Here is a 54,178-nt window from a genome sequence, read left to right as displayed (position 1 = left end):
GGTGGGGCTGGCGCTGGGCGCGCAGGTGCTCGAGACGGCGTTCTTCGAGGCCACCCTGCCGGTGCTCGGCCACGTGACCCTGGTGACGGCGCTCTTCTTCGACATGGGGGTCTACCTCGTCGTGGTGGGGCTGGTCCTCGACGTGCTGCGCAGCCTGGGCGCCGAGCTGGACCGCCAGGAGGAGGAGGGCGAGGACCGCGACCCCGCCGCCGAGGAGGTGATCGCACGGTGACCCCCACCGTCGTCCTGCCCGTGGTCATCGCCGGCCTGTACGCCGCCGGCGTCTACCTGCTGCTCGACCGCAGCCTCACCCGCGTCCTGCTCGGGTTCCTGCTGCTGGGCAACGCCACCAACGTGCTGCTGCTGTCGTCCGGCGGCCCGGCCGGGGAGGCACCGATCCTCGGTCACGCCGGTCCCGGGGAGATCAGCGATCCGCTCCCGCAGGCGCTCGTCCTCACCGCGATCGTCATCACCTTCGGGATCTCGGCGTTCCTGCTGGCGGTCATCCACCGCTCGTGGCGGCTGGTCCGCCAGGAGGTCGTGCACACCGACGAGGAGGACCGCCGGGTCGCCGCGCGGAGCCCCCGGCACGCCGACGCGATGGACCCCGACGACATCGACCCGGTCCACCTGGACCCCGAGGACCGGGCGATGGGCGACGTCGTCGGCGGACCGCCCGACCCGGAGGCGCAGCTGGCGCGGCGCTTTCCCGACACCGCCTCCGACGACGTCGACCTGCCCCCGACCCGCGGGCGGACGAGGTGATGCGCGTCCTGGCGCCGGTGCCGGTGCTCGTCCCGCTGCTCGGTGCCGCGCTGTCGCTGCTGCTCAGGCGCTATCCGCGGGTGCAGCGGCTGGTCAGCCTGGCGGCCATCGGCACCGTGCTCGGCGTGGCGGTGGCGATGCTCGTGCTCGCCGACGCCAACGGCGCGGTGGCGGTGGCCGTGGGCGACTGGCCGGTACCGCAGGCGATCATGCTGGTCGTCGACCGGCTGTCGGCGCTGATGATCGTGGTCGCCTCGACCGTCGGGCTCGGGGTGCTGCTGTTCTCCGTGGGCCAGGGCGTCGCCGACGGGCCGCACAGCTCGCCGGTCTCGGTGTTCCACCCCACCTTCCTCGTGCTGATGGCGGGGGTGGGCTTCGCCTTCCTGGCCGGCGACCTGTTCAACCTCTACGTCGGCTTCGAGGTGCTGCTCACCGCGAGCTACGTGCTGCTGACCCTCGGCGGCACGGCGCCCCGCATCCGCGGCGGCATCACCTACATCATCGTCAGCCTGATGAGCTCGCTGCTCTTCCTGGCTGCGATCGGCCTGGTCTACGCGGCCACCGGGACGACCAACCTGGCGCAGCTGGCACTGCGCCTGGGAGACATCCCCGACGGCACGCGGATGCTGCTGCACGGGATGCTGCTGGTCGCCTTCGGCATCAAGGCCGCGGTCTTCCCGCTGTCGGCGTGGCTGCCCGACAGCTACCCGACCGCGCCCGCACCGGTCACCGCCGTCTTCGCCGGGCTGCTCACCAAGGTCGGCGTCTACGCGATCATCCGCACCCAGACGCTGCTGTTCCCCGGCGGTGCGCTGGACACCCTGCTGATGTGCGCCGCGCTGGCCACGATGGTCGTCGGCATCCTGGGCGCCATCGCCCAGACCGACCTGCGCCGCATGCTCTCGTTCACGCTGGTCAGCCACATCGGCTACATGGTGTTCGGGATCGCGCTCTCCACCGAGGCGGGGCTGGCCGGGGCGATCTTTTACGTGGTCCACCACATCGTCATCCAGGCGACGCTGTTCCTCGTGGCCGGGCTGGTCGAGCGCCAGGGCGGCAGCACGACGGTCGCCCGGCTGGGCGGTCTGGCCGCGGCCTCGCCCCTGCTCGCCGTCCTGTACCTGGTGCCGGCGCTGAACCTCGCGGGCATCCCGCCCATGTCGGGCTTCCTCGGCAAGCTCGGGCTGCTGCAGGCCGGCGTCTCGGCCGGTGGGGTGCTGCCGGGGCTGCTCGTGGCCGCGGGGGTGGTCACCAGCCTGCTGACGCTCGTCGCGGTCAGCCGGGTGTGGTCGCGGGCGTTCTGGCGGCCGCCGACGCAAGCCGAGCACCTGGAGACGCCGGCCGACGCGGCCGCCGACAGCGGGCCGGGCACCGGTGCGGACGACGGCACGGGCAGCGGCGCGGCCGGCGACGAGCACGGCGCTGCGGGCGGGCCGGAGCCGCGCGGGTCGTCGCGGTCGGGGCTGGGCTCGACCCGGCGCGGGACGCGGGACGCCGCGTGGCAGCGCCAGGTCGCGCTCGCCACCGGCACCCCGGGCCCGGAGCCCGAGCCGACGGAGGAGAGCCTGGACGACCGCGAGCGGCTGCCCCGGGGGTTGCTGGGAGCGACCGCCGGCCTGGTGGCGGTGAGCGTGGCGCTCACGTTCCTGGCGGGGCCGCTCTACGCGCTGGCCGACCGGGCGGCCACCGACCTGCTCAACCGCACCCCGTACGTGGAGGCCGTCTACGGCGAGGGCCCCGCGAGCTCGGCGGAGGACGTGCCGTGAGCCCCGACGCCCTCGTCGGCCGCCGTGCCCGCCAGCTGCCGCTCATCGCCTGGCTGGTGCTCATCTGGGTGCTGCTGTGGGGCACCTGGTCGTGGGCGAACGTGCTCTCCGGGCTGCTGGTCGCGGTGCTCGTCACCCGGGTGCTGCCCCTGCCCGGCGTCACCGAGCACGCCCGGTTCCGGCCGCTGGCGGTGCTGACCTTCCTCGGCTTCTTCCTGCGTGACCTGGCGGTCTCCAGCGTCGAGGTCGCGTGGGCCGCCGTCCGCTCGGGCGGGCGGGTGCGGTCCGCGGTCATCGTGGCGGAGCTGCGCACCGACTCCGACCTGCTGCTCACCCTGATCGCCGAGACGCTGAGCCTGGTGCCCGGTTCCCTCGTCCTCGACATCGACCGCACGCACCGGACGATGCTGGTGCACGTGCTGCCGGTGGCGACCGAGGAGGACGTCGACCGGCAGCGGGCCGAGGTGCTGGTCGTGGAGGACCGGGTGGTGCGGGCGTTCGGCAGCGCCCGGGAGATCGCCGCGCTGGACGAGCCGCGGCCACTTCCGGCGGATTCCGACGGGAGGACGACATGACCTTGGTTTGGGTGGCCGCGTACTCGATGCTCTCCGCGGGCGCGGCGCTGGCGGTGGTGCGCGTCTGGCTCGGCCCCTCCCTGCTGGACCGGGTGGTCGCCACCGAGACGCTGCTGGCGATCATCGCCGCGGGGGTCGCGGTCTACGCCGCGCTCGCCCGCGACTCCGCGGTCGTGCCCGTGCTCCTCGTGGTGGCGCTGCTGGGCTTCGTCGGCGCCGTCTCGGTGGTCCGCTACGTGGGCGGGATGCTGCTGATGTCCGGGGACGACGACGGCCAGGGCGCAGGGTTGCCCCCGGCCGCCGAGCAGTCCACCGAGGGGCGGTGACGGCGGTGCAGACGGTGCTCGACGTGGTCGCGATCGGCTGCCTGCTGCTCGGGTCGCTCATGGCCCTGGCCGCGGGGGTGGGCCTGGTGCGCTTCCCCGACGTGATCTCCCGGTTGCACGCCGGCACGAAGCCGCAGGTGGCCGGCGTCCTGCTGATCACGCTGGGCGGCGCGATCCGGCTGGTGGGGACGCCGGTGATGTGGATGCTGCTGCTCGGCGGGCTGCTGCAGCTGCTCACCGTGCCGGTGAGTGCGCACATGATCAGCCGGATCGCCTACCGGCGCCGGCACGTGCGGCGCGACCTGCTGGTCGTGCACGAGGCGGGCTTCCTCGGCCTGGTCGGTGCCGACGCGGACGACCCGCCGGGCGACCAGCCCGCCGACGCACCGCCCGACCAGCGCGACCGCGGGTGACCGCCGGGACCGGGGCGTCGCGCCCCCGGCCCCGGCGGTGCCTCAGCGCTCGGCGCGGTTGACGGCGGAGACGACGGCCCGCAGCGAGGCGCTGACGATGTTCGGGTCGATGCCCACACCCCACAGCACCCGGTCGCCCACGGCGCACTCGACGTAGGCGGCGGCGCTGACGCTCGCGTGTCCCGGGTCCATCGCGTGCTCGGCGTAGTCCAAGACGCGGACGTCGACTCCCAGGCTCTTCAGCGCGTCGACGAACGCCGCGATCGGGCCGTTGCCGCGGCCCTCGACGGTCACCGGGACGCCGGAGTCGGTGAGCTCGACGACCATCTCGTCGACCGTGTCGCCGTGGGCGGTGTGCCGGTGCCCGGCGAGGGCGAACCGGCCCCAGGGCGCGGCCGGGTCGGGCAGGTACTCGTTGCTGAACGCCGTCCACATCTGCTGGGCGGTGACCTCGCCGCCCTCGTCGTCGGTGTGCCGCTGGACGACCGCGCTGAACTCGATCTGCAGCCGGCGCGGCAGGTCCAGGTGGTTCTCGGTCTTCATGATGTAGGCGACGCCGCCCTTGCCGGACTGGCTGTTCACCCGGATCACGGCCTCGTAGCTGCGACCGACGTCCTTGGGGTCGATCGGCAGGTAGGGGACGGCCCACGGCATCTCCGCCACGGCCTTCCCGGCCGCCTGCGCGTCCGTCTCCAGGGCCTTGAACCCCTTGTTGATGGCGTCCTGGTGGGAGCCGGAGAAGGCGGTGTAGACCAGGTCGCCGCCGTAGGGGTGCCGCTCGTGCACGCCGAGCTGGTTGCAGTACTCGACGGTTCGGCGGATCTCGTCGATGTCGGAGAAGTCGATCTGCGGGTCGATGCCCTGGCTGAACAGGTTCAGGCCCAGGGTGACCAGGTCGACGTTGCCGGTGCGCTCGCCGTTGCCGAACAGGCAGCCCTCGATGCGGTCGGCGCCGGCGCGGTAGCCGAGCTCGGCGGCGGCGACGGCGGTGCCGCGGTCGTTGTGCGGGTGCAGGCTCAGGACCACCGACTTGCGGCGGCCCAGGTTGTGGTGCATCCACTCGACCTGGTCGGCGTAGACGGTCGGCTCGGCCATCTCGACGGTGGCCGGCAGGTTGAGGATCGTCGGCCGATCGGGGGTGGGCTCCCAGACGTCGGTGACGGCGTCGCAGATCTCGACGGCGAAGTCGAGCTCGGTGCCGGTGAACGACTCGGGGGAGTACTCGAACCGGATGTCCGTGCCGCCCATCTGCTCGGCCAGCTTGCGCACGACCTGGGCGCCGTGGACGGCGATGTCGACGATGCCGGCGCGGTCGGAGCCGAAGACGACCCGTCGCTGCAGGGTGGAGGTCGAGTTGTAGAGGTGCACGATGGCCTGCTTCGCGCCGCGCAGCGACTCGAAGGTGCGCTCGATCAGCTCGTCGCGGGCCTGGGTGAGCACCTGGATCGTCACGTCGTCCGGGATCAGGTCCTCCTCGACCAGCTGGCGGACGAAGTCGTAGTCGGTCTGGCTGGCCGCCGGGAAACCGACCTCGATCTCCTTGTAGCCCATGCGGACGAGCAGCTCGAACATCCGCCGCTTGCGGTCGGGCGTCATCGGATCGATCAGCGCCTGGTTGCCGTCGCGCAGGTCGACGGCGCACCAGCGCGGGGCCTGCGTCGTCACGGTGTCCGGCCAGGTGCGGTCGGGCAGCACCACCGGGGTGAAGGGTGCGTAGCGGTGGATCGGCATGCCGGACGGCTGCTGGGGGTGGCGGGCGTGCGGGTGGGTCTCGCTCATGGGGAGGGCTCCTGGGGCGGGGCTGCCGTGCGCGGAGTGCGCACAGCTCCGGGGCGGTCAGCGGCGCCGGGAACGCACTCGGTCACGGCAGGACACCGCGGCGAGGGGGCCGACCTAGGAGAGGGCCTCGCCGCGGCGGGTAAGCAGGAGGCTGCCGCGCACGCAGCCACGGTAGCAGCGCGTCGGCTCCTGCCGCAGGATTCACGCTCAGTCCACGTCGCAGCGGCAGGGGCACTCCTCGGTGTGGAACGGCCGCTGGCCGTCGTCGCCGTCGGCGCAGTCCGGCGGGCACGTGCAGGTGAAGTCGGTCAGCGGAGGCAGCTCACCGGCGACCCGCCGGCGCTCCAGCTCCTCCCGCCGCCGCTGCGCCGCCTCTGCCCGCCGGGCCGCCCGGCGCTCCGCGGGGGTGTCGCCGGGGAGCCACGGGTGGTGGTCGGTCGGCGTGCCGCGGGCATCACGGCGCGCGTCCCGGGCCGGCCGGTCCCGGGTGAAGGTGTAGCCGGTCTCCGGCCGGTCCCGACGCTGCTCGTGGAAGGAGATCCCGGCGGCGGTGCGGCGCGTGTCGAGGTGCGCCGGGTAGCGCCGCCGGCCGAGGTCCCGCACGGACCCGCCGGACATCGGGGGGACCTCGAGGCCGTCGCCGTCCAGCAGGGCCAGCCGGAGCCGGGCGAGAGTGGCCGCGCGGGCCAGCGCGGTCACCGGCAGGTCGCGCCGCCCGGTCTCGGCCTGGGCCACGGCGGACTGGGACAGGCCGCAGCCCTCGGCCAGCTCGCGCTGCGAGAGGTCCCCCTCCCGGCGGATGCGTCGCAGGGCGCCGGGCAGGTCGAAGGGCTCCACGCCGCCACTCTCCGGTGCTGCTGCGCCGCTGGATGGCTGACGAGCGGGACGGTGGAGGACCCGACCCCCTGTGGACACCGACGTGCGGGCCGCCCCCCGGCATGTGCTCCCGGGAAGGTGTGGCACAGAGTGGACGGGCACGCACACGGAGACCATCCCCGGCGGTGGGGGGGGCGGGCCGGCGCGGCCCGGGGCCCCCCGCCCCCCCCCCCCCCCCCCGCCCCGGGGGAACCGGTCGTGCGGTTCAGGGACACCGGTCGTCCCGGCGGTCAGAACGCCTTGCGCAACCGCAGGCGCAGCGGCCGGCCGTCGGGGTCGACCAGCAGCCGGTAGACCGGTGTGGCCCACAGCCGGGTGTGCCAGGCGAGCTTCTCCGGGCGGTGGGGCCGCAACCGCCCGGGCGGGCGAGGACCCCGCCGGCCGCCCTCGTGCCACTCGGCCAGGGCGGCCGCCCGCGCCTCCAGCGTCGCCACGAAGCGCTCGGGGTCGAGCAGCAGGTCGTCGTCGCCGCCGTCGGGATCGAGGTCCAGGTGCTCGCGCGCCAGCTCCAGCCGCAGGTCGCGGGGGAACGTGCGCGCGCAGTCCCCGGCCCCCGCCGGGTCCAGGGGCTCGCGCTGGTCGAGCGTCGTGTCCAGGACGGCGGTCGACAGCTCGCTGTCGTGCGTCCAGGAGCGGCGGTTGAAGTTGTCGCTGCCGACGCTGGCCCAGACGTCGTCGACGACGCACACCTTCGCGTGCACGTAGACCGGCGTCCCCGCGTGGTTCTCGACGTCGAAGACGTGCACCCGGTCCTCACCCCCCACCCGCAGGCACAGGTCGATCGCCTGCCGGCGGCCCACGGCCTGCGGGGTCGCCGAGAAGGCGCCCTCCTGATCCGGGATGCGGGGCACGACCACCACCAGGTGCAGGTCGGGATCGTCCCGCAGGGCGTCGGCGAACAGCTGGGCGACCTCGGAGGACCACATGTACTGGTCCTCGAGGTAGATCAGCCGCCGGGCCCGCTTGACCGCCTTGCTGTAGCCGCGGGCGATCGAGCGCTCGCCCTCGGGTGCGAAGTCGTACCGCGGGCGGATCTTCGGGTACGTCCGCAGGATCTGGACCAGGTGCGGCCCGCACGGCGGGGGCGGCGGCAGCTCGGGCGGCAGCGGCGAGGGGTCCAGCCGGGCCCGGCGGAACCGGTCGACGAGGTAGGCGATCGGGTTGCCCTGGACGGGGCTGGTCGGGTCGTCCCAGCGCTCGCGGAAGCTGGTCTCCAGGACGGCGACGGCGGGCCCGCGGATCTCGGCCTGGATGTCGTGCCACGGCGGGGTCGGGCCGTACCCGGAGGCCATGTCGACCGCCTGCGGGTCGCCGTGGTGCCGTGCGTCGTCGCGGCGGCTGTGGCAGAGGTCGATGCCGCCCGCGAACGCGACGTCGCGGGACGGCTCGGCGGGGCACCTGATGATCACCACCTTCTGGTGGTGGCTGCCGACCCGGCGCACGCGCTGGTCCAGCACGACCTTCCCGCCGTCCTCCTCGATCTCCCGGTCCAGCGACCGGTTCTGCTCCTTGCTGTACGACAGCCAGTCGGTGTGCGAGCGCCACACCAGGCCGCGCACGTCGACGCCACGGCGCGAGGCCGCGCTGAACAACTCGTCCACGGTCGGCCCGTCCGGGCGCAGCCGCTGGTCGGGGTCGCCGCGCCAGTCGGTGAACCACAGGCGGTCGCCCGCGCCCAGCTGCTCGACCACCTCGACGAGCCGGTCGAAGTACACCGACCCGTGGACCAGCGGGCGGACCAGGTTCCCCTCGGTCCAGCTGGGGACGGCGGCGCCGCGGTTGTGGCGCTCCTCCGAGGTGAGCAGCCAGCGGCTCGGGTCGTCCACCCGGTGATCACAACGGTCGGGTCCGCCGGATGCAAGCGCCCGGGTCGTGGACGACGTCGGTAGCCTCATGTCCCGTGGCCCTCGTCGTCCAGAAGTACGGCGGCTCGTCCGTCGCCTCCGCCGAGCACATGAAGCGCGTCGCGGAGCGGATCGTCGCGGCCAAGAACAACGGCGACGACGTCGTGGTCGTGGTCTCGGCGATGGGCGACACCACCGACGAGCTGCTGGACCTCGCCAGCCAGATCACCGACACCCCGCCCGGTCGCGAGCTCGACATGCTGCTCACCGCCGGCGAGCGGATCTCCATGGCGCTGCTGGCCATCGCCATCTCCGGGCACGGCTACGAGGCGCGCTCCTTCACCGGGTCGCAGGCCGGCGTCATCACGACGTCCAGCCACGGCAAGGCGCGGATCATCGACGTCACGCCGGGCCGGCTCAAGTCGGCGCTCGACGAGGGCTCGGTCGTCATCGTCGCCGGGTTCCAGGGCGTCAGCCAGGACACCAAGGACATCACCACGCTGGGCCGCGGTGGCTCGGACACCACCGCCGTCGCCGTCGCCGCGGCGCTGAACGCCGACGTCTGCGAGATCTACACCGACGTCGACGGCGTCTTCACCGCCGACCCGCGCATCGTCCCGAACGCCAAGCGGCTGGACACCATCACCTACGAGGAGATGCTCGAGCTGGCGGCCTCCGGCGCGAAGGTGCTCATGCTCCGCTGCGTCGAGTACGCCCGCCGCTACGGCATCCCCGTGCACGTCCGCAGCTCCTACTCCCAGCTCCCCGGCACGACCGTGACCGGCTCGATGGAGGATCTCACCGTGGAACAGGCGATCATCTCCGGCGTCGCGCACGACCGCTCCGAGGGCAAGATCACCGTGTTCGGCGTGCCGGACCGGCCGGGCGAGGCGGCGCAGATCTTCCGCGTGCTCGCCGACGCCGAGGTCAACATCGACATGATCGTGCAGAACGTCTCGGCCGAGGCCAGCAAGCTCGCCGACATCTCCTTCACGCTGCCCAAGAGCGACGGCCCGACCGCGCTGGCCGCCCTGGAGCGGGTGAAGCACACCGTCGGCTACACCGACGTGAGCTTCGACCAGCACATCGGGAAGGTGTCGCTGGTGGGGGCGGGGATGCGCTCGCACCCCGGCGTCTCCGCGAAGTTCTTCGGCGCGCTCGCCGACGCCGGCGTCAACCTGGAGCTGATCAGCACCTCGGAGATCCGCATCTCCGTGGTGTGCCGCGACACCGACGTGGACATCGCCGTCCGCGCGGTGCACGACGCCTTTGACCTGGGCACCGACGAGGCCCAGGCCGTGGTCTACGGAGGGACGGGACGATGAGCACGAGTGGTGGGCTGCGCGTCGGCATCGTCGGCGCCACCGGGCAGGTCGGCCGGGTCGTGCGCGACCTGCTGGCCGAGCGGGACTTCCCGCTGGCCGAACTGCGCTTCTTCGCCTCCGCCCGGTCGGCCGGCAGCACGCTGCCGTGGGCCGGTGGGGAGATCACCGTCGAGGACGCCGCCACCGCCGACCCGACGGGCCTGGACATCGCGATCTTCTCCGCCGGGGCCACCACCTCGCGGGCGCAGGCGCCGCGGTTCGCCGAGGCCGGCGTGACCGTGATCGACAACAGCTCGGCGTTCCGTCGCGACCCCGACGTCCCCCTGGTCGTCAGCGAGGTCAACCCGCACGCGCTGGGCGAGATCCGCAAGGGCATCATCGCCAACCCGAACTGCACCACCATGGCGGCGATGCCGGTGCTCAAGCCGCTGCACGACGAGGCGCAGCTGACCCGGATCGTCGCCAGCACCTACCAGGCGGTCTCCGGCAGCGGTGTGGCCGGCGTCGAGGAGCTGCACGGCCAGGCCAGGGCCGTCGTGGAGAAGGCCGACGCGCTCGCCCACGACGGGTCCGCGGTGGCCTTCCCCGACCCGGTGAAGTACGTCGCGCCGATCGCGTTCAACGTGCTGCCGATGGCCGGCTCCGTCGTCGACGACGGCTCGTTCGAGACCGACGAGGAGCAGAAGCTCCGCAACGAGAGCCGCAAGATCCTCGGCATCCCGGACCTCCGGGTCGCGGGTACCTGCGTGCGGGTGCCGGTCTTCACCGGCCACTCGCTCTCGCTGAACCTGGAGTTCCAGCGTGAGCTCTCCGTCGAGCGGGCGACCGAGCTGCTGCGCGCCGCCCCCGGGGTGGAGCTCTCCGACGTCCCGAACCCGCTGCAGGCCGCCGGCCGCGACCCGAGCTACGTGGGCCGCATCCGGCAGGACCAGAGCGTCGACGGCGGCCGCGGGCTGGTGCTGTTCGTGAGCAACGACAACCTGCGCAAGGGTGCGGCCCTCAACACCGTGCAGATCGCGGAGCTCATCGCCGCCTCCCGCTGAGGACCGGTTCCTCGGGCAGGATGGCGCGGTGACGTCCGAGGAGCCGGGGCCCGGCGAGCCGGCCGTGCCCGAGGAGCAGCGCTGGCCGGGGCCCGACCTCTACACGCTGCGCGGGATGGTCGAGCTGGACCTCGCCCTCGAACGCGGGGTGACGGTCGACGCCGCCCACGCGCTCCTGAGCGACGCCGTCGTCCACGCGTTCGGGTCGCGGTGGTACGAGTGGCTGACCGACGCGCTGACCGCGGAGGGGCGCGACCCGGCGGAGCTGCCGGCCCTGCTGACCGACGACGCCCTGGCCGAGCGCGTGCTGGAGCGGGTGCGTGCGCGGATGGCCGCCGACGACGAGGCGCCGGACCCGCCGGGCGGGGAGTCCGGCTGGTACGCCTACGCCCCCGGCGACCCGAGGGGCAGCCGGGGGCGGTACCGCCGGGCGGTCGCGCGGCGGAGGGAGAACGCCCGTCAGGCGCTGCTCACCCCACCGCGTCGCCGCGTGGCCGGCCGTCGCCGCCACCGCTGAATGGGGCGGGTCAGGGCTGCACGTGGCGCAGCGCGAAGGAGAGCGCCACCTCCACCTGCCGGATCGTCTCCTCGATCACCAGGGAGCCGTGGCCCGCGTCGAAGCGGTACACCTCGTGCGGCTTCTCCAGCTCCGCGAGGCGCGCCAGGTAGTTGTCGATCTGCCGGATCGGGCAGCGCGGGTCGTTGGCGCCCGCCACCACCAGCACCGGCGCGGCGACGGCGTCGACGTAGGTGAGGGGCGAGGAGCGCACGTACACGTCGCGCACCTCCTCCGGTGAGCCGCCGAACAGCGCCCGGTCGTAGGCCCGCAGGCCCTCCATCTCGTCCTCGTAGGCGGCCAGGTAGTCGGCCACGGGCACCTCGGCGATCCCGGCCGCCCAGCGCTCGGGCTGGGTGCCCAGGCCCAGCAGCGTGAGGAACCCGCCCCACGAGCCACCGCTGAGGATCGCCCGCTGCGGGTCGACGACGCCCTCGGCCACCAGCGCGTCGTAGACGGCGCCGACGTCCTCCAGCTCGGTCAGCCCCGGCCGGCCGGTCAGCGCGTCCCGCCAGGCCGAGCCGTAGCCGGTGGAGCCCCGGTAGTTGACGTGCACGACGGCGTAGCCGGCGTCCACGTAGGCCGCCCGCCGGGCGCGGTAGGAGTCGTCGTCGGCCGCCTCCGGGCCGCCGTGCACGAGGAACGCGGTCGCGTGCGGACCGGGACCGGCCGGGCGCACCAGCAGCGCGTGCACGTCCCCGCCCGGGCCGGGGACCCACCGGTCCTCCACCGGGTAGGCCGCCGGCGGCTCCTCGTCGGACACCGAGAGGACGACGGGACCGTCCGCGCGGCGGATGACCGGCGGGCGCGCGGAGCTCGACCAGGCCAGCTCCACGGTGCCGTCGGGGCGGGCGGTGGCGCCGCGGACGACGCCCGGCGGGGTGTCCAGCCGCTCCAGCGCGCCGGTGGCGAGGTCGTAGCGGTACAGCTCGCTGCGGGCGGCGTGGTCGTGGCCCACCAGCAGGGCCGAGCCGTCCGGGTACCAGCCGGCGGTCACGTCGCCGGGCAGGTCCAGCACGAGCTCGGTCTCGGTGCCGGCGGCGACGTCCCAGATCAGGAGCTCCTCGCGGCCGCGCCGCTCGTGCCCGACCAGCAGCCGGCGGTCACCGGGCAGCGGGGCGAACTCCAGCGCGTGCAGCCCGCGGCCCTCGCCGTCCCACTTCTCCGCGACCACGGCGTCGTCGCTGGTGCGGAGCACGCGCAGCGCCGGGTAGCGCGGGTCGCCGTGCTCGGAGTGCGAGATGACCAGCAGCTCGTCGTCGCGGGTGAGCGCGTCCACCGAGGCGGGGTCGGGGTGCCGGTAGACCACCCGGGGCGTCCCGCCGGTGGGGGCCAGCCACAGCTCGCTGCCGTCGTCGGTGCTGCGGCCGATCGCCACCAGCTCCCGGCCGAGCTCCAGCCCCGCCGGGTAGGCAGGCCCCACCTCGGGGACGGCGACGCTGTCCTCGCCGCCCTCGAACGGCTGGGTCATCCAGACGCCGAACTCGTCGCCGTCGGTGTCGGCGAACCACCAGATGGTCGACCCGTCGCGGTCCAGCGTCGCGATGAGCGTGCCGTTGGGCCGGTCGGTGACCCGGCGGTGGGCGCCGGTCTCCCGGTCCCAGGCGTACTGCTCGACGACGCCGCTGACGTCGGAGCTGTACAGGTTGCGGTGCGGCGCCTCCTCGGCCCAGTCCGGGAGCGACACCCGGGGGGCGCGGAACCGGGCCTGCCAGCGGGCGGTGACCTCGGGAGGAAGGGCGGGGGCGGTCTGCTCGGCGGTCACGACCGCCATCTTCGCAGCGCCCCGGGAACGACTCAGGGGCCGCCTCGCGGCGGCCCCTGAGCTGAGGGTCGGGGTGACAGGATTTGAACCTGCGGCCTCGTCGTCCCGAACGACGCGCGCTACCAAGCTGCGCCACACCCCGAGGTGCGTCGACGAGTCTAACGCTCCACCGCGCGCGCCCCGGCAGCGGGTCAGGACGGTCGCGCGGTGAGGGTCAGCAGCGTCGCCTCGGGCGGGCAGGCGAACCGCACCGGGGCGTACGGGCTGGTGCCCAGACCGGCCGACACGTGCAGCCAGGTGCCGGCCGGGTGCGCCGGCGTCGGCTCCGCCCACCGGTGCAGCCAGCGCACGCGGTCGCGGTCGATGCCGCAGTTGGTGACGAGCGCGCCGTAGAAGGGCACCCGCAGCTGGCCGCCGTGCGTGTGGCCGCAGAGCAGCAGGTCGTGGCCGTCGGCGGCGAACCGGTCGAGGACCCGCGGCTCGGGGGAGTGCGCCAGCCCGATCCGCACGTCGGCGTCCGGGTCGGCCGCGCCGGCGACCAGGTCGTAGCGGTCCCGCTTCACGTGCGAGTCGTCCACGCCGGCGAAGACGATGCGGCGCCCGCCCACGGTGAGCTCCCCGCGGGCGTTGGTGAGGTCGAGCCAGCCGCGGTCGCGCATGCCGTCGCGCAGATCCCGCCAGGGCAGCTCGTCGCCGTGCACCCGCTTGTGGTCGCGCTTGAAGTACTTGAGCGGATTCTTCGGCCGCGGGGCGAAGTAGTCGTTGCTGGCCAGCACGAAGGCCCCCGGCCGGTCCAGAAGGGGGTCCAGCGCGCGCAGGGTGGGCGGCACCGCGTCGAAGCCCGCGAGGTTGTCACCGGTGGTGACCACCAGGTCGGGCTCGAGCGCGGCCAGGCCCGCGATCCACTCCTGCTTGCTGCGCTGCCCCGCCGTCATGTGCAGGTCGGAGAGCTGCAGGACCGTCAGCGGCGCCGAGCCGGGGGCGAGCACCGGGACGTCGAAGCGCCGCAGGGTCCAGCGGGTGCGCTCGTAGAGGCTCGCGTAGGCGGTCACGGCCGCGCCCGAGGCGACGGCGGTGGTGGGGAGGGCGGTGTACCAGCGCACCCGCCGAGCCTACGGGCGCCCCCGGGCGCGGCGTCGTGCAAGGCTTGACCCGTGTCCGACCTCAAGGAACAGCTGCGCACCGACCTGACCACCGCCATGAAGGCCCGCGACGAGCTGCGCACCGCCACGCTGCGCATGGTGCTCGCCGCCGTCAGCGCCGAGGAGGTGTCGGGCAAGGAGTCCCGCGAGCTCAGCGACGACGAGGTGCAGGCGGTGCTCCGCCGGGAGGCGAAGAAGCGCCGTGAGGCCGCCGAGGCCTTCGGCTCGGCCGGACGGGCCGAGCAGGCCGCGCGGGAGCAGGCGGAGGGCGAGATCCTGGCCGGCTACCTGCCGGCGCAGCTCGACGACGCCGACCTGACCGCGATCGTCGCCGACGTCATCACCCGCACCGGTGCCTCCGGGATGAAGGACATGGGGAAGGTGATGGGGGCCGCGAACGGCGTCGTGGCCGGCCGGGCCGAGGGCTCGAGGGTCGCCGCCGAGGTGCGCCGCCAGCTCGGCTGACATCCCCGGGGACGCACGAGGGGCCGGACCTGCCGGTCCGGCCCCTCGTCGTCCGCCAGGTCAGTTCGTGACGGTGTCCCCGCCGGTCTCCGGGGCCGGGGTGCCGGTGTCGGCCGGCGGCTCCGTCGGCGCCTCAGCCGGCGCCTCCGGCTGCTCCGGCGCCTCGGGCTCCGCCGGCGGAGGGGTGGTGTTCCCGGCCGTGGTGCCGGACCGGTTGCCCGAGCGGCTGGACGCGTTGTCCTGGAACCGGGTGGGCCTCTGCGGGGCGGCGTCGACGCCGCGGCCGGCGTACCGAGGGTCGGCCGGCGGGAACGGCACGGCCTCCTGGCTGGTCAGGATCGGCGCCATCGCCTGGCGCCAGATGCCGGCCGGCAACCCGCCGCCGTAGCTGCCCACGTCGTCGGTGTCCCGCGGGCGGAACAGCATGACGCTGGCGGCGAACTGGGGCGTCGCGCCCACGAAGGCCACCGAATCCCGTTCCTGGACCGTGCCGGTCTTGCCGGCGATCTGGTGCCCGGGGATGTGGGCGCGGGCACCGGTCTGCAGCCGGTTCCCGGGCTGGACATCCTTGATCATCATCTGGTTCAGCGTGTCGGCGAGGCCGGGCTCGATCACCTGCTCGCAGTTGTTCTCCCGGACCACCGGCTGCCCGTCCTCGCCGAGGAGCGGCTCGCCGTTCGGCGTGGTGATCGACAGCACCGGGGTGGGCGTGCACCTGACCCCGCGGGCGGCGACGGTCGCGTAGGCGTTGGCCAGGTCCAGCGGGCTCACGCCGTCGGTGCCGAAGGCGAAGGACGGGCGATTCTCGTCGATGATCTGCTGCGCCGGCGTCTGGGTGACCGAGTAGTCGAAGGTCATGCCCAGCCGCTCGGCCATGCGGACGGCCGGCTCGATGCGGCCGAGCGCGTCCTCGAGCGCCAGGAAGTAGGTGTTGGAGGACATGTAGAGCGCCTGCGTCATGGTCAGCGTGCGCGGGTAGTTGCTGCCCACGTTCTCGACCTCGTACGGCTCGATGCGCTGGGTCTCGGGGTCGTAGCTCTCGTAGACCTTCGACTCGTAGGGCTCGCTCGTGGTGATGGTGTGGCTGGCCGGCAGGCCCTGCTCCAGCGCCGCGGCGGCGACGAACATCTTGAAGGTCGACCCCGAGCCCTTGGTCGGGATGGTCGCGAAGTTCACCGACTCGCACTCGGGGGCGTCGCAGCCGAAGCGGCGGTTGACGCTCATCGCCAGCACCTTCCCGGTGCCGGGCTCGATCACGTCGTAGACGGCCACGGTCCCCGCGCCCATGGCCACGGTGTCCAGCACGGCCTGGTCACCGGCGCGCTGCATGTCGGGGCGCAGCGTCGTGGTGATGGTGAGGCCGCCCTTGTCCAGCTGCGCCTTGGTCAGCCCCAGCTCCTGGATCAGGTACTGCCGGGTGAAGTCGCAGAAGAAGCCGCCGATCGAGGCGTCGATGCAGCCGTTCGGCGGGGCCTGGCCGGGGGTGACCTCCACCGGCGTCGGGGTGATCTCGCTGAGCTGCTGCGCGGTGATGTGGCCCAGGTCGTGCATGCGCTGCAGCACCTGGTTGCGCCGGATCTGGGCGTTCTCCGGGTTGTTGATCGGCTCGTCGTAGAACGGGCTCTGCACCAGCCCGGCGAGCATCGCCGCCTGGGGCAGGGTGAGGTCGGCGGCGTTCACGCTGAAGTAGCGCTGGGCGGCGGCCTGGATGCCGTAGGCTCCCTGCCCGAAGTACACGAGGTTCAGGTAGCGGGTGAGGATCTCGTCCTTGGAGTAGGTGTCCTCCAGGGCGAGCGCGAGCCGCGCCTCCCGCAGCTTGCGGCCGACGGTCTCGGCGTCGGCGGCCTCGCGGTCCTCCGGCGTGGTGGCCGTCTGCAGCAGGGTCTGCTTCACCAGCTGCTGGGTGAGGGTGGAGCCACCCTCCTGCACCTCGCCGGCGGCGACGTTCTTCACCAGCGCGCGCAGCGTGCCCTGCACGTCCAGGCCGTTGTGGTCGTAGAAGCGGGAGTCCTCGATGTCGACGAGGGCCTGCTTCATGACGTCGGCGATCTGGTCGGAGGTCACCGGGGTGCGGTTGTGCTCGTAGAAGTTCGTGATGAGCGAACCGTCCGAGGCCAGCACCCGGGTGACGCCGGCCGGAGTCTCGTCGGTGAGCTCCACCGGCAGGGCGTCGAGCAGCGACACGGAGTTGCGTGCCGCGAGCCCCGGTCCACCGACCCAGGGCAGCATGAGGCCTGCCACCAGCGCTCCGGCGACGACGATCGTCGCGGCGAGCTTGGCGAGCAGACGGGTCGTGGCGCGCGCGTTCTCCGACATCGCGGGCAAGGGTACGTCGCCCGGACGGGTGAGAGCGGTGCTCAGCCGCGGCGCGCGGGGAGGACGCGTGTCCGCGGCGTGCCGGTCGGCGTGTCGTGGTCCGGCCCGGTCAGGGCGGCGGCCATCATCCGCAGCCCCTCGAGGTCGTGCACGTCACCGGCGGCGGCCGGCACCGTCCGCAGCGCGACGTCGGGGTGGGCGCTGGTGAAGCGGTCGGCCAGGTGCTGCTCGCGGGTGGCCTGCTGCATCCGCTCGGCGTGCACGCGCAGGGCCGCCGCCGCGAGCGCGGCGCCGTCGTCCCCGCTCTCGGCCACCTCCTCGGCGGCGCCCTCCGCCCGGGTCGCGGACAGGGCGGTGGTGGCCGGCGGGTGGGTGCGGTTGACGACCAGCCCGGCGAGCGGCATGCCCTCGGCCGAGAGCCGGTCGACGAAGTAGGAGGCCTCGCGCAGCGCATCGGGCTCGGGGGCGGCGACCACGACGAACCACGTGCCGGGACGGCGCAGCAGCTCGAAGGTCGCCGTGGCGCGCTCGCGGAACCCGCCGAACATGGTGTCCAGCGCGGCGACGAAGGCGGAGATGTCGCGCAGCAGCTGCCCGCCGAGGATCTTGCTGATGATCCGGCTGAAGAAGAGGAAGCCGGCGCTGGCGAACTTGAAGCCGGTCCGGCTGGGCGCCATCAGCAGCCGGATCATCGTGCCGTCGAGGAAGCGGCCCATCCGGTTCGGGGCGTCGAGGAAGTCCAGCGCCGACCGCGACGGCGGCGTGTCCACGATGATCAGGTCCCACTGGTCGCTGGCCCGCAGCTGCCCGAGCTTCTCCATCGCCATGTACTCCTGCGTGCCGGCGAAGGAGGAGGAGAGGGCCTGGTAGAAGGGGTTGTCGAGGATCTGCTGCGCGCGCTCGGGCGTGGAGTGAGCGGTGACGACGTCGTCGAACGTCCGCTTCATGTCCAGCATCATCGCGTGCAGCTCGCCCGGCGCACCCGTGGCCGCGCCACCGGAGATATCGACCTTCCGCGGCTCGTTGTCCAGCTCGGTCAGCCCGAGCGACTGGGCCAGCCGGCGGGCGGGGTCGATCGTCAGCACGACGACGGTGCGCCCGGCCTCCGCGGCGGCGAGCGCGAGGGCGGCCGACGTCGTCGTCTTGCCCACGCCGCCGGCGCCGCAGCAGACGACGATGCGGGTCTGCCGGTCGGCGATCAGCTCGGCGAGGTCCATGGCCGGCGCCTGCCGGGGCGCGCGGGCGCCGGCGGTGGTCCCGGCCGTGGCGGTGTCCGCGGCCATCAGCGGGCCACCGCCGCGGCCAGGTGCTCCTCGAGCCGCCCGGCGAGCTCGAACAGGCAGCCGAGGTCCATGGGCCCCGGCATCAGCGGGACCTCGACGGTCGGGCGGCCCAGCGCCTCGACCTGGGCGCGCAGCGCGTCCTGCGCGGCCCAGCGGCGGGCGTGCTCGACGACCTCGGCGACCAGCGCGTCGGCCAGCTGCCCGGCGCCGGGCAGGTGCGCGGCGCCCAGCGCGGGGGCGAGGTCGGCGCCGGTCAGCTCGCCGGCGACCGCACGGGACAGGGCGTCGGGCGGCAGCACGGGCTCGGCGGCCATGTTCACGACCACCGAGCCGATCGGCAGCCCGGCGGCCTGCAGCTCCGCGATGGCGTCCGCGGTCTCCTGCACGGGCATGTCCTCCAGGAGCGTGACGAGGTGCACCGCCGTCTGCGGGGAGCGCAGCACCGCCATGACGCCGTCGCTCTGGGTCTTGATCGGGCCGGACCTGGCCAGCTGCGACATCTCCCCGGTGACCCCGAGGAAGCGGGTGATCCGCCCGGTGGGTGGTGCGTCGACGACGACGGCGTCGTAGACGGGCCGACCGTCGCGCCGCCGGGTGACCGCCTCCTTGACCTTCCCGGTGATCAGCACGTCGCGGAGGCCCGGGGCGATCGCGGTGGCGAAGTCGATGGCGCCCATCTTGCGCAGCGCCCGGCCCGCCCGCCGGAGGTTGTAGAACATGTCCAGGTAGTCGAGGAGCGCCTCCTCGACGTCGATGGCCAGCGCCTTGACCTCGCCCCCGCCGCGCGCGACGGCGACCCGGCGCTCCTCGTAGGGGAGCGGCGGGGTGTCGAACAGCTGGGCGATGCCCTGCCGTCCCTCGGTCTCCACGAGGAGCACCGACCGCCCGTCGGCGGCGAGCGCCAGGGCCAGGGCGGCGGCGACGGTGGTCTTGCCCGTCCCGCCCTTGCCGGTGACCACGTGCAGGCGCGTGGGTGTCAGTTCGGGGGGCACCGCCCCAGCCTATGAGCCGGCCGACCCTCCTGCCCCTCGCCGTCGCGGAGCTCACGGCCGCCGCCCGCAGGTGCCCCCGGGTCTCGCGAGCCCGGCCCGGGCCCCCGGAGGTGGCCGTGGCGGCCCCTCACCGGAGGGGCTGCGCTAGCGTCGGCCCCATGAGCGAAACCGCCCGCCAGAAGTGGGAGTACGCGACCATCCCGCTGCTCGTCCACAACACCAAGGCGATCCTCGACTCCTGGGGCGTCGACGGCTGGGAGCTGGTCACCGTGCTCCCCGGCCCTGGTGGGGCCGAGCAGCTGGTCGCCTACCTCAAGCGGCCGGTGTGACCGCGCCCGGCGCACCGGCGCAGGGCTGGCACGCCCGGCTCGCCGAGCTGGGCATCCGGCTGCCCCCGGTGGCCGCGCCCGTCGCCGCCTACGTGCCGGCCGTGCGGGCCGGGTCGCTGGTGTTCACCTCCGGCCAGCTGCCGTTCGTCGACGGCGGGCTGCGCCGCACCGGCAAGGTCGGCGGATCGGTCGACGTCGAGGCCGCCGCGGCCGACGCCAAGGTCTGCGCGCTCAACGCGCTGGCCGCCGTCGACGACCTGGTGGGACTGGACTCGGTGGCCCGCATCGTCCGGGTGGTCGGGTACGTGGCCAGCGTCGAGGGCTTCACCGGGCAGCCGCGCGTCGTCAACGGCGCCAGCGAGCTGATGGGCCGGATCTTCGGCGAGGCCGGGCAGCACGCCCGCAGCGCCGTGGGCGTGGCCGAGCTGCCGCTGGGCGCCCCCGTGGAGGTCGAGCTCACCGTCGAGCTGCGGTGACCGCCGAGCCCAAGCAGGCGGCGACCGTCCTGCTGCTGCGCGACGGCGAACCGGGGCTGGAGGTCTACCTCCTGCGGCGCACGAAGGGGATGCCCTTCGCCGGCGGGATGACCGCCTACCCCGGCGGGGGCGTGGACCCCCGCGACGGCGACACCGAGACCGGCTGGGCCGGCCCCGCCCCGGCGCAGTGGGCCACCGCCTTCGGCTGCGACGAGCGCACGGCCCGCGAACTCGTCTGCGCCGCGGTGCGCGAGACCTTCGAGGAGGCCGGCGTCCTGCTGGCCGGCCTGCCCGACGGCAGCGTGGTGCCGGACGTCTCGGGCGACGACTGGGAGCGGCAGCGGCAGGGGCTGCTCAGCCGCGAGCTGTCGCTCGCCGAGCTGCTCGCCGACCGGGGGCTGGTCCTCCGGTCGGACCTGCTCCGCCCGTTCGCGCACTGGATCACCCCGCCGGTCGAGCCCCGCCGCTACGACACCAAGTTCTTCGCGGCCGCGCTGCCGGTGGGCCAGGAGGCGCGGGACGTGTCCGGCGAGGCCGACGAGGCCGCCTGGTTGCGCCCGGCCGCCGCCCTGGCGGAACTGGACGCCGGGGCCCGCCCGATGCTGCCACCGACGTCCCACACGCTGGGCCAGCTGACCGGGTTCCCCGACGTCGCCGCCGCGCTGGCCGGCTCGCCGCCGCAGCCGATGCACCCGATCAGCCCGCGGTTCGAGGAGACGCCCGACGGTCGCTGGGCGGTGCTGCCCGACGGCACCCGCATCAGGCTGGCCGTGCCCCTTTCTTCGTGACGCTCCGCGTCACACCGCGGCCAGGTGCCGTCCCGATCGGCGCTGAGCCGCTGCCCGTGTTCCCGCGGGGGACCCTCCGGGCCCCGCCCCGGGCCCACACCGCGGCCAGGTGCCGTCCCGATCGGCGCTGAGCCGCTGCCCGTGTTCCCGCGGGGGACCCTCCGGGCCCCGCCCCGGGCCCACACCGCGGCCAGGTGCCGTCCCGACCTCCGCTGAGCCGCTGCCTCGACGCCGGGGGCAGTGAACGCGGGAGGCCCAGAACCGTCGTGGTTCTGGGCCTCCCGCGTTCAGCGGTCCGGTGGTGTCACCGCGCGCGGCGGCGCAGGCGCTCCTCGTCGAGGACGACGACGGACTTGCCCTGCAGCTGGATCCAGCCGCGGTGCACGAAGTCGGCGAGCGCCTTGTTGACCGTCTCGCGGGAGGCGCCCACCAGCTGGGCCAGCTCCTCCTGCGTGAGGTCGTGCTTGACCCGCAGGCCGTCGGTGTCGCGGCTGCCGAACCGGTCGGCCATCTGCAGCAGCGCCTTGGCCACGCGGCCGGGGACGTCAGTGAAGATCAGGTCCGCGACCGAGTCGTTGGTGCGGCGCAGGCGCCGGGCCAGCACGCGCAGCAGCTGCTCACCGATCTCCGGGTGCGCCTCGATCCAGGGCAGCAGGACCGACTGCGGCATCCGCGCCAGCTTCACGTCCGTGACGGCGGTGGCCGTCGCGGTGCGCGGCCCCGGGTCGAAGACCGAGAGCTCGCCGAACTGGTCGGAGGGCCCCATGACCGCGAGCACGTTCTCCCGGCCGTCCGGGGACCGGCGGGAGAGCTTGATCTTGCCCGTCATGACGATGTAGAGGCTGTCGCCCGGCTCGCCCTCGTTGAAGACCACCCGACCCCGGGGGAGGGTGATCGTCTCCAGACGGCTGATGACGGGGTCCACCGCGTCCTCGGAGAGCCCCTGGAAGAGCCCCGACTGGGCCAGCACCTCGTCCACTGCACGTCCTCTCGCACTGTCTGCGGGCGCAGGGGTGCCCGCGCCCGACGTGAGTCTAGGTGCCTGTGCGGTCGGTCACCCGTTCGGTGGCCCGGTCGTCCCTCCTCCGAGCGAGGCGGCCTCCCTGCAGGGCCCCGCCACGAGCGGGCGAGTGGTGGGGCGGGGTGGTCCTCACTGGGTGTGTCCACGTTCCTGCCCCTGTCGTCCAGAGCTGTGGTCCCTGTCATGCCGATGAGCGCGCCGGACACTCGTTGGTGCACCGGCAGGCGCGTGTCGCTCCTGCGGCCGGGCGTCCCCCGGCATGACCAGTGGGTCCTGCGTGATGACGCCGTCAGCCGCGGGGGTTGGTGCGGTCACGCAGCAGGTCGAGGACCGGGCTGTACATGCGGGTCTTGATGGTGGCGAGGGTCGTGCCGGCCTTGCCGGCCTGGGCGGCGGCGAGTTGCAGGGCGGTGGAGCGGACGGCGTCCTCGGGAACGGCGTGATCGACGATGCCGGCGGTGAGTGCGTCGCCCCCGCCGTAGCGACGCGCGGTGGTCATCGCCTCGTGGCCGGTCTGCGGAGCCAGCCGGGCCAGGATGAGCGCGGACATGCCGCGGGTGAACGGGATGTCGATGTCTGCCTCGGGCAGGCACCAGAAGCCGCGGTCGGCGCGCATCACCCGCAGGTCGTGAGCGAGGGACAGCATGGCGCCGGCGGCGAAGGTGTGCCCCTGCAGCGCTGCCACCGTGATCACTGGCAGCGCCAGTACCCGGGCCAGCAGCGCGTGGACGTCACGGACGTAGTCCTCGTGCTGGTCGGGATGGGCGCCCAGCCAGTCCAGGTCCAGGCCGTTCGAGAAGAACCTGCCCGTGGCGACGGTGACCAGGGCGCGGGGCCCGTCGGTTCCCTCCACCTCGTCGAGGGCGGCGCCGACCGCGGCCAGCCAGTCGGGGTGGAAGCGGTTCTCGGTGTCGCCGAGGGCGAGGACGAAGACGTCGTCGTGACGTTCCAGCGTGGGCATCGGGGCTCCTACGGGGTTGGTGTGGCGGTGCGCGCGTGCTGACATGCTCAGTGCGGTGGGCCGCAGTCGAGGACGGCGCCGACGGCGGCGGCGAGCTGGGTCCGGGTGTGCGGATCGACGCGCCCGGTGCGGATCTCGCCGAACAGCAGCGCGGCAGGCAGCCGCACCACGCAGACGGTGACGACGTCCACCGCGGCGGCGTCACCGCGGCCCCAGACCGCCCGGGCCAGCCGGCGCAGGGCGGCCACGAGGGTGGTGTCGAGCGCCCGCAGCTCCTCGGCGACGGGTGCGGCCACCGCGTCGGTGAGCACGTCGTCGCGCTGCAGGGCGACCAGTAGCTGCGCGGCGCGCAGGTCGTCGTCGGCGAGCCGGGCGGGCGCGTCGGCCGCGGCCTGCACCGCCCGCCGGCCGTCGCCGGCGGCCAGCGCCTGCTCCACGGCGGTGGCCTGCAGGGTGAGGAACTGCCGCGCACGGCGCAACCAGGCAGCCCCCACGACGGTCTCGAGCGAGCCGAAGGCGTGGTAGATGCTGCCGTTGGAGGCGCCGGACCGCTCGGCCAGGGCGCGGGTGGTCAGCTGCGCGCGGCCGTGCTCGACCAGCAGCTCCTCGGCGGCGTCCAGGACGACGTCGGGCGCGTGGACCCGTGGCCGGGGCATCGGCGTCCTCCTCTGCGGCCCGTTCCGTCGGGGCTTCCACCATAGTAGAGCGACCGCTCCACTATGGTGCGGGCATGGCGAGACGAGGACCGCAGCCGTCGGCGGCCGCCGCTGCCGGTGGCACGCACCCGGTGGTCGAGCGGCTCTACCCCGGCGCCTCGGCGCGGTCGATGCGGCCCGGGCGGCAAGGACTGCTGTGGGATCCGGTGGCGCAGATGCCGGCGGCGGCGCGAGAGCGGATGCGGGAACGGATCATCCCGGTCGCCACCGCGGCCTTCGACGGCACGACGGGCGACTTCTGGGCGCAGCACTGGTCAGATGAGCAGCTGGACCGCCTCGACGTGCTGCACGTGGCCGTCGACGAGACCGGCGCTCCGGTGGGCTGGGTGTCCGGCCGGCGCGCCGGTTGGGGCGGCCGGCGGGTCCTGTACGCCGCCTCGGCGGGGGTCGCGCCCGACATCCAGGGCGGCGGCGTCTCCGCCGCGCTGTGGCGCCGCGTCGTGGAGGAAGAGCTGCGGCGCGCCCCGCTGCGGCCCCTGTTCGTGGTGCTGCGCACCGGCAACCCGCTGGTCTACGACGCCTGGGTCACCGCCGCCGGCGACCCACGGGCCGTGCACCCGTGCCCCGACGTGACCGTGCCCGCCCGCGTCCAGGCGATCGCCCAGGACGCGGCCGCCTACCTCGGGCAGGCCGGCGAGCTGGATCCGCGGCGCCTGCTCATCACAGACGCTTACCGCAGCACCCCGGGTGGCCTGTGGCGCCACCGCCCCCGGTCCCGTGACGAGCGAACCAACACCTGGTTCGACAGCACCCTGCGGCCCACCGACGCCTTCGTCGTCGTGGCCCGGTTCCACCCGCTCACCCAGCTGTGGCGGAGCCTCACCAGCCGGGGCCGCCCGAAGCGCTGATGAGCCAACCGCCTGGCGATCCTCGTCGTCGGCCTGACCGCCGGACGGCAGTCGCAGCCGAACAGGACACACCCGGTCAGACCAGCGGCGGGTTCTGGGAGCGCCGGCCGCGGTGCCGACGACGCCGCCAGCGGAACAGCGCGCGCCGGACGCCCGAGGTCGCGAGGGTGTCGACCTCGCCGGGCGTCGCCGTGTCCAGGAACTCGCTGACCTCGCGCGAGGACGCGGGGCGGCGGAGGGGTTCCTCGACGCGCTCCATCACCAGCAGGAAGGCGATCAGCAGCGGGGGGAAGAGGATGACACTGAGGGCGACCAATCCCGATCTCCTCTGCATCGTCGGCGGGACGGGGGAAACGGTCCGTCCTCGATCATGGCACGCGGGAAGAGGGTCAGCAGGTCCGCATACCCTCGACCGCGTGTCCGCTCCCGCGTCCTCACCGGCCTACGCGCGCCCCACCCGGGCCCGGCGCCCCACCCCCGCCGCACTGACCGGGGCGTCGCCGTACGACCCGGGGGAGACCCCGCTCGCCCGTACCCGCCGGGCCCGCCGGATGGCCCGCGAGCTGGCCGTTCTCCACCCCGACGCGCACTGCGAGCTCGACTTCACCAACGCCTTCGAGCTGCTGGTCGCCACGGTCCTGTCGGCGCAGACCACCGACAAGATGGTCAACAAGGTGACGCCGACGCTCTTCGCGCGCTACCCCGACGCGGTCGCCCTCGCCGGCGCCGACCGCGAGGATCTGGAGACCATCCTCAAGCCCACGGGCTTCTTCCGGGCCAAGGCGAACTCGGTGCTGGGGCTGAGCCAGGCCCTGGTCGAGCGCTTCGACGGCGAGGTCCCGGCCCGGATGGCCGACCTGGTGACCCTGCCGGGCGTGGGGCGCAAGACGGCGAACGTCGTGCTGGGCAACGCCTTCGGCGTCCCGGGGCTCACCGTCGACACGCACTTCGGCCGCCTCGTGCGCCGGTTCGGTTGGACCGCGGAGGAGGACCCGGTCAAGGTCGAGGCCGAGATCGCCCAGCTCGTGCCGAAGAAGGAGTGGACCGACTTCAGCCACCGGGTGATCTTCCACGGCCGCCGGGTGTGCCACGCGAAGAAGGCCGCCTGCGGCGCGTGCGGCCTGGCGCAGTGGTGCCCGTCGTTCGGCATCGGCCCGGTCGATCCCGAGCTCGGTCTCAAGCTGGTCAAGACGCCGACCGCCTCGGACACCGAGTGATGCGCCGTCTCGCGCTGGGCGCCGTCGCGCTGCTCGCCGTCGCCGGCTGCAGCTCCGGTGAGAGCCCGGGAGTCGCGGCGCCGTCGCCGACGTCGTCCCCCGCCGAGGTGCTGGCCGCCTGCCCGGAGCAGCCGGCGGCGGAGGCCGCCGGTGCCGAGCGCCTGCCGCCGCTCTCCTTCGACTGCCCCGGCGGCGGCTCCCTCGACCTGGCCCGCGCCCCCGGCGTCCCCATGGTGGTCAACCTGTGGGGCAGCTGGTGCCCGCCGTGCCGAGAGGAGATGCCGCTCCTGCAGGAGTTCTCCGAGGTCGCCGGCGACCAGGTGCGGGTGGTCGGCGTGATCAGCAAGGACGGGCTGCCCCAGGCCGCCTCGTTCGCCGAGGATGCCGGGGTCACCTTCCCCAGCGCGTTCGACGGCGACGGCGAGCTGATGGCCGAGCTGGGCTTGAACGTGCTGCCGTTCACCTACTTCGTCGACGCCGGCGGCGCGCTCGTGCACACCGAGGCCGGCCCGGTCAGCTCGGTGGACGAGCTCCGCGGGCTGGTCGCCGAGCACCTGGGGGTGCAGCTGTGACCGGCACCGACGCGTTGCCCGCGTACCTCCAGCGGCTGGTTCAGCGCGCCGACGACCTCCCGCTGCGCCACCGCATGCCGCAGGCGACCGCCACCGCCCGCCGGTCCGCCGTCCTCATCCTGTTCGGCGAGGGTCCGGCCGGCCCCGACCTGCTGCTGATCGAGAAGTCCCCCCACCTGCGCAGCCACGCGGGCCAGCCCGCGTTCCCCGGCGGCGGGGTCGACCCGGGGGACGACTTCCCCGTGGGCACCGCGCTGCGCGAGGCGCACGAGGAGGCGGGCATCGACCCCGCCGGCGTCCGCGTCGTCGCGACGCTCCAGGAGCTGTTCCTGCCGCCGTCGAACCGGCTCGTCGTCCCCGTCGTGGGCTGGTGGGACGACCCGCGGGACGTCGCGGTCGGCGATCCTCACGAGGTGGCCCGGGTCGCCCGGGTGCCGCTCGCCGACCTCGTCGACCCGGCCAACCGCTACCGCGTGCGGCACCCGGCCGGCTTCGTCGGGCCGGCGTTCTGCGTCGCCGACATGGAGGTGTGGGGCTTCACCGCCGGGCTCCTCGACGCGATCCTCGAGGCCGCCGGGCTGGCCCGCCCGTGGGACGCCACCGACGTCCGGCCGATCGGCCCCGAGCGGCTCCGCCCGTACACCCTGCCCGGCTCCGGGGACGACGACCCGGCGAGCGACAGCGCCGCGCCGACGGTGGCCGATCCCGCGCCCGACGGCGCCGCGGCGCGTACGGTTCGGCCCCGATGACCAGGAGCAGGCCCTCGTCCCCCTTCCCGTTCGCACGCTCGTGGCGAGCCCCTGGACGGGGCCGGGCCGTCGCGCTGGCCGCCGCGCTGGTCCTGCTGACCGGCTGCGGTGGCGGCGCGGCGCAGCCGGTCGCCGAGGCGCCGATCCCCGAGGGGCTCGGCGAGGTGACGATCGCCGAGGACGGCGTCCAGGAGGTCACCCTCCAGACCCAGGACGACTACGTGTTCACCCCCGACACCTTCACGGTCGCGCCGGGGCCGGTGCGGCTGACCCTGGTGAACGTCGCCGAAGGCATGCCGCACAACCTCGAGTTCACCGACGAGGAGCTGCCCGAGCCGATCGACGCCGGCATCTCCATGCTCGCCGCCGGCGAGGAGAAGACGATCGAGTTCGAGGTGTCGACGCCGGGCGAGTACCCCTTCGCCTGCACCTTCCACCTCCAGCTCGGGCAGGTGGGCACGATGACGGTCAGCGGGTAGCGGTGTCCCTGGTCGACCTGCTGCTGATCACGCTGGCGCTGCTGTTCGCCCTGTCCGGGTTCCGGCAGGGCCTGCTGGTCTCCGCCACCTCGATCCTCGGCTTCCTCGGCGGGGCCGTCCTCGGGGCGCAGCTGGCCGGACCGGTCGCCGACCGCATCGACGGCTCCAGCGTCAGCCGGGTCTTCGCCGCCCTCGTGGTCGTGCTCGCCGGAGCGCTGCTGGGCCAGATCCTGGCCGGGGCCGCGGGCCGGGCGCTGCGCTCCCGGGTCACCTGGGAGCCGGCCAAGATGGTCGATTCCGCGGCCGGCGCCGTGGTGTCGGCGGCGGCGGTGCTGCTGGTCGCGTGGATGGTCGCCTCCCCGCTGGCCAGCTCGCCGTTCCCCCAGGTCTCCGGCCAGGTGCGCCAGTCGGCGCTGGTCCAGGCCGTGGACCGGGCCGTCCCCGACGAGGTGCGCGCCGTCTACGAGGACCTCCGCGAGGCCATCGACCGACGGGGGCTGCCCGACGTCCTCGACCCGCTCACCCCCACCCAGGCGCGGGAGGTCCCGGCCCCCGACCCCGAGCTGCAGAACAGCACCGTGGTGGCCTCGGTGCAGGGCTCGGTGGTGCGGATCCGCGGGGTGGCGCCGTCGTGCTCCCGGCAGATCGACGGCTCCGGTTTCGTCTACGCCCCCGAGCGCGTCATGACCAACGCCCACGTGCTGGCCGGCGTCACCGACCCGGTGGTGGTCGCCGAGGGCCGGGAGTACGACGCGGTCCCGGTCGTCGTCGACGAGGAGATCGACGTCGCGGTGCTCGCGGTGCCGGGGCTGCCGCAGGTGCCGCTGCGGTTCACGCCCGGGACGGCGGATTCCGGCGACGACGCGATCATCATGGGGTACCCCGGGGGCGGGCCGCTGTACGTCGGACCTGCGCGGGTGCGCGACCGCGGCGAGATCAGCGGGCCCGACTTCCGCAACACGCAGACCGTCGTCCGCGACGTGTACGCCCTGTTCGGCCAGGTGCGCGCCGGCAACTCCGGCGGTCCGCTGTTCGCCCCCGACGGGAGCGTCCTGGGTGTCGTCTTCGCCTCTGCGATCGACGACCCGCAGACCGGCTACGCCCTCACCGGTCCCCAGGTCGCCCGGGCCGCGGAGGCGGGCAACGTCGCGCGCACCGAGGTCGCGACGGGCCCCTGCGAGTAGTAAAAGGACCCCGCTGCCCCCCACCGCTCGCGGCGGGACCCTGCAGCGGGGCCGTTCCATCCGGTCACCGGGGGCCGTTCCATCCGGTCACCTGCGGGTCACCGCGCCCAGGCGGCGATGGCGCGGGTGACCTCGTCAGGGGCTTCTTCCTGGGGGAAGTGGCCGATGCCGGGCAGCTCGCGCCACTCGTACGCCCCGGCGACGTAGCGGCCCGAGCCGCGCGCCGTCCGGGGGAGCACGTACGGGTCGGCCGTCCCGTGCAGCTGCAGGGTCGGTGCGGTGACCGGGGCCGCCATGCGGCGGGCGTAGCGCAGGCCGTCGGGTCGCAGCTGCGACCGGCCGGCCCAGCGGTAGTACTCCATCGCGCCGTAGGCGGCCTGCGGGATGCGCGCCGCGGCGCGGTAGCGCTCCACGGCGGCGGCGAAGTCCGCGGTGCGGGCCCACTCCGGCCCGGCCCAGCGCTGCATCAGGTCGGCGACGGGGTCGTCGTCGGCCCGGGTCAGCCGCCGCTCCGGCAGCCGCGGCACCTGGAAACCCAGGGCGTGGCGCAGCGCCCGCCGCTGCCGGCGGTCGGCCATGCCGGCCCGGAGCGGCCGCGGGTGGGCCATCGAGACGACGACCAGCCGGCGCACCACCCGCGGGTGCAGCGCGGCCGCGGTCCAGCCGAGCAGCCCACCCCAGTCGTGGCCGACGACGACGGCGTCCCGCTCGCCGAGCGCCCGCACCAGCGCCGCGACGTCGGAGGAGAGGGTGGGCAGGTCGTAGCCGCGCGGGGGCTTGTCGCTGGCCCCGTAGCCGCGCAGGTCCGGCGCGACCACCCGGAATCCGGCCTCGGCCAGGCCGGTGAGCTGGGCGCGCCAGGTCCACCAGAACTGCGGGAAGCCGTGGAGCAGGAGCACGAGCGGCCCGTCCCCGGCCTCCGCCGCGTGCAGCCGCACGCCGTTGGCGGAGATGTCGCGGTGGGTCCACGGACCCGGGAGCAGGACGCTGATGGCGTCGGGACGGCCGTCCGCGGGGACGGTCACTGGCCTCAGACCCGGTAGGGCCCGTTGCCGCGCAGCTGGACCTTGCCGCCGCTCACGGTGGGCACGTCACGGCGCCGGGCGCCGGGGGCCTCGCGGTGCATCACCTCGGGCAGCTCGCGCAGCGACTCGATCGTGCGCTCGGGCTTCTCGATCTTCTTGATCAGGCGCTTGCCGATCAGCGCGAGCAGGCCGGCGACGACGATCAGCGCCACCCAGACGATGAGGTAGGACAGCCAGCGGGGCACGCCGAGCGCGGTGAGGCCCTCGGCGAGGGCGATGAAGAGGAAGAACATCGAGAAGCCGGCGACGACGCCCGCCGCCCCGAACATCCCGCCGCCGATGGCGCCCTTCTTCGCGGATGCGCCGATCTCGGACTTGGCCAGCTCGATCTCGCCGCGCACGAGCGTCGAGACGTCGGCCATGGCGCTCTGCACCAGCGTGCCGATCGAAGGCTCGGCCGCCGCGCTGCTGCCGTCGGTGCGGGTGGGCGACACACTGTGGGCCACGGGTGGCTCCTCCTCCGGTCGGACGGTGCTGGTCAGGACGATCGTGCCCCATGCGCACCGGGGCCGCGCGTCCCGATCCCCCGGGCAGGGGCAGGCATAGGAAGCTTTCCCTGCGGGTCGGGGGCCCGAGACGCAGGGAAAGCTTCCTATGCCCGGGAGGTCAGCCCTCCGCGGGGGCGGCGGGCAGCTTCTCCTTGATCATGTTCATCACCGACGAGTCGGTCAGCGTGGTGACGTCGCCCAGCTCGCGGTTCTCGGCGATGTCGCGCAGCAGCCGGCGCATGATCTTCCCGGAGCGGGTCTTGGGCAGCTCCTGCACGACCATGATCTGGCGCGGCTTGGCGATCGGGCCGATGTCGCGGGCGACGTGGGTGCGCAGCGTCTGCACCAGCTCGTCCCCGGAGTCCGTTCCGCTCTCGCGGAGGATCACGAAGGCGACGATGCCCTGGCCGGTGGTCGGGTCGGTGGCGCCCACGACCGCCGCCTCCGCCACCGCCGGGTGGCCGACGAGGGAGGACTCCACCTCGGTGGTGGAGATGCGGTGGCCGGACACGTTCATCACGTCGTCGACCCGGCCGAGCAGCCAGATGTTGCCGTCGGCGTCCTTCTTCGCGCCGTCACCGGCGAAGTACATGTGCCCGAACCGGGACCAGTAGGTGTCGACGTAGCGGTCGTCGTCGCCCCAGATGGTGCGCAGCATCGACGGCCACGGTTCGGTGATCACCAGCAGGCCGGTGGAGTCGTCGGCCAGCTCGTTGCCCTCGTCGTCGACGACCTTCGCGGAGATGCCCGGGAAGGGCACCTGCGCCGACCCCGGCACCAGCGACGTGACGCCGGGCAGCGGGTTGATCATGTGACCGCCGGTCTCGGTCTGCCACCAGGTGTCCACGATCGGGCAGCGGCCGCCACCGACGTGCTGGTGGTACCAGCTCCAGGCCTCCGGGTTGATCGGCTCGCCGACCGAGCCGAGCAGGCGCAGCGAGGACAGGTCGAAGCCGGCGGGGATGTCCTCGCCCCACTTCATGAACGTGCGGATGACGGTGGGCGCGGTGTAGAGGATGGTCACGCCGTACTTCTGGATCAGCTCGAACCAGCGACCGCGGTGCGGCGTCTCCGGGGTGCCCTCGTACATCACCGACGTCGCCCGGTTGGCCAGCGGCCCGTACACGATGTAGCTGTGGCCGGTGACCCAGCCGACGTCGGCCGCCGTCCAGAAGACGTCGGTGTCGGGCTTGAGGTCGAAGGTCGCCCAGTGCGTGAAGGCGACCTGGGTGAGGTAGCCGCCGGAGGTGTGCAGGATGCCCTTGGGCTTCGCCGTCGTGCCCGAGGTGTACATGATGTAGAGCGGGTGCTCGGCGTCGAAGAACTCGCAGGTGTGCTCGGCGGACTGCTTGCCGACGACGTCGTCCCACCACAGGTCGCGGCCCTCGGTCCACTCCACGTCCTGCTCCGTCCGCTTGACCACCAGGACGTTGCGGACGCCGGGGGAGCGGCCGACGGCGTCGTCGACGGCGGGCTTGAGGGCGCTGGGCGCGCCGCGGCGGTACCCGCCGTCGGCGGTGATGACCAGGACGGCGCCGGCGTCGTCGAGCCGGCTGGCCAGGGCGTCGGCGGAGAAGCCGCCGAACACCACCATGTGGACGGCGCCGATGCGCGCGCAGGCCAGCATCGCGATGATCGCCTCGGGGATCATCGGCAGGTAGATCGCCACCCGGTCACCGGCGTTCACGCCGAGCTCGGTCAGCGCGTTCGCGGCCTTGCAGACCTCGTCCTTGAGCTGGGCGTAGGTGATCGTGCGGGTGTCGCCCGGCTCGCCCTCCCAGTGGTAGGCCACCTGCTCGCCGTGCCCGGCCTCGACGTGCCGGTCGACGCAGTTGTAGGCCACGTTGAGCCGGCCGCCGACGAACCACTTGGCGAAGGGCGGATTGCTCCAGTCGAGCACCTCGTCCCACTCCCGGTCCCAGGTGAGCCGGCGCGCCGCGGACTCCCAGAACGCCAGCCGGTCGCGAGCGGCCTCGTCGTAGACGTCGGGGCCGACGTTCGCCTGGGCCGCGAGGGCCTCGGGCGGGGCGAAGCTCCGGCCGTCCACCTGGGTCGTCTCGCTCATGGGGTCCCTCCCGAGTTCGGCGCCGCGTGCCGTCCGCGGCGGTGCAGCGTGTGCCACGACACACCGTATGGCCGTGGCGCCCGGTCGTCTGCCCCATGCGACGTGCGGAGCGACGACCGGCCACACTGGCCCGGTGAGCGGTCCGCAGGCGCAGGTCGCGGCCCGCATCCCCGGCGCCGCCGCCCTGGGCCTGGTCCCTCGGACGGGGGCGCCGGCGGTGCCGGCCGACCGGCTCGCCGACCCGGCGTGGCTCGGCCCGGTCCTGGCGGCGCGTGCGGCCCGCGGCGGTGGTGACCTGCGGGTGCACGCGACGGTGTGGTGGTACTCGGCGTCGGCGGTGCTGGTGGCTCCCGTGCTGGCCGGTCTCGCGGTCGGGCGCCCGCTGTCGGCCCGCCCGGCGGACACCACGGTCGTCCTCGGGCCCGGCGGTCTGCCCGTGGCCGCGGTCTCCGCGGCCGCCGCGGGGGATCCCGCGGCCGAGCTGCGGGAGTGCCTGACGGCGGTGATCCCGGCGGTGGCCACGGCCGGCCGGATGCGTCCGCGTCCGCTCTGGGCGATCGCCACCGACTCGCTGGCCAACGGGCTGCTGACCCTCGGGCGCGCCCTCGGCGACGTCGCCGCCGTCACCGCCCTGGCCGCCCCGCTCGCCGAGGCGGTCGGTCCGCCGCTGCCGGTGCCCCGATACGTCGACGTCGACGGCGTGCGGTTCACGGCGCGGGTGTCCTGCTGCCTGGTGGACCGGTTGCCCGGCGGCGGCACCTGCCTGTCCTGCCCGCGGCGCCCGCCGGCCGAGCGGCAGATCCTGCTCGAGGACGCGGCCCTCCGCGGCTGATCGGTGCAGCCGGAGGCGCCCCCTCGCACTCCGCCGTCCCCGGGGCGATGATCGCGGGGCACCGCAGTCGAGGCGACCAGGGAGGGCCGGATGTCCGTGATGCCTGCCGCGTTCTTCGGCCATGGCAACCCGATGAACGCGCTGGAGAGGAACCGCTACACGGAGGCCTGGCGCGCCTTCGGCCGGTCCGTGCCCCGGCCCCGGGCCATCCTGGTGGTCTCGGCGCACTGGTACGTGCAGGCCACCGCGATCACCGCGATGCCCCGGCCGCGCACCATCCACGACTTCTTCGGCTTCCCGCGCGAGCTCTTCGACGTCCGCTACGAGCCCCCGGGGCTGCCCGAGCTGTACGAGGAGGTGGCCGACATCGTGCACCCGGCATGGGTCGGCGCCGACCACGACAGCTGGGGCATCGATCACGGCACGTGGTCGGTGCTGGTGCACGCCTTCCCCGATGCCGACATCCCGGTGGTGCAGCTGTCGATCAACGCGCTGAAGTCCTTCGACTACCACCTCCAGCTCGGGGCGGCGCTGGCACCGCTGCGCGAGGACGGCGTGCTGGTGATCGGCAGCGGCAACGTCGTGCACAACCTCGGCGGCGTCAGCCGGGCGCTGCCCGACGCCGGGTTCGACTGGGCCCAGCGGTTCGACGAGGCCGCCAAGGAGCGCATGCTCACCGACCCCACCGACGTCGGCCGGCTGGACGGGCACCGCGACTTCGACCTCGCCGTCCCGACGCCGGACCACTTCCTGCCGCTGCTCTACGTCGCCGGCGTCGCCGGTGCCACCGACGCACCGGTCGACGTGCTCGTCGACGGGTACGCCTACGGATCGCTGTCCATGACCGCGTACAGCGTGGGCATGGACGCCCCCGAGCTGTCGGGGTCGGGCGTCGCGGCGGCGCTGCCCGAGGGCCCGCCGCCGGACGGCGCCAACATCTGAAGAAGGACCCCTTCGCCCCACCCTCCGCAGGCCCAGGACGGGTCCCTGCGAAGGGGCCTTCCAGCGGGTCGCCGACTGGAGCATAGGAAGCTATGCATGCGTTCTCACGCCGGAAACGCATGTATAGCTTCCTATGCCCAAGGGTGGCGCTAGGCCGTGCGGGGATTCTCGTCGGTGGGGCGGTGCAGGTCGGTGATCCGCGGGAAGGGGCGCGTCGAGAACACCGCCTCGAGTGCCGTGAGAGTGGACGTCGAGACGAGCTTCTCGTAGTCGAGAGTGCACGCAGAGCGAGGACGCTCCGCCAGGACGGACGCCTCCGTCACCCCCGCGCCCAGGCCTCGTTACGACTGTGCAAGTGGCGTCACACGTAATCAGCACCGGGAGGCCCTCCTTGTCGTCGCGTTCCCTGCCCCGCCCCGGAGGGCCGCGCGGCCGCCGGGCCCTGGTCGCCTCCGGGCTCGCCGTCGCGCTCGTGACCGTCCCCGGTCTCGCCCGGGCGGACGAGCCGGCGGGGCCGCCGGACCCGCCGCAGCCGGTGACCGACCTCCTGGGAGGGGCGACCGGCGGACCCGGTTCCCGACCGGCGCCCTCCGGGCCGCCGGCCGGTGACGGCGCGGACCCGGCCGCGGACGGGGAGGAGGAGCCCGAGGTCGTCCCGGTGCCCGCCGTGGAGGTGCCCGCCGAGCTGGAGGCGGCGCTGCAGCAGCTCGGCGCGGCGCTCGGGCTCCCGGAGAGCTGCATGACCGGCATCGTGGACTCCGTCGAGCTCGTCGCCGCAGGGCTCGTGGCGGTGCCCGTACAGCTGGTCGAGGTGGTCACCGGGCTGGGGACGGCGCTCGAGGGGCTGGCCGGCGGTGGCGGGCTGGACGGGCTGCTTGGGCTGGGGGAGGAGCTGCAGGGGGCGTTCGACCCCGCGGTGCTCGCCGACTCCTCCGTCGTCGAGGGCCTGCAGTTGCTGGCCGAGACCCTGCCCACGTGCGTACCAGCGCCGCCGGCCGAGGAGGAGCCCCCGCCCCCGTCCGAGCCGCCGCACGTGCCCGCACCGGCGGCCGCCGCGCCGGTCGAGCACCCGGTGGCCCAGCCCGTCGCCTACCCGGGGTACGCGCCCACCGCCGGGGACGCGGAGGACGACGGGGTGCCGCCGGCGCTCGCCGGTCTCGTCCTGGCGCTCGCGGCCGGTGCGGGGAGCGCCGGCCGGCTGAGGTCTCGTCGTGCGGCCGACCCGGGGGCCTGACCTCCGCACCGTCGCGGCGTTCGTCGTCGTCCTGGCGACCGGCCTGGCGGTGCTGTGGGTCGTCACCGCCCGCCCGCCGGCCGGGGACGACGTCTTCGCGCTGTCGGAGCAGGCGGCCGCGGGGCCCATCGAACCCGCCTGGCTGGCCATCCCCGCGATCGGCGTCGACACGCCCGTGGAGCACCGCGGCACGGTGACGTACGACAACCCGTTCACCGGGCGAACCGTCGAGGGCTACGGCGTCCCCGAGTCGATGCTGACCACCTCGTGGTGGTCCGACGGGCCCGCGCCCGGGTCGGGGCGGATGGCGGTCGTCCTCGGGCACCAGCAGGACGGGGGCGACGCCGTCTTCGACCGCCTCCACGAGCTCGCTCCCGGTGACGAGGTGGTGCTGCGCGACGCCGGGGGTGCGGTGCTGCGGCTGACCGTGCTCGGTGAGCCGCTCACCGGTCTGGACAAGGCGACGTCGGCCCTCTCCGACGCGCTCAACGGGCACCCCGCGGAGGCTGACGTCGCGCTGGTGACCTGCGGCGGCGAGTTCGACGACGCCGCGGGGACCAGCACGGAGAACACCGTGGTGTTCGCGACCGTGGCCGGCGGTGCCTAGCCCTGCGCGGTGAGCCCGGCCACCTCGCCGACGACCCAGACCGCCGGGGGTCGGACTCCGTGCTGGGTGAGGGTGGCGGGGAGGTCGGCCAGGGTGGTGCGCAGGGCGCGCTGGGTGGGGGTGGAGCCGTCGGTGACGACGGCGACGGGGGTGTCCGGCGCGCGGCCGTGCCCGATCAGCGCGGTGGCGATGGCGGGGGCGGTGTCGACGCCCATGAGGACGACCAGGGTGCCGCGGAGCCGGCCCAGGGCGGCCCAGTCGACGAGGGACTGCGGGTGGCCCGGGGGCAGGTGGCCGGAGACGACGACGAACTCGTGGGTGAGGCCGCGGTGGGTGACGGGGATGCCGGCGAGGGCGGGGACGGCGACGGCGCTGGTGATGCCCGGCACGACCTCGACGGGGATGCCGGCGGCGGTGCAGGCCTGGAGCTCTTCGTAGCCGCGGCCGAAGACGAAGGGGTCCCCGCCCTTGAGGCGGACGACGCGGCGCCCGGCGCGGGCGTGGGTGACGAGGAGGTCGTTGATGGTCTCCTGGGCCATGGAGCGGCCGCGGGGGAGTTTCGAGGCGTCGATGATCTGGACCTCGGGGGGCAGGGAGGCCAGCAGCGGCTGGGGGCCGAGGTGGTCGGCGACGACGACGTCGGCGGTGGCCAGGGCCTGGCGGCCGCGGACGGTGATCAGGCCGGGGTCGCCGGGGCCGCCGCCGACCAGCACCACGCTGCCGCCGGGGGCCGGCCGCGCGGCGCGGTCGCGGATGCTGCCGTCGGTCAGGCCGGCGACGATCGCGTCGCGCACCCCGATCGCACGCTGCGGGTCGCCGCCCCCGTGCACGCCGACGACGAGGTCGCCCTGCCGGCCGACCGCCGGCGTCCAGACGCTCGAGGCGGCGCGGTCGTCGGCGCGGGCGCAGAAGATGCGGGCGCCCTCGGCCTCGTCGGCGACCGCGGCGTTCACCGCCGGGTCGTCGGTGGCGGCGACGGCGTACCAGGCGCCGGCGAGGTCGCCGGACCGGTAGGTGCGCCGGTGCCACGTCGCCCTGCCCGCCGCGGCCAGCGACTCGAGCGCGGGGGTCACCTCGGGGCTGACCACCGTGACGCGGGCGCGGGCCTCCAGCAGCCCGGCGACGCGCCGGTGGGCGACCCGGCCGCCGCCCACGACGACGACCGACCGGCCGCGCAGCCGCAGGCCGACCGGGTAGACCGTGCCCGACTCGGGGGGCACCGGGGTGGCGTTCAGCAGATCTCCTCGGGGACGCCGGTCGCCGTCTCCTCCGCTGAGCCGGACCGGGGGAACCCGGACAGGATCCCAGCGAGCGCCGCGGCGAACGCGCGGGAGGTCTGCGGATCGCGCACGGCGACCCGCAGGTGGTCGGTGCCCAGGCCCGGGAACGAGTCGCCGCGGCGGACCGCCCAGCCCGCGTCGCGCAGCTCCTGCCGCACCCGTGCACCGTCGGGCACGTGGAGCAGGACGAATGAGGACCGGGGGGTGCCCAGGGCCGCCACCTCCGGCGGGAGCGCGGCCAGCAGCGCCGCGCGGTGGCCGGCGAGCGCGACCGCGGCCTCGTGCGCCTCGGCGCGGGCAGCCGGGGTGGTGCAGGCGGCCAGCGCGGCCAGCGCCGGGGTGCTCACCGGCCACGGCGGCTGCCCGGCGGCGAGCGCGGCCACGAGGTCCGCCGGCCCCAGCGCGTAGCCCACCCGCAGGCCCGCGAGGCCCCACGTCTTGGTCAGGCTGCGCACGACGACCAGGCCGGGCAGGTCGGTGCGCCCGGCCAGCGACTCCGGTTCCCCGGGCACGGTGTCGGCGAACGCCTCGTCGACGACGAGCACCCGGCCGGGGCGGGTGAGGGTCGCGAGGTCCGCGGCCGGGTGCAGCACCGACGTCGGGTTGGTCGGGTTGCCCAGCACCACCAGGTCGGCGTCCTCGGGGACGGCGGCGGGGTCGAGCCGGTAGCCGTCGGCCTCGCGGAGCAGCAGCCGGGTCACCGGGTGGCCGGCCGCCCGCAGCGCGGCCTCCGGTTCGGTGAACGAGGGGTGGACCACGACGGCGTGCCGGGGCCGCAGGGCGCGGGCGAGCAGCACGAACACCTCCGCGGCACCGGCGGCGAGCAGCACCTCGGCCGGGTCGCGGCCGTGGGCGGCGGCGACGGCGGCGCGGGCGGGGGAGAGGACGGGGTAGCCCGCGCTGTCGTCCAGCGCCTCCCGCAGGACCTCGCGCAGCCACGGCGGCGGCGTCCCGGCCCGCACGTTGACGGCGAGGTCGACCAGGCCGGGCGCCAGTTCGGCGTCGCCGTGGTGCCGCAGATCGGTCACGTCTCCTCTTCGCTGTCGCACACGGGCTCGGCGGTCATGAGACCACGGCGCCGTGCAGCAGGCGTGTGGCGTCACTTGACGGATCGGAAAGCGGAGGCCACGCTTTCCGACATGGAAAGCGACGAGACCGGCGCCCGGGCCCAGCTGGCCGCCCTGCGCGCGGACCGGGTGGCGCTCTCCGAGCGGGTGGTCCAGCCCTGGTGGTACGACGCCCTCCTGGGCCTGCTGACGTTCCTGCTGTTCGCGTCGTACTCGTTCGCCTTCCCGTGGCTGACCCTCGGTGCGCTGGTGGTCTACCTGGCCGGGCTCCGCGAACTGGTGGCGGTCTACCGGCGGCTGACCGGCGCGTGGATCAGCGGCGACCGGCCGGGTCCGACGCGCCGGGCGTACTCGGCCTGGCTGGTCGGTGCCACGCTGGTCGTGGTCCCGGGCATGGTCCTCGAGCTGCTGCTCGACGTCCACGGGGCGATGGTCGTGGCCGGCGCGGTCCTCGGGATCGGCATCGCTCTCGTCAGCCGGTGGTGGACCCGCATCTACGTCGCCGAGCTGCGCGGCGAGCTGTGACCGCCGTCGAGCCGCGGTTCGACCCGGTCGTGCACGCGCCGCCCCGGCTGCAGGTCTGCGGGCTGCTCGCCGTCGTCGACACGATGGACTTCGCGGCGGTGCGCGAACAGGTCGGCGTCAGCGACTCGGTGCTCTCCAAGCACGTCAGGCAGCTCGAGGCGGCCGGCTACGTGCGGGTCCGCAAGGCCACCCGCGCCTCCCGCGTGCGCACCAGCCTCGCGCTGACCCCGGCCGGCCGGGCCGCCTTCGACGCCCACGTCGCCGAACTGCGCCGGATCACCGGGGCCTGAGTCCAGCAGCACACGCCCAGCCGCTCCGCCGGACGTCCAGCCACGTCACGGCGCGGCTGGACGTCCGCCGGCGCGGCTGGACCCGCAGGCGGGGCACCGAGGTGGTGGCACGTCCGGCCGGCCTTCGCGCGCCACCACCCGGCGCACCGGCAGAGTGATCGCCGGCGGGCGGGCGAGACGGGGGACGGATGCGGGGCCGGTGGGGTGCGAGGCTGCTCGACGCGGCCGTCGTCGTCGCCGGGGCGGCCGGCCTGGGGCTGCTGCTGTGGCTCGCCGGCCTGCCCTCACCGGCGCTGTTCGGCGGCCTGACCGCCGGGCTGGTCCGCGCCCTGGCGGTGCGCACGCCGGCCCGGGTGCCCGAACGGCTCGGCACCGCCGGGCAGGCCGTCGTCGGCGTCTCCATGGGCGCGCTGGTGGACGTCGGCACGCTGCGGGCGGTGGCCGCCGACTGGCTGCCGGTGCTCCTGGTCACCGTCGCGACGCTTGTGCTCAGCCTGCTGGCCGGGCTCGCGCTCCGGCTGCACCCCGGCATCACGCCGGTGACCGGTGCCTTCGCCATGATCGCGGGGGGTGCCTCCGGGATCGTGGTGATGGCCCGCGAACTCGGCGCCGACGAACGGGTGGTCGCGGTGCTCCAGTACCTGCGGGTGCTGCTGATCGTCCTGCTCATGCCGGTGGTGGCCACCACCGCCTTCGGCGCCACCGCGGGCGCCGGGCTCGTCCCCGCCGACGCCGGTGGGCCGGGCTGGCCGGGCGGGCTGGCGTTCACCGCGGCCTGCGCGGTGGCGGGGCTGATCGCCGGGCGGCTGCTCCGGGTGCCCGTCGCCGCCCTGCTGGGTCCGCTGGTCGCCGCCGCCGTCGCGGACCTGAGCGGCCTCTCCGGAGGTGCCGGGGTGCCGGCCCTCGTGGAGAGCGCGGCATTCCTCGTGATCGGCCTGCAGGTCGGTGCGGGCTTCACCCGCGGCAGCCTGCGGGGCATCGGCCGCGTCCTCCCCCTGGCGCTGGCGATCGTCGTCGTCCTCGTGCTGGGGTGCGCCGGTCTGGGCGGGCTGCTGGCCGCGGCCACGGGGGCGACGGCGCTCGAGGGGTACCTGGCGACGACGCCCGGCGGTCTCTACGCGGTGCTGGCCACCGCCCGCGACTCCGGCGCCGACACCACCTTCGTCCTCGCCGTCCAGGTGCTGCGGCTGTTCGTGATGCTGTTCAGCGCCCCGCTGGTGGCCCGCCGGCTCCGCCGGGGGCCGCCGGGTTGAGGCCCCGTGCGCCGGGCGCCCGGGGGCGGGCACCTGACGAGCGGGGCCGGACGCGCCTACCCTCGTGGACCGGCGCACGAGCGGGAGGAGACCGGAGCTGTCCGAGGAGAACGCGGCCACGACGGGGCCGGACCCCGACGACGCGGTGCTGCTGTTCGTCGGCGGCCCGCTGGACGGGCGCGTGCAGATCCGGGAGGCCCGGCACGGCGAACCGCTGCCGACGGTCACCCACGTCCACCTCCACGGCGGGCCCAAGGTCGTGCACCGCTACGACCTGGAGCCGATCGCCGACGGCGTCGGGGTCTACAACCTGCGGCCGCCGGTGCGGCGGCCGGCGCGGGACGAGTCGGTCGCGGACTGACCCGCGTCACCAGCCCTGCACGCGGCGGGCCTCGCCGACGACGCGGTCGAAGCGGGCACGGTCCAGCGCGGCGCCTTCCCGGCGGACCGTCGCCGGGTCCAGCACGAGCAGCCGGTCCAGCCGCACCTCGCTCGGTCGGCCCCGGGGGTCCCAGGCGCCGCTGCCGATGTCGGTCCAGACCCGACCGTGGCGGGCCTCGTCGGCGGCGTCGCGGTCGTGGTCGCGGCTGGTCAGCATCAGGCCCAGGAGATCACCGTCGCGCCGGCCGATGACCAGCACCGGGCGGTCCTTGCCGCGGCCGTCGTCCTCCTCGAAGGGCACCCACGCCCAGACGATCTCGCCGGGGTCGGGGCGCCCGTCGTCGCGCGGCCGGTACGCCACGTCCGGCGCACCGGCCGGCCGCGGCCGGGCCGAGGGCGGCCGGGTGCTCCCCGGCGCCGGGGTGCGCAGCAGGTGCAGCACGCGCCCGGCGGTGCGCGCCGCCGTCCGACCGAGCCGCCGGAGAGAGGCCATGGGGAACACCGTACGGAGCAGCGGTGGGGTGACCCAGGACACGGGACCATCACCGCTCGTCCCACGTGACCCATCGGCACCAAATGGTCACCGTCGGGGTTGGCCGGGGCGGTGCGGGGGCAACCATGGGCCTGCGGGGAGCGTGCCGGCGTCCCCCGGGAGAGGGGGTCTCCATGACTTCGGCCGAACCGGCGCGCCCTGCGATTCCGCGTGCCCGCGAGGTCCAGGCGAGCGTGCTCGCCGCGTTCCAGCTGGTGGAGGACGCGCGCTACCTCGGCTCGAGCCGCAGACGCCGCCGGCTGCGCGTGCGCGCGATGGCCGATCGGGCCGTCGCCGACCGGAAGCTCGCCCGGGACCTGCGCGCCGGCCCCCCCTTACGGTGAAGGTGCGATGGTTGCCCACCGCACCGTTCCGTAAGCGCCCCTGTCCGGGGCGTCCAGTGCTTACGCCACGCCGAGACGTGGCCGGCTGGTTCCTGCTTCAGCGGGCAGCACCGGACCAGCCTGGGCGGCTGGTCCTGACACCCACCCGCCACAGGCATGCCGGCTCACGCCGACTGTCGGGCCGCCTGGGTGGCGGTCCCCGGCCTGGGTCACGCACGGGCAGAGCCCGAGCGTGTGCTCGCCCCAGGCGGCGAGGTTCGCGGCGGCGTTGACGTCCCGGTCGGCTGTGTAGCCGCAGGAGTCTTCGCCGCAGCGGTAGGTGCGCTCGGCGAGCGTGAGTTCGGGTCTCACCGCACCGCACGCCGAGCACGTCTTCGATGACGCGAACCAGCGGTCCGCGACGAGGCACCGCCCGCCGTGGCGGGTCGTCTTGTAGGCCAGCTGCCGGGCCAGCTCGGCCCAGCCCTGGTCACCGATCGCCGCGGCCAGGGACCGGTTGGCCATCAGGTTCTTCGTGGCGAGGTCCTCGACGACCACGACGCCGTGCTCGAGCGCGAGAGTCGCGGTGAAGGTGTGCAGCGCGTCGGCCCGGACCGCGGCCGCCGTCGCGTGTGCCCGGCCGAGCCGGGCGACCGCCTTGCGCCGGTTTCTCGAACCTCTCTTCGATCGGCTGACAGCGCGCTGCAGATGCTGCACCTGCCGGAGCCGGTCGCGCAGCGCCCGCGACGCCGGCAACTCGGCGACGACCTGCCCGTGCACGTCGGCGACGACAGCGGCGGTCTTCACACCTCGATCCAACCCCGACGACGGGCCCAGTCGGTGCGACGTGCTGCTCGGCGGGAACCCGGGCGGCGCGGGCAAAATTCACCGTCGCGTACCAGCGGCCATCGGCGTGCCGGGTGACGGTGATGTGCTGCAGGGTCGTGTGCCCGCGGCGCAGCAACCGCCGCAGCTTCGCCTGCTGCGGGCACGCCGCCTCGACGCGCACCCAGCCGTACTTGGCAAGGCGCACGCGGCCGGCCTCGAGCTGCAGCCCGTCGCGGACGGTGAACCGGTGCCGGTCGCGGTGCCGACCCTTGAACCGCGGGAACCGCCGCTTCCCGGCCAGGAACGCCTCGTGCGCGTTGGCCGCGTCCCGCAGCGCGTACCGGAACGTCCACGTGGAGTGCTGGCCCGCCCACGGCGCCACCTCGGGCCGCTCGGCCGTCCACAGCTTGCCCAGAGCGAAGTAGTTGAGCGGCCGCACCCGGTCAGCCCGCTCGATGCCGTAGGTAGCCTCGGCCGCCCACTGGTCGGCGTTCGCCTTGATCTTCTCCACGGCCCAGTTCCACGCCTTACGGCGGGCGCCGGCGGCGCGCAGCAGTACGCCGGCCTGGACGTCGGTGACTTCCGGCCGCACCCGCACCGCGCCGTGGTTCACGACCCGCATCGTGCCGGTGAGGTCGGACAGTTTCACGGAACCCGCATCACACTTTCACCGTAAGGGGGGCGCCGGCTGAGGCGGCCTCAGGTCACGCACAACTCGTTGCCCTCCGGATCGGCGAGCGTCACCCACGCGAACGGTCCCTGCCGGCCGCGCCACAGCTCGCGGGCGCCGAGGCCGACCAGGCGGGCCACCTCGGCCTCGACCCGCTCCGGCCCCACCCGCACGTCGAGGTGCAACCGGTTCTTGACCGCTTTGGGCTCGGGGACGAGCTGGAACAGCACCCGCGGCCGGCCCGGGTCGGGTGAGGTGATCGCCGCACCGACCCTCCAGACCAGCGCACCGCGGTGCGTGGTGGTGTCCTCCGCGGTGGCCGCGCCGGTGTCCACCATCCGGCGGATGAAGGCCTCGTCCTGGGGCTCCACCTGCCAGCCCAGCGCCTGGGCCCACCAGTCGGCGAGGTCGTGCGGGGCGGAGCAGTCGACCGTGATCTGGACGTCGAACGCCATGGCCGGAGGCTAGTGCTGCGGCCGACATCCCGGCCCGGTCGGCGCCTCCTACAACTCCTGGGCGAGCTCCGCCCGGATCGTGGCGTCGTCGGGCAGGTCGTCCGCCAGCGCGCAGTGGTCCTTGATCACCCGGCCGAACGGGGTCAGCGCCTTCGGGTCGATCCGCTTCGCCGGGTCCCACAGGCCCGAGCGCATGACCGACTTCGGGCACTGGAAGTACGCCCGCCGCACCTCCAGGACGAGCACCGACAGCGGCGCCCGGCCGAACTCGGTGAGGTCCAGCGGCAGGTCCTCGGGGGCGACCAGCGTCGTCGTGCCGTACACGCGCAGCGTCTGCTCGACGCCGGGCACCAGGAACATCAACGCGGCGCGCGGGTTCACGGCCACGTTGCGCAGGCTGTCGACGCGGTTGTTCCCCGGCCGGTCGGGCAGCACGACCCGGTGCGCGTCGAGCACGTGGACGAAGCCCGGGTCGCCGCCGCGCGGGGAGACGTCGGGCCAGCCCTCGGCGTCGGCGGTGGCCAGCGTCGCGAAGGGGGAGTGCGCGATGAACTCCCGGCAGTGGGCGTCGAGGTGGTCGATCACCTTGTCCAGCACCAGGCCCCCCGGCGTCCGGTAGCCGGCGAGCACCGGGTCGTCGGTGGGCGGTGGCGGCAGCGGGGTGGCGGGCACGCGACGACGGTAGACGGTGGCGCGGCTAGCGTGATCCCTCGTGCCGCAGGTGTGGAGCTCCCCGGTCCGATACGTCGAGTGCGACCAGCAGGGGGTCGTCTTCAACGCCCACTACCTGACGTGGGCCGACGAGGCGTCCTACGGGTGGTGGGCCGCCCAGGGGCTCGCCTGGGACGACCTGGTCACCCGCGGGGTGGACCCGATGGTCAAGGCGAGCTCGCTGGAGTGGGCGTCGTCGGCCCGCTGGGGCGACACCGTCACCGTGGACGCCGACACGGAGCAGGTGGGCCGCACCAGCGTGACCGTCCGCTTCACCGTGCGCGTCGGGGAGCGCGTCGTCTGCGTCGTTCGCACCACCTACGTCTGCGTCGCCGAGGGGCGTTCCACCCCCTGGCCGGACGACGTGCGGGCGCGGCTCACCGGGGGCTGAAGCCCGACCCCGGCGGCAGCAGGGGCAGCCCCGGCGGCGCCCCGGCCTCGATCAGCCGCCACAGCGCGTCGGTGTCGGCGTGCTCGGCGACCAGGTCGCCCAGCCGGTCCAGCCGGGCCTCGCGCACCGCGGCGAACTCCGTCGCCGACGCCGGTACGAACCGGCGGCCGGTGATGCGGGCGACCTCGGTGAGGAAGGCCCGGCGGAAGCCGTCGTTCTCCAGCGCGCCGTGCCACGTCGTCCCGAACACCGCTCCGGCGCGGGCGCCGTCGAGGAACGGCAGGGCGGGTGGGGCGTCGGAGGACCAGTCGACGGTCACGACGCCGTGGTGGATCTCGTAGCCGTGCACCGTCTCGCCCAGGGCGCTGCCCACCGGGCGGGCGAGCGTCTTCTCCGGGGCGAAGCGGACGTCGGCGGGCAGCAGCCCCAGCCCCGCCACCGTCCCCGCCCGCGACTCGACCTCGTCGGTGATCGTGCGGGCCAGCATCTGGTGGCCGCCGCAGACGCCGAGCACCGGCGTCCCCTCCGCCGCCCGGCGCAGCACCGCGTCGGCGAGGCCGGTGGCGCGCAGCCACGACAGGTCGGCCACGGTCGCGCGGCTGCCCGGCAGGACGACCAGGTCGGCGTCGGCGAGCTCCTCCGGGCGGGTGGCGTAGCGCACCAGCACCCCCGGCTCGGCGGCGAGCGCGTCGAGGTCCGTGAAGTTCGACAGCCGGGGCAGCCGGGCCACCGAGACGCGGAGGACGTCGTCCCCGACCGGCGGGGCGCCCGACGCCGCCACGGGCACGTCCAGCGAGTCCTCGCCGTCCATCTCCAGGCCACCCACCCACGGCAGGACCCCGAGCGCCGGGCGGCCGGTGAGCGCGGTCAGCTGGTCCAGCCCCGGGTGCAGCAGTCGCACGTCGCCGCGGAACTTGTTGACCAGGAAGCCGGCGACCAGCCGCTGGTCGGCCGGCGGCATGAGCGCGACGGTGCCGTGCAGGGCGGCGAAGACCCCGCCCCGGTCGATGTCGCCGACGACCACCACCGGCAGGTCCGCGGCGGTGGCCAGCCCCATGTTGGCGATGTCGTCGGCCCGCAGGTTGATCTCGGTGGGGGAGCCGGCGCCCTCGCAGACGACGACGTCGAACCGGGCGCGCAGCTCCGCCAGGCTGCTGAGCACCTGCTCGAGCAGCGCCGCCTTCATCGGCCGGTAGGAGAGCGCGGTCACGTCGGCGACCGGCCGGCCCAGGACGACGACCTGGCTGGAGTTCTCGCCGCCCGGCTTGAGCAGTACCGGGTTCATGGCCGCCTCCGGCTCGACCCGCGCCGCCGCGGCCTGCATCACCTGGGCGCGGCCGATCTCGGCGCCGTCGGGGGTGACCACGGAGTTGTTGCTCATGTTCTGCGCCTTGAACGGGGCCACCGAGACGCCCTCGCGCACCAGCCACCGGCAGATCCCCGCGGTGACCACGGACTTGCCGGCGTCCGAGGTGGTGCCGGCGACGAGCAGCGCCCCGCTCACACCGCCTCGCGCGGGACGTCCCAGCCGGCCTTCTCCTGGCCGGAGAGGTCGGCGATCGCCAGCATGATCCGGTCGGTCACCTCGCGGCGGGCCTTGTTGCGGTCGGCCTGCCCGCGGTGCCCGGGGAAGGTCAGCGGTTCGCCGAAGGTGATCGCGATGCGGTGCGGGCGGGGCCAGCGGGCACCGACCGGCTGCACCCGGTCGGTGCCGTGCACCGCGACCGGGACGACGGGGCAGTCGGCGGTCAGCGCCAGCCAGGCCACGCCGGTCTTGCCACGGGCCAGCCGGCCGTCCTTGGAGCGCGTGCCCTCCGGGTAGAGGCCGAAGGCGGTGCCGCCCCGCAGGATCCGCAGGGCGGTGTCCAGGGCCGCCTGCGCGGCGCGGTGGGTCTCCCGCTCGACCGGGTGCGCGCCGAGCGCCGTGAACAGCGTGCGGGTGAGCCATCCGCCGATCCCGCGGCCGGTGAAGTACTCGGCCTTGGCCAGGTAGGCGACCCGGCGCGGGGCCGCCAGCGGGATGGCGATGCTGTCGATGAAGGACAGGTGGTTGCTGGCGAGGATCACCGGGCGGTCGAGCGGCACGTTCTCCCGTCCGGCGATCTGCGGCCGGCACAGGGCGAAGAAGAGCGGGCGCAGCACGAACCGGGCCAGGACGTAGAACATCGCAGGCTCCCTCCTCGGCGGCTCCGGGAGCCGCGCCCCCGGACACCGCGGGCGGGCCCGATCCTGCCGGACCCCGCCCGGCCGCAGGGCGGCGGCTCCTTCGCGCCCGGGCGGCTACCCCGGGGGGCAGGCGTCGCGCAGGATGGCGCGCACGTCCTCGGGCAGCCCGCCGTGCCCCGTGGCCGAGGCGGTGATCGCCTGCGCGACGTCCCGCACCTTCCGGTGGGTGTGGCTGGAGATGTGCGCCAGCAGGTCGAACGCGGTCTGCTCGGCGCAGCCGGTGAGCAGCATGAGGATGCCCTTGGCCTGCTCGATGACCGCCCGGCTGGCCATGGCCGTCCGCAGCTGCTCGACCTCCGTCCGGAGGACGTCGGTCCCGGCCGGGTCGGGGGCCCCGGAGCGGGCGCCGGTGAGGTCGACGCAGAGCCCCTCGACCGCCCGCACGCCCCCAGCCCCGTCCGGGCCGGGTTCGCCGACCAGCAGCACCGGCCGCGGGGGCCGGTCGGGGTGGTGCAGGCGCGTCTCGACGGCGAACGCCTGCCCGGCGCCGCAGGCGGACAGGGCGGCGAGCAGCCGGGCGCCGTCCTCGGGCCGCTGGACGCGGAGCAGCGCCTCGGTGGAGGGCGTGGTGCCCGCGGCGTCCAGGCCGAGCAGGTCGTGCATCTCGGGGGACCACCACCAGGTGCCGGCGTGCCCGTCGAAGCGGTAGCGGCCGGCGATCCCCGGCGACGGGACGGGGTGGCGGGTGACGGTGCGGCGCGCCTCCTGCCCGCGGTCGTGCGCCGGGCGGGCGGCCGGACGGGAGCGGGTCAGCGGCGGCGAGGACATGGTCGACCTCCAGGACGGAGGTGCGCCGGTGACCGGCAGGCCCGAGGTGCCGGTTGCTCGACGCCCGGTGCCCCGACCCCGCGGAGGGGCCGGACCTCCCGAATACCGAGACCGTACGTCCCTGCGGCGGTGCCCGCCAGCACGGGATCAGACGACGGTGAGCGGGCGCGGCGGGCCGGCGGCAGCTGCGGTCGTGCGCGCCTCCCGGTCGAGCCGGGCCAGCACGCCGACGGCGGCGCGCAGGCGCTCCGGGGGCAGGGTGAACGGCAGGCGGAGGTGGTCGTCGAAGGCGTGCCCGGTGCCGAACGCGCGGCCCTCGGCGAGCAGCAGCCCGCGTTCCGCGGCGGCCGAGGTGAGCGCGGCCGAGCTGGTCCCCGGGGGGAGCCGGCACCAGACGGCGAGCCCGCCGGTGGGCGCCGGTGCCGTCCAGTCGGGGAGCTGCGCGGCGAGCTCGGCCAGCAGGACGGCGCGCCGCTCGCGGAGCAGCGCCCGCCGGTGCTCGAGGATCTCGTCCAGCTGCCTCACGAGCACGGTGGCGGCCAGCTGGTCGAGCACCCCCACGGAGAGCTGGCGGCGGCTCAGCGCCTCGCCCAGCCGGTCGGCCAGGCCCGCCTCGGTGCGCAGCCAGCCGATGCGCAGGCCGCCCCAGACCGCCTTGGACAGCCCGCCGACGGTCACCGTGGCCGCGTCGGGGACGCCGGCGGCGAACGGCGGCGCGGTCGGGGTGTCCAGCTCCAGACCGGTGGACACCTCGTCGACCAGGGTGACCACGCCGTGCTGCCAGAGGGTCGCCGCCAGCCGCCGCCGGCCGGCCGCCGAGAGGGCGACGCCGGTGGGGTTGGAGCAGTCGGGCATCAGGTACGCCAGGCGGGGACTGCTCTGCCGGGCCACCAGCTGCGCGGTGCCGACGAGCGCGTCGGGGTCGGCGGGATCGACTGCGGCCGGGACGCAGCGCCCCCCGGCCGCCGCGACCAGCCCCACCGCGCCGGGGTACGTCGGGTGCTCGACCAGGACCCGGTCGCCGGGCTCGAGCAGGGTGTCCAGGGCGAGCGCGGCCGCGTCGCCGACGCCGGCGGTCACCACCACCTGGTCGGCGTCGGTGGGCAGCCCGCGTGCGGTGAACCAGCCGGCGACAGCCGCGCGCAGCTGCGGCAGCCCGCTGGGCGCGTAGCCGTGGGCGGGGAGGTGCGCCGGAAGCTCGCCCAGCGCCTGCTCGTAGGCGGGCAGGAGCTCCGGCGCCGCCTCCGGTGCCGCGTGCGCCAGGTCGATCACCCCGGGGGCGGTGCTCGGCGGTGTCCAGCCGGACCGGACGTCGGGCAGCGCGGTGACGGTGCCCGACCCGTGCCGGGTGCGGGCGAAGCCCTCGTCGCGCAGCACCCGGTAGGCCGAGGCGACCGTGACCCGGCTGACGTCCAGCTCGGTGGCGAGCTCCCGTTCGGCGGGCAGCCGCGCCCCCGCGGGGAGGGCTCCGGCGGTGAGCAGGTCGCGGACGCGGCGGGCCAGGCCCGCGTACCGGGGCGTGGGCAGGCCCACGACGGGGCCGACGAGCGTGGCGAGCTCGCGGGCACCGGTGGACCGCTCCGATCCAGGTGGCATGCGACCACCATGCCGGATTGGCCTGCCAGGCGCCAGCACGGATCATGCCACTCTCTCGTCATGGACACAGGTGGAACCGTCACGCTGGTGCTCGTCCTGCTGGGGCTGGGATACCTCTCGGTGGCCACGCTCCGCGTCACGCTGCGGGGTGGCCCCGGCCCGGGTGATCCGCCGGCCAGCCATCCCCGGGTCGATCCGGCCGGCTTCCCGGTGGCTGCCCGGCCGCACCGGGACCGTCAGCGGCGCAGCAGGCGCGCCAGGACCGCCGCGGCCGCCGCGGCGGCCCACACCGCGCGGGAGAGGGCCACGGCGCGCGGGACGTCCGCCGTCGCCGGTGGCCGGCCGTCGCCGAGCGCCGGCCGCTCCTCGACCCGGCTGCCGTAGACGTTGCGGCCGCCCAGCCGCAGACCGAGCGCCCCGGCGAGCGAGGCCTCGCACCGCCCGGAGTTCGGGCTGGGGTGCGCGGCGCCGTCGCGGTGCCAGACGCGCCACGCCCCGGCGGAGGATCCACCCACCAGCGGGGCGCAGGCGGCGGTCAGCGCCGCGGTCGAGCGGGCGGGGAGCCAGTTGGCGACGTCGTCGGCGCGGGCGGCGGCCCAGCCGAAGCGTGCGTACCGCGGCGACCGGTGGCCGACCATGGCGTCGAGGGTGTTGACCGCGCGGTAGGCCAGCAGCCCGGGGAGGCCGGCCACCGCACCCCAGACCAGCGGGGCGACGGCGGCGTCGGAGGTGTTCTCGGCGACCGACTCCACGGTCGCGCGCGCCAGTTCGGCCTCGCCGAGCCCCTGCGGGTCGCGTCCGGCCAGTGCGGGCAGCGTGGCCCGGGCGGCGGGCAGGTCCCCGGCGGCCAGGGCGTCGTGCATCCGCACCGCCACCCGCCCGAGCGAGGTGCCACCCAGGACGGCCCAGGTGGCCGCGGCGGTCACCGCGGTGCGCAGCACGGGGCGGGAGCGGGTGGCGCGGTCGGCGGCCACGCCGAGCGCGGTGGTGCTCCCCACGAGCACGGCCCAGTGGCCGGCGCCGGCAGCACGGGAGTCGCGCCACGTGCGGCGCTCCAGCGCGGCGGCGGCCCGTCCGAAGCCGGCCACCGGGTGGCCCCGCCGCGGATCGGCGAGCGCGAGGTCGGCCAGCGCGCCGAGGGCCAGCCCCAGCGCGGTCGCGGCATCGGGGCTCGGTCGCACCGGGCCATGGTGCCAACCCACCGGCGGGCGCCGGTGCGCCGGTGCGGTCTCCCTAGGATCGGCGCATGCGCCTGTTCGGCCGTTACGACGGCGTCGCCCGGCCGATCGTCACCTACGGCAGCAACCCGGTCCTGCACCGCCGCTGCACCGAGGTCACCGCGTTCGACGACGGGCTGCGGCGGCTGGTGCTCGACATGTTCGCCAGCATGGAGGCCGCCGACGGCGTCGGTCTGGCCGCGAACCAGATCGGGGTGGACGCCCGGGTCTTCGTCATCGACTGCCCGGACGCCGACGGCGAGGACGTCGTCGGCTACGTCGTCAACCCCGTCCTCACGGTGCTCCAGCCGGTGGGGGACGACCCGGCGGACGAGGTCACCGAGGAGGGCTGCCTCTCGGTGCCCGGCCCCTACGCCGAGCTGCCGCGCGCCTTCCGGGCCCGGGTCGACGGCGTCGACCTGCACGGCGACCCGGTGACCATCGAGGCGACCGGCATGGCCGCCCGCTGCCTGCAGCACGAGGTGGACCACCTCGACGGCACCGTCTACGTCGACCGGCTCCCGGCCGAGCTCCGCGAGCGGCTGCTGGCCGAGGCGGCCGGTCCCGGCGGTGAGCTCCCCGCCTGATCGCGGCCCCGACCTCGGCGACGGTGTGCGCCGATGCGCAGTTCGAGCCGGTGGGCTGCGCACCGGCGCACATGGTCCGAAATCCGGGTGAACGCGCCGGGGAGATGGTCGATGATCCTCCGTCGGCACCCGCACCACCCAGAGGAGAGGCACCACCGGTGACACCGCTGTCCGAGACCGAGGTCCGGCGTTCGTTCGTCAACTGCTCGCGCGGCGAGGCGAAGACCCTCACCCTCCCCAGGGACTTCGACGAGCTCGACTGGAGCCGGCAGGTCGTGCTCGGCTGGCGCGACCCGAAGGCGCCGCTGCGGGGGTACCTGGTCGCGCAGGTCGACGACGAGACCGTCGGGATCGCCGTCCGCGCCGCCGAGAGCAGCATGTCCGGCCGGACGGCGGCGATGTGCCTGCTCTGCCAGACGGCGCAGCCCGGCGACGCCGTCTCGCTGTTCACGGCGCGGCGCACCGGGAACGCAGGGCGCAACGGCAACACCGTGGGCACCTACGTCTGCGCGGACCTGCGCTGCTCCACGCGGGTGCGCACCGAGATCCCGCCGTGGCTGCTCGACCGCGACCCCGCGGAGGTCGTCGCCGAGCGCTCCCTCGAGCTGCGGGAGCGCGTGCGCGGGTTCCTCGACTCGGTCCGCCGGCCCTAGCGGCCGGTGGGTGGACGGGCTCCGGGCGGGGTAGCGAGCCGCCCATGGCGCTCCCGCGGATTCTCGCCCTCGTGCTGGCCGGTGGCGCCGGCGGCCGGCTCGAACTGCTCACCGAGCGGCGGGCGAAGCCGGCCGTCCCCTTCGGCGGGGTGTACCGGCTGATCGACTTCCCGCTCAGCAACTGCCAGCACTCGCAGATCTCCGACGTCTGGGTCTCCGTCCAGTTCCACCCCACGTCGCTGCACGACCACCTGGCCAACGGCCGGCCCTGGGACCTCGACCGGACCGTCGGAGGCCTGCTCACGCTGCCGCCGTACAAGGGCACCGAGCGCGGCGGGTGGAACACCGGCACGGCGGACTCGCTGTGGCGGCACGCCGACCTCATCCGCGAGTTCGACGCCGACGCGCTCGTCGTCGCCAGCGCCGACGCCGTCTACAAGCTCGACTACCGCGAGGTGGTCCATGCCCACCTCGGCTCGGGCGCCGAGGTCACGATGGTCACCACGGAGGTGGCCCCGGACGACGCGTCGCGCTACGGGATCGTCGAGGTCGGCGACGGCGGCCGCGTCACCGGCTACGCGTACAAGCCCGACGAGCCGGCGACGACGACGGCGACCAACGAGGTGTTCGTCTTCAACCCGTCACCGACGCTGGACCGGCTGGAGGCGCTGAACGGGAACGTCGGCGACGAGGGCCTGGAGGACCTCGGCACCCACCTGCTGCCCGCGCAGACCGCCGAGGGGCTGGCGCGGGCGTACCCGCTGGACGGGTACTGGCGCGATGTGGGGACGGTGCCGGCGTACTGGGAGGCGCACCGCGAGTTCATCGCCGAGGAGCCGCCGCTGGACCTCGACGATCCTCGCTGGCCGGTGCACACCCGCGGCGGGCGGCGCAGCGCGGCACGGGTGCTCAGCCAGGCGCACGTCGAGGACAGCCTGATCTCCGGCGGCACCCGGGTGGGCGGGGACGTGCGCGGTTCGGTGCTGTCGCCGGGCGTGGTGGTCGAGGCCGGGGCCACCGTCGTCGACTCGGTGCTCCTGCCCGGCGTCCGGGTGCGCGCCGGGGCGACCGTGACCCGGTCGGTGCTCGACGACGGGGTGGACGTGGGGCGGGGCGCGTCGATCGGCGGCGAGGGGGAGATCACCCTGGTGGGCCGGGCGGCCCGGGTCGCCGGCGACAGCGAGCTCGCCGCGGGGGCCCGCTTCCCCGAGCCGGAGGGATGACCGGCGGGAAGCGGCGACCGCGCGCGGGCGTTGCAGGCGGCATGACCCAGCCCATCGACCTGCACTCGGAGTTCCTCCGCGCCGACCTGCTCTTCACCATGGGCCAGCCCGACGCCGCCGCCCGCATCCTGCAGCCCATCGTCGACACCGAGCCGCGCAACGAGGCGGCCCTGGAGCTGCTGGCCCGGGCCTACTACGGCTCGGCGCAGCTGGGGCCGGCCGAGGCGGCGCTCGCCCGGCTGGTGGACCTGGCGCCGAGCAACGGCTGGGCCCGCCGCGCCCTGGCCCGCACGCTGGAGCGGCAGAGCCAGGGCGGGGAGGCGGCGGTGCACCACCGGGTCGCCGACGCCCTGGGCGCCGCCTGACCGGGCTCCCCGGCGCGGGCGGGGCGCTCTGGGACGATGGCGGGAGGACTGCGCCGCCCCGCGGCCCGCGTCGGCCACCCCGCCCGCCCCGATCCGAGCGCCCGCTCGCCCAGGAGACCTCATGACCCGCCGCACCGTGCCCGGCACCCTGCTCGCCCTGACCGCCGCCCTCGCCCTGACCGCCTGCGGCGGGGAGGACGGGAGCGGCTCGTCGATCGAGCAGCCCACCTCGGTCGTCGCCGAGGAGATCAGCACCGACCTCTCGGAGGCCCCGGAGGTGCCGGCCTCCGACGCGCCCGCGCCGACCGAGCTCGTCGTCGAGGACGTCGTGCGGGGCGACGGCGAGGAGGCCGTCGAGGGCTCCACCGTGGCGGTGAAGTACGTCGGCGGCTTCTACGAGACCGGCGAGGAGTTCGATTCCTCCTGGAGCCGCGGGGCGGACGAGACGCTGCCGGTGACCCTCGGCGCGGGCCAGGTGATCCCGGGCTTCGAGCAGGGGATCACCGGCATGCAGGTCGGCGGCCGGCGGGTGATCACCATCCCCAGCGAGCTCGGCTACGGCGAGCAGGACCGCGGGCCGATCCCGGGTGGCTCCACGCTGGTCTTCGTGGTCGACCTGGTGGAGGTCACCGGCTGACCTGCGCACAGTCCCTGTCGACGTGCGTTCGGTGACGACGCACCGCGCCACGCGGCGGTCGGCTCCTGGGGCGCGTCGACGGAGTGGCCGGCGGGCACCGTGCCCTCCATGAGCATCCTCGGAAAGCTGATGGGCACGGCGCAGAGCGCGACCCGGGGCGCGGCGCGAGGTGGACGCGGCGCCGCACGGCCGGGACGCGGCATGGGCCGCGCCACGTCCGCGCGCAGGGGCACCGGGCGCGGACGCGCGGCCCCCACCACCGGCGGCGGCATCGGCCGCCTGGTGCAGGGCTTCTTGCGCCGGCGCTGAGTGGCGGGGGGGGCCGGCCCCCCCCCCGCGCCCCCCCCCCCCCCCCAAAACCCCCCCGGGGACCCGC

Annotated in this window: 62 protein-coding genes and 1 tRNA gene (1 of these 63 cut by a window edge); 36 read left to right on the top strand and 27 right to left on the bottom strand. The window is 75.0% G+C overall.

Features of this window, described 5'->3' with window-relative positions:
* The 6 genes in view from QOZ88_RS15905 to mnhG are tightly spaced (each overlapping or abutting the next) and all read left to right on the top strand, a layout consistent with a single transcriptional unit that may run on beyond the window.
* Window positions 1–232, top strand: the final stretch of a protein-coding gene (locus QOZ88_RS15905) for a Na+/H+ antiporter subunit A (protein ID WP_306000713.1). Its footprint begins 2,648 nt before the window's first position; 232 of the gene's 2,880 nt are visible here — the last part of the coding sequence; its start codon lies off the left edge, out of view; it ends in the stop codon at window positions 230–232.
* A complete protein-coding gene (locus QOZ88_RS15900; RefSeq protein ID WP_306000712.1) occupies window positions 229–765 on the top strand; it encodes a Na(+)/H(+) antiporter subunit C in 537 nt (178 codons plus the stop codon). The genes QOZ88_RS15905 and QOZ88_RS15900 overlap by 4 nt, the downstream gene beginning before the upstream one ends.
* Entirely contained in the window at window positions 765–2,531 is a 1,767-nt protein-coding gene (locus QOZ88_RS15895; protein ID WP_306000711.1) for a Na+/H+ antiporter subunit D, read from the top strand. The genes QOZ88_RS15900 and QOZ88_RS15895 overlap by 1 nt, the downstream gene beginning before the upstream one ends.
* A complete protein-coding gene (locus QOZ88_RS15890) occupies window positions 2,528–3,106 on the top strand; it encodes a Na+/H+ antiporter subunit E (protein WP_306000710.1) in 579 nt (192 codons plus the stop codon). Before QOZ88_RS15895 ends, QOZ88_RS15890 begins: the two co-directional genes overlap by 4 nt.
* On the top strand, window positions 3,103–3,432 hold the full coding sequence (locus QOZ88_RS15885) for a monovalent cation/H+ antiporter complex subunit F (protein WP_306000709.1): 330 nt from the start codon (window positions 3,103–3,105) through the stop codon (window positions 3,430–3,432). Before QOZ88_RS15890 ends, QOZ88_RS15885 begins: the two co-directional genes overlap by 4 nt.
* A complete protein-coding gene (mnhG, locus tag QOZ88_RS15880) occupies window positions 3,429–3,845 on the top strand; it encodes a monovalent cation/H(+) antiporter subunit G (RefSeq protein ID WP_306000708.1) in 417 nt (138 codons plus the stop codon). The genes QOZ88_RS15885 and mnhG overlap by 4 nt, the downstream gene beginning before the upstream one ends.
* 42 nt (window positions 3,846–3,887) lie before the next feature.
* Here mnhG and leuA read toward each other — a convergent pair whose 3' ends face one another.
* From leuA to QOZ88_RS15865, 3 genes are all read right to left on the bottom strand, one after another.
* On the bottom strand, window positions 3,888–5,624 hold the full coding sequence (leuA, locus tag QOZ88_RS15875) for a 2-isopropylmalate synthase (protein ID WP_306000707.1): 1,737 nt from the start codon (window positions 5,622–5,624) through the stop codon (window positions 3,888–3,890).
* Between the two features lie 207 nt (window positions 5,625–5,831).
* Entirely contained in the window at window positions 5,832–6,461 is a 630-nt protein-coding gene (locus tag QOZ88_RS15870) for a helix-turn-helix domain-containing protein (protein ID WP_306000706.1), read from the bottom strand.
* 269 nt (window positions 6,462–6,730) lie between these two features.
* Window positions 6,731–8,326 carry a phospholipase D family protein gene (locus tag QOZ88_RS15865; RefSeq protein WP_306000705.1) on the bottom strand — a complete coding sequence of 532 codons (1,596 nt, stop codon included), beginning with the start codon at window positions 8,324–8,326 and terminating at the stop codon, window positions 6,731–6,733.
* Window positions 8,327–8,400: 74 nt separating this feature from the next.
* Here QOZ88_RS15865 and QOZ88_RS15860 point away from each other — a divergent pair, with 74 nt between their 5' ends.
* Genes QOZ88_RS15860 through QOZ88_RS15850 form a run of 3 tightly spaced genes read left to right on the top strand, consistent with a single transcriptional unit; the run spans window position 8,401 to window position 11,229 of the window.
* Window positions 8,401–9,669 (top strand): aspartate kinase, encoded by a 1,269-nt coding sequence (locus tag QOZ88_RS15860; protein ID WP_306000704.1) that lies wholly within the window; start codon window positions 8,401–8,403, stop codon window positions 9,667–9,669.
* Window positions 9,666–10,712, top strand: coding sequence for an aspartate-semialdehyde dehydrogenase (locus QOZ88_RS15855; RefSeq protein WP_306000703.1), 1,047 nt, complete (start codon window positions 9,666–9,668; stop codon window positions 10,710–10,712). Before QOZ88_RS15860 ends, QOZ88_RS15855 begins: the two co-directional genes overlap by 4 nt.
* A gap of 28 nt (window positions 10,713–10,740) precedes the next feature.
* On the top strand, window positions 10,741–11,229 hold the full coding sequence (locus QOZ88_RS15850) for a hypothetical protein (protein WP_306000702.1): 489 nt from the start codon (window positions 10,741–10,743) through the stop codon (window positions 11,227–11,229).
* Between the two features lie 10 nt (window positions 11,230–11,239).
* Here the strand turns inward: QOZ88_RS15850 and QOZ88_RS15845 are convergent, their stop codons facing one another.
* The 3 genes from QOZ88_RS15845 to QOZ88_RS15835 form a co-directional block, all read right to left on the bottom strand.
* The gene (locus QOZ88_RS15845) at window positions 11,240–13,033 is read right to left on the bottom strand and encodes a S9 family peptidase (RefSeq protein WP_406568231.1); all 1,794 of its coding nucleotides are present in this window, start codon (window positions 13,031–13,033) and stop codon (window positions 11,240–11,242) included.
* Between the two features lie 68 nt (window positions 13,034–13,101).
* Window positions 13,102–13,175, bottom strand: a tRNA-Pro gene (locus QOZ88_RS15840).
* Window positions 13,176–13,224: 49 nt separating this feature from the next.
* On the bottom strand, window positions 13,225–14,136 hold the full coding sequence (locus QOZ88_RS15835; RefSeq protein ID WP_306000700.1) for a metallophosphoesterase: 912 nt from the start codon (window positions 14,134–14,136) through the stop codon (window positions 13,225–13,227).
* A 51-nt stretch (window positions 14,137–14,187) separates the two neighbouring features.
* On the opposite strand from QOZ88_RS15835, the gene QOZ88_RS15830 reads away from it, so the two are divergent.
* Window positions 14,188–14,640, top strand: a complete 453-nt coding sequence (locus QOZ88_RS15830; RefSeq protein WP_306000699.1) for a GatB/YqeY domain-containing protein — start codon at window positions 14,188–14,190, stop codon at window positions 14,638–14,640.
* A 60-nt stretch (window positions 14,641–14,700) separates the two neighbouring features.
* On the opposite strand, the gene QOZ88_RS15825 is transcribed toward QOZ88_RS15830, so the two are convergent.
* Genes QOZ88_RS15825 through QOZ88_RS15815 form a run of 3 tightly spaced genes read right to left on the bottom strand, consistent with a single transcriptional unit; the run spans window position 14,701 to window position 19,231 of the window.
* The gene (locus QOZ88_RS15825; RefSeq protein ID WP_306000698.1) at window positions 14,701–16,956 is read right to left on the bottom strand and encodes a transglycosylase domain-containing protein; all 2,256 of its coding nucleotides are present in this window, start codon (window positions 16,954–16,956) and stop codon (window positions 14,701–14,703) included.
* Window positions 16,957–16,997: 41 nt separating this feature from the next.
* Window positions 16,998–18,239, bottom strand: a complete 1,242-nt coding sequence (locus QOZ88_RS15820) for an ArsA family ATPase (protein WP_306000697.1) — start codon at window positions 18,237–18,239, stop codon at window positions 16,998–17,000.
* Window positions 18,239–19,231, bottom strand: a complete 993-nt coding sequence (locus tag QOZ88_RS15815; RefSeq protein ID WP_306000696.1) for an ArsA-related P-loop ATPase — start codon at window positions 19,229–19,231, stop codon at window positions 18,239–18,241. The genes QOZ88_RS15820 and QOZ88_RS15815 overlap by 1 nt, the downstream gene beginning before the upstream one ends.
* Before the next feature lie 158 nt (window positions 19,232–19,389).
* Here QOZ88_RS15815 and QOZ88_RS15810 point away from each other — a divergent pair, with 158 nt between their 5' ends.
* The 3 genes from QOZ88_RS15810 to QOZ88_RS15800 are packed head-to-tail and all read left to right on the top strand — an operon-like array spanning window position 19,390 to window position 20,824.
* Entirely contained in the window at window positions 19,390–19,560 is a 171-nt protein-coding gene (locus QOZ88_RS15810; protein WP_236828588.1) for a DUF4177 domain-containing protein, read from the top strand.
* Entirely contained in the window at window positions 19,557–20,036 is a 480-nt protein-coding gene (locus tag QOZ88_RS15805; RefSeq protein WP_091929286.1) for a RidA family protein, read from the top strand. Before QOZ88_RS15810 ends, QOZ88_RS15805 begins: the two co-directional genes overlap by 4 nt.
* On the top strand, window positions 20,033–20,824 hold the full coding sequence (locus QOZ88_RS15800) for an NUDIX hydrolase (RefSeq protein WP_306000695.1): 792 nt from the start codon (window positions 20,033–20,035) through the stop codon (window positions 20,822–20,824). Before QOZ88_RS15805 ends, QOZ88_RS15800 begins: the two co-directional genes overlap by 4 nt.
* Before the next feature lie 304 nt (window positions 20,825–21,128).
* Here the strand turns inward: QOZ88_RS15800 and QOZ88_RS15795 are convergent, their stop codons facing one another.
* From QOZ88_RS15795 to QOZ88_RS15785, 3 genes are all read right to left on the bottom strand, one after another.
* Complete coding sequence (locus tag QOZ88_RS15795) at window positions 21,129–21,803, bottom strand: Crp/Fnr family transcriptional regulator (protein WP_091929288.1); 675 nt, start codon at window positions 21,801–21,803, stop codon at window positions 21,129–21,131.
* Between the two features lie 331 nt (window positions 21,804–22,134).
* Window positions 22,135–22,806 (bottom strand): enoyl-CoA hydratase-related protein, encoded by a 672-nt coding sequence (locus QOZ88_RS15790; protein WP_306000694.1) that lies wholly within the window; start codon window positions 22,804–22,806, stop codon window positions 22,135–22,137.
* A gap of 47 nt (window positions 22,807–22,853) precedes the next feature.
* Window positions 22,854–23,462 (bottom strand): TetR/AcrR family transcriptional regulator, encoded by a 609-nt coding sequence (locus tag QOZ88_RS15785; protein WP_306000693.1) that lies wholly within the window; start codon window positions 23,460–23,462, stop codon window positions 22,854–22,856.
* 74 nt (window positions 23,463–23,536) lie between these two features.
* On the opposite strand from QOZ88_RS15785, the gene QOZ88_RS15780 reads away from it, so the two are divergent.
* A complete protein-coding gene (locus QOZ88_RS15780) occupies window positions 23,537–24,370 on the top strand; it encodes a GNAT family N-acetyltransferase (protein ID WP_306000692.1) in 834 nt (277 codons plus the stop codon).
* A 76-nt stretch (window positions 24,371–24,446) separates the two neighbouring features.
* Here the strand turns inward: QOZ88_RS15780 and QOZ88_RS15775 are convergent, their stop codons facing one another.
* The gene (locus tag QOZ88_RS15775; protein WP_306000691.1) at window positions 24,447–24,686 is read right to left on the bottom strand and encodes a hypothetical protein; all 240 of its coding nucleotides are present in this window, start codon (window positions 24,684–24,686) and stop codon (window positions 24,447–24,449) included.
* 100 nt (window positions 24,687–24,786) lie between these two features.
* On the opposite strand from QOZ88_RS15775, the gene nth reads away from it, so the two are divergent.
* From nth to QOZ88_RS15750, 5 genes are read left to right on the top strand one after another with little or no spacing between them, the layout of a single operon-like run.
* On the top strand, window positions 24,787–25,587 hold the full coding sequence (gene nth, locus QOZ88_RS15770) for an endonuclease III (RefSeq protein ID WP_306000690.1): 801 nt from the start codon (window positions 24,787–24,789) through the stop codon (window positions 25,585–25,587).
* Window positions 25,587–26,159, top strand: coding sequence for a TlpA family protein disulfide reductase (locus QOZ88_RS15765; RefSeq protein ID WP_306000689.1), 573 nt, complete (start codon window positions 25,587–25,589; stop codon window positions 26,157–26,159). The genes nth and QOZ88_RS15765 overlap by 1 nt, the downstream gene beginning before the upstream one ends.
* Entirely contained in the window at window positions 26,156–26,908 is a 753-nt protein-coding gene (locus QOZ88_RS15760; protein ID WP_306000688.1) for an NUDIX hydrolase, read from the top strand. The genes QOZ88_RS15765 and QOZ88_RS15760 overlap by 4 nt, the downstream gene beginning before the upstream one ends.
* On the top strand, window positions 26,905–27,387 hold the full coding sequence (locus QOZ88_RS15755; protein WP_306000687.1) for a plastocyanin/azurin family copper-binding protein: 483 nt from the start codon (window positions 26,905–26,907) through the stop codon (window positions 27,385–27,387). Before QOZ88_RS15760 ends, QOZ88_RS15755 begins: the two co-directional genes overlap by 4 nt.
* 2 nt (window positions 27,388–27,389) lie before the next feature.
* Window positions 27,390–28,571, top strand: coding sequence for a MarP family serine protease (locus QOZ88_RS15750; RefSeq protein WP_306000686.1), 1,182 nt, complete (start codon window positions 27,390–27,392; stop codon window positions 28,569–28,571).
* A gap of 98 nt (window positions 28,572–28,669) precedes the next feature.
* On the opposite strand, the gene QOZ88_RS15745 is transcribed toward QOZ88_RS15750, so the two are convergent.
* The 3 genes from QOZ88_RS15745 to acs form a co-directional block, all read right to left on the bottom strand.
* Window positions 28,670–29,596 carry an alpha/beta fold hydrolase gene (locus QOZ88_RS15745; protein WP_306000685.1) on the bottom strand — a complete coding sequence of 309 codons (927 nt, stop codon included), beginning with the start codon at window positions 29,594–29,596 and terminating at the stop codon, window positions 28,670–28,672.
* 5 nt (window positions 29,597–29,601) lie between these two features.
* On the bottom strand, window positions 29,602–30,102 hold the full coding sequence (locus QOZ88_RS15740; RefSeq protein ID WP_306000684.1) for a phage holin family protein: 501 nt from the start codon (window positions 30,100–30,102) through the stop codon (window positions 29,602–29,604).
* Between the two features lie 160 nt (window positions 30,103–30,262).
* Window positions 30,263–32,209 (bottom strand): acetate--CoA ligase, encoded by a 1,947-nt coding sequence (gene acs, locus QOZ88_RS15735; RefSeq protein WP_306000683.1) that lies wholly within the window; start codon window positions 32,207–32,209, stop codon window positions 30,263–30,265.
* Window positions 32,210–32,342: 133 nt separating this feature from the next.
* On the opposite strand from acs, the gene QOZ88_RS15730 reads away from it, so the two are divergent.
* The 4 genes from QOZ88_RS15730 to QOZ88_RS15715 all read left to right on the top strand — a co-directional run bounded on the left by QOZ88_RS15730 (window position 32,343) and on the right by QOZ88_RS15715 (window position 35,824).
* The gene (locus QOZ88_RS15730) at window positions 32,343–33,041 is read left to right on the top strand and encodes a (2Fe-2S)-binding protein (RefSeq protein ID WP_306000682.1); all 699 of its coding nucleotides are present in this window, start codon (window positions 32,343–32,345) and stop codon (window positions 33,039–33,041) included.
* 90 nt (window positions 33,042–33,131) lie between these two features.
* The gene (gene ygiD, locus QOZ88_RS15725) at window positions 33,132–33,983 is read left to right on the top strand and encodes a 4,5-DOPA-extradiol-dioxygenase (protein ID WP_306000681.1); all 852 of its coding nucleotides are present in this window, start codon (window positions 33,132–33,134) and stop codon (window positions 33,981–33,983) included.
* 391 nt (window positions 33,984–34,374) lie between these two features.
* Complete coding sequence (locus QOZ88_RS15720) at window positions 34,375–35,217, top strand: hypothetical protein (RefSeq protein WP_306000680.1); 843 nt, start codon at window positions 34,375–34,377, stop codon at window positions 35,215–35,217.
* On the top strand, window positions 35,195–35,824 hold the full coding sequence (locus QOZ88_RS15715; protein ID WP_306000679.1) for a class F sortase: 630 nt from the start codon (window positions 35,195–35,197) through the stop codon (window positions 35,822–35,824). The genes QOZ88_RS15720 and QOZ88_RS15715 overlap by 23 nt, the downstream gene beginning before the upstream one ends.
* Here QOZ88_RS15715 and cobA read toward each other — a convergent pair.
* The gene (cobA, locus tag QOZ88_RS15710) at window positions 35,821–37,044 is read right to left on the bottom strand and encodes a uroporphyrinogen-III C-methyltransferase (protein ID WP_306000678.1); all 1,224 of its coding nucleotides are present in this window, start codon (window positions 37,042–37,044) and stop codon (window positions 35,821–35,823) included. The two genes, QOZ88_RS15715 and cobA, sit on opposite strands and share 4 nt — an antisense overlap.
* 11 nt (window positions 37,045–37,055) lie before the next feature.
* A complete protein-coding gene (gene cobC / locus QOZ88_RS15705; protein WP_306000677.1) occupies window positions 37,056–38,153 on the bottom strand; it encodes an Rv2231c family pyridoxal phosphate-dependent protein CobC in 1,098 nt (365 codons plus the stop codon).
* A 90-nt stretch (window positions 38,154–38,243) separates the two neighbouring features.
* On the opposite strand from cobC, the gene QOZ88_RS15700 reads away from it, so the two are divergent.
* From QOZ88_RS15700 to QOZ88_RS15685, 4 genes are all read left to right on the top strand, one after another.
* Window positions 38,244–38,696, top strand: coding sequence for a hypothetical protein (locus QOZ88_RS15700; RefSeq protein WP_306000676.1), 453 nt, complete (start codon window positions 38,244–38,246; stop codon window positions 38,694–38,696).
* Window positions 38,693–38,986: a transcriptional regulator gene (locus QOZ88_RS15695; protein ID WP_306000675.1), complete on the top strand. Its 294-nt coding sequence runs from the start codon at window positions 38,693–38,695 to the stop codon at window positions 38,984–38,986. The genes QOZ88_RS15700 and QOZ88_RS15695 overlap by 4 nt, the downstream gene beginning before the upstream one ends.
* Before the next feature lie 188 nt (window positions 38,987–39,174).
* Window positions 39,175–40,239: an AbrB family transcriptional regulator gene (locus QOZ88_RS15690; protein WP_306000674.1), complete on the top strand. Its 1,065-nt coding sequence runs from the start codon at window positions 39,175–39,177 to the stop codon at window positions 40,237–40,239.
* Between the two features lie 64 nt (window positions 40,240–40,303).
* Window positions 40,304–40,600 (top strand): hypothetical protein, encoded by a 297-nt coding sequence (locus QOZ88_RS15685; protein WP_306000673.1) that lies wholly within the window; start codon window positions 40,304–40,306, stop codon window positions 40,598–40,600.
* A 6-nt stretch (window positions 40,601–40,606) separates the two neighbouring features.
* Here the strand turns inward: QOZ88_RS15685 and QOZ88_RS15680 are convergent, their stop codons facing one another.
* Window positions 40,607–41,113, bottom strand: coding sequence for a type II toxin-antitoxin system PemK/MazF family toxin (locus tag QOZ88_RS15680; RefSeq protein ID WP_306000672.1), 507 nt, complete (start codon window positions 41,111–41,113; stop codon window positions 40,607–40,609).
* Window positions 41,114–41,286: 173 nt separating this feature from the next.
* Between QOZ88_RS15680 and QOZ88_RS15675 the strand changes: the two genes are divergently transcribed.
* Window positions 41,287–41,496, top strand: coding sequence for a hypothetical protein (locus tag QOZ88_RS15675; RefSeq protein WP_306000671.1), 210 nt, complete (start codon window positions 41,287–41,289; stop codon window positions 41,494–41,496).
* Window positions 41,497–41,556: 60 nt separating this feature from the next.
* On the opposite strand, the gene QOZ88_RS15670 is transcribed toward QOZ88_RS15675, so the two are convergent.
* Complete coding sequence (locus QOZ88_RS15670; protein ID WP_306000670.1) at window positions 41,557–42,357, bottom strand: RNA-guided endonuclease InsQ/TnpB family protein; 801 nt, start codon at window positions 42,355–42,357, stop codon at window positions 41,557–41,559.
* Between QOZ88_RS15670 and QOZ88_RS15665 the strand changes: the two genes are divergently transcribed.
* The gene (locus QOZ88_RS15665; protein WP_306000669.1) at window positions 42,323–42,979 is read left to right on the top strand and encodes a hypothetical protein; all 657 of its coding nucleotides are present in this window, start codon (window positions 42,323–42,325) and stop codon (window positions 42,977–42,979) included. The genes QOZ88_RS15670 and QOZ88_RS15665 overlap by 35 nt on opposite strands.
* Window positions 42,980–43,002: 23 nt before the next feature.
* Here QOZ88_RS15665 and QOZ88_RS15660 read toward each other — a convergent pair whose 3' ends face one another.
* Both QOZ88_RS15660 and QOZ88_RS15655 read right to left on the bottom strand, forming a co-directional pair.
* Complete coding sequence (locus QOZ88_RS15660; RefSeq protein ID WP_306000668.1) at window positions 43,003–43,428, bottom strand: VOC family protein; 426 nt, start codon at window positions 43,426–43,428, stop codon at window positions 43,003–43,005.
* A gap of 48 nt (window positions 43,429–43,476) precedes the next feature.
* The gene (locus QOZ88_RS15655; protein WP_244523797.1) at window positions 43,477–44,100 is read right to left on the bottom strand and encodes an MSMEG_1061 family FMN-dependent PPOX-type flavoprotein; all 624 of its coding nucleotides are present in this window, start codon (window positions 44,098–44,100) and stop codon (window positions 43,477–43,479) included.
* Between the two features lie 40 nt (window positions 44,101–44,140).
* Here QOZ88_RS15655 and QOZ88_RS15650 point away from each other — a divergent pair, with 40 nt between their 5' ends.
* The gene (locus QOZ88_RS15650; RefSeq protein WP_306000667.1) at window positions 44,141–44,530 is read left to right on the top strand and encodes an acyl-CoA thioesterase; all 390 of its coding nucleotides are present in this window, start codon (window positions 44,141–44,143) and stop codon (window positions 44,528–44,530) included.
* Here QOZ88_RS15650 and QOZ88_RS15645 read toward each other — a convergent pair.
* From QOZ88_RS15645 to QOZ88_RS15625, 5 genes are all read right to left on the bottom strand, one after another.
* Window positions 44,517–46,034 carry a cobyric acid synthase gene (locus QOZ88_RS15645; protein ID WP_306000666.1) on the bottom strand — a complete coding sequence of 506 codons (1,518 nt, stop codon included), beginning with the start codon at window positions 46,032–46,034 and terminating at the stop codon, window positions 44,517–44,519. The genes QOZ88_RS15650 and QOZ88_RS15645 overlap by 14 nt on opposite strands.
* Window positions 46,031–46,696 carry a lysophospholipid acyltransferase family protein gene (locus QOZ88_RS15640; protein ID WP_306000665.1) on the bottom strand — a complete coding sequence of 222 codons (666 nt, stop codon included), beginning with the start codon at window positions 46,694–46,696 and terminating at the stop codon, window positions 46,031–46,033. The genes QOZ88_RS15645 and QOZ88_RS15640 overlap by 4 nt, the downstream gene beginning before the upstream one ends.
* Before the next feature lie 114 nt (window positions 46,697–46,810).
* Window positions 46,811–47,524 carry an ANTAR domain-containing protein gene (locus tag QOZ88_RS15635; protein WP_306000664.1) on the bottom strand — a complete coding sequence of 238 codons (714 nt, stop codon included), beginning with the start codon at window positions 47,522–47,524 and terminating at the stop codon, window positions 46,811–46,813.
* Between the two features lie 147 nt (window positions 47,525–47,671).
* Entirely contained in the window at window positions 47,672–49,120 is a 1,449-nt protein-coding gene (yczR, locus tag QOZ88_RS15630) for a MocR-like transcription factor YczR (protein ID WP_306000663.1), read from the bottom strand.
* 236 nt (window positions 49,121–49,356) lie between these two features.
* The gene (locus QOZ88_RS15625; protein WP_306000662.1) at window positions 49,357–50,301 is read right to left on the bottom strand and encodes a cobalamin biosynthesis protein; all 945 of its coding nucleotides are present in this window, start codon (window positions 50,299–50,301) and stop codon (window positions 49,357–49,359) included.
* Between the two features lie 65 nt (window positions 50,302–50,366).
* Between QOZ88_RS15625 and def the strand changes: the two genes are divergently transcribed.
* The 6 genes from def (at window position 50,367) to QOZ88_RS15595 (ending at window position 54,111) form a co-directional block, all read left to right on the top strand.
* A complete protein-coding gene (gene def, locus QOZ88_RS15620; RefSeq protein ID WP_306000661.1) occupies window positions 50,367–50,924 on the top strand; it encodes a peptide deformylase in 558 nt (185 codons plus the stop codon).
* Between the two features lie 158 nt (window positions 50,925–51,082).
* Window positions 51,083–51,577 (top strand): FBP domain-containing protein, encoded by a 495-nt coding sequence (locus QOZ88_RS15615; RefSeq protein WP_306000660.1) that lies wholly within the window; start codon window positions 51,083–51,085, stop codon window positions 51,575–51,577.
* A 44-nt stretch (window positions 51,578–51,621) separates the two neighbouring features.
* The gene (locus QOZ88_RS15610) at window positions 51,622–52,800 is read left to right on the top strand and encodes a glucose-1-phosphate adenylyltransferase family protein (protein WP_306000659.1); all 1,179 of its coding nucleotides are present in this window, start codon (window positions 51,622–51,624) and stop codon (window positions 52,798–52,800) included.
* 41 nt (window positions 52,801–52,841) lie between these two features.
* The gene (locus QOZ88_RS15605; RefSeq protein ID WP_306000658.1) at window positions 52,842–53,165 is read left to right on the top strand and encodes a tetratricopeptide repeat protein; all 324 of its coding nucleotides are present in this window, start codon (window positions 52,842–52,844) and stop codon (window positions 53,163–53,165) included.
* A gap of 121 nt (window positions 53,166–53,286) precedes the next feature.
* Entirely contained in the window at window positions 53,287–53,802 is a 516-nt protein-coding gene (locus tag QOZ88_RS15600) for an FKBP-type peptidyl-prolyl cis-trans isomerase (protein ID WP_306000657.1), read from the top strand.
* A gap of 108 nt (window positions 53,803–53,910) precedes the next feature.
* Window positions 53,911–54,111, top strand: a complete 201-nt coding sequence (locus QOZ88_RS15595) for a hypothetical protein (protein WP_091929318.1) — start codon at window positions 53,911–53,913, stop codon at window positions 54,109–54,111.
* The last annotated feature ends 67 nt before the right edge of the window (window positions 54,112–54,178 follow it).

This window comes from Blastococcus carthaginiensis, from assembly GCF_030731085.1.
In the GTDB taxonomy this organism is placed as follows: domain Bacteria; phylum Actinomycetota; class Actinomycetes; order Mycobacteriales; family Geodermatophilaceae; genus Blastococcus; species Blastococcus carthaginiensis.
Note: the sequence above shows the minus strand (reverse complement) of the source record. Positions and strands in the feature narration are given on the sequence as shown.

Excerpts from the sequence above, each read along its gene's own strand:
- yczR (WP_306000663.1), bottom strand. The coding sequence starts at position 49,120 with ATGCCACCTGGATCGGAGCGGTCCACCGGTGCCCGCGAGCTCGCCACG.
- QOZ88_RS15595 (WP_091929318.1), top strand. The coding sequence starts at position 53,911 with ATGAGCATCCTCGGAAAGCTGATGGGCACGGCGCAGAGCGCGACCCGG.
- QOZ88_RS15600 (WP_306000657.1), top strand. The coding sequence starts at position 53,287 with ATGACCCGCCGCACCGTGCCCGGCACCCTGCTCGCCCTGACCGCCGCC.
- def (WP_306000661.1), top strand. The coding sequence starts at position 50,367 with ATGCGCCTGTTCGGCCGTTACGACGGCGTCGCCCGGCCGATCGTCACC.
- QOZ88_RS15820 (WP_306000697.1), bottom strand. The coding sequence starts at position 18,239 with ATGGCCGCGGACACCGCCACGGCCGGGACCACCGCCGGCGCCCGCGCG.
- QOZ88_RS15680 (WP_306000672.1), bottom strand. The coding sequence starts at position 41,113 with ATGGCCTCTCTCCGGCGGCTCGGTCGGACGGCGGCGCGCACCGCCGGG.
- QOZ88_RS15895 (WP_306000711.1), top strand. The coding sequence starts at position 765 with ATGCGCGTCCTGGCGCCGGTGCCGGTGCTCGTCCCGCTGCTCGGTGCC.
- QOZ88_RS15700 (WP_306000676.1), top strand. The coding sequence starts at position 38,244 with ATGGAAAGCGACGAGACCGGCGCCCGGGCCCAGCTGGCCGCCCTGCGC.
- QOZ88_RS15690 (WP_306000674.1), top strand. The coding sequence starts at position 39,175 with ATGCGGGGCCGGTGGGGTGCGAGGCTGCTCGACGCGGCCGTCGTCGTC.
- ygiD (WP_306000681.1), top strand. The coding sequence starts at position 33,132 with ATGTCCGTGATGCCTGCCGCGTTCTTCGGCCATGGCAACCCGATGAAC.
- QOZ88_RS15885 (WP_306000709.1), top strand. The coding sequence starts at position 3,103 with ATGACCTTGGTTTGGGTGGCCGCGTACTCGATGCTCTCCGCGGGCGCG.
- QOZ88_RS15610 (WP_306000659.1), top strand. The coding sequence starts at position 51,622 with ATGGCGCTCCCGCGGATTCTCGCCCTCGTGCTGGCCGGTGGCGCCGGC.
- QOZ88_RS15780 (WP_306000692.1), top strand. The coding sequence starts at position 23,537 with ATGGCGAGACGAGGACCGCAGCCGTCGGCGGCCGCCGCTGCCGGTGGC.
- QOZ88_RS15640 (WP_306000665.1), bottom strand. The coding sequence starts at position 46,696 with ATGTTCTACGTCCTGGCCCGGTTCGTGCTGCGCCCGCTCTTCTTCGCC.
- QOZ88_RS15855 (WP_306000703.1), top strand. The coding sequence starts at position 9,666 with ATGAGCACGAGTGGTGGGCTGCGCGTCGGCATCGTCGGCGCCACCGGG.
- leuA (WP_306000707.1), bottom strand. The coding sequence starts at position 5,624 with ATGAGCGAGACCCACCCGCACGCCCGCCACCCCCAGCAGCCGTCCGGC.
- QOZ88_RS15660 (WP_306000668.1), bottom strand. The coding sequence starts at position 43,428 with ATGGCGTTCGACGTCCAGATCACGGTCGACTGCTCCGCCCCGCACGAC.
- QOZ88_RS15635 (WP_306000664.1), bottom strand. The coding sequence starts at position 47,524 with ATGTCCTCGCCGCCGCTGACCCGCTCCCGTCCGGCCGCCCGCCCGGCG.
- QOZ88_RS15825 (WP_306000698.1), bottom strand. The coding sequence starts at position 16,956 with ATGTCGGAGAACGCGCGCGCCACGACCCGTCTGCTCGCCAAGCTCGCC.
- acs (WP_306000683.1), bottom strand. The coding sequence starts at position 32,209 with ATGAGCGAGACGACCCAGGTGGACGGCCGGAGCTTCGCCCCGCCCGAG.
- QOZ88_RS15675 (WP_306000671.1), top strand. The coding sequence starts at position 41,287 with ATGACTTCGGCCGAACCGGCGCGCCCTGCGATTCCGCGTGCCCGCGAG.
- QOZ88_RS15755 (WP_306000687.1), top strand. The coding sequence starts at position 26,905 with ATGACCAGGAGCAGGCCCTCGTCCCCCTTCCCGTTCGCACGCTCGTGG.
- QOZ88_RS15810 (WP_236828588.1), top strand. The coding sequence starts at position 19,390 with ATGAGCGAAACCGCCCGCCAGAAGTGGGAGTACGCGACCATCCCGCTG.
- QOZ88_RS15790 (WP_306000694.1), bottom strand. The coding sequence starts at position 22,806 with ATGCCCACGCTGGAACGTCACGACGACGTCTTCGTCCTCGCCCTCGGC.
- QOZ88_RS15785 (WP_306000693.1), bottom strand. The coding sequence starts at position 23,462 with ATGCCCCGGCCACGGGTCCACGCGCCCGACGTCGTCCTGGACGCCGCC.
- QOZ88_RS15605 (WP_306000658.1), top strand. The coding sequence starts at position 52,842 with ATGACCCAGCCCATCGACCTGCACTCGGAGTTCCTCCGCGCCGACCTG.
- QOZ88_RS15765 (WP_306000689.1), top strand. The coding sequence starts at position 25,587 with ATGCGCCGTCTCGCGCTGGGCGCCGTCGCGCTGCTCGCCGTCGCCGGC.